This is a genomic window from Desulfovibrio sp. SGI.230 (genome assembly GCF_050313065.1).
Taxonomy (GTDB): domain Bacteria; phylum Desulfobacterota; class Desulfovibrionia; order Desulfovibrionales; family Desulfovibrionaceae; genus Desulfovibrio.
Genome location: NZ_JBNPKS010000005.1, coordinates 56,523 through 113,693 on the forward strand (window position 1 = coordinate 56,523; position 57,171 = coordinate 113,693).

Here is a 57,171-nt window from a genome sequence, read left to right on the forward strand (position 1 = left end):
CATGGTGCCGTCCGTGCAGGCTCAGGCTTTGAGGGCCGCGGCGATGGCCGGGCCGTAGGGCGCGCGCAGGACGCCCTTTTCCGTGATGATGCCCGTGATGCAGTCAGCGGGCGTCACGTCGAAGGCAAAATTGAAGACCGGCACCCCTTCGGGGACGATGCGGGTCTCGCCCACATGGGTCACTTCCCGGTCGGGGCGCTCCTCGATGGGGATGTGCGCGCCGTCGGGCGTGCGCGGGTCGATGGTGGACAGGGGCGCCGCCACATAGAAGGGGATGCCGAAATGCTTGGCCAGCAGGGCCACGCCGAAAGTGCCGATTTTGTTGGCGGCGTCGCCGTTGGCCGCGATGCGGTCGGCCCCCACCACCACGCACTGCACCAGGCCCTTCTGCATCAGCAGGGCGCAGGCATTGTCGCAGGCCACGCGCACGTCGATGCCGTCCTGCTGCAGTTCCCAGGCGGTCAGGCGCGCACCCTGCAGGAAGGGGCGCGTCTCGTCGGCGATGACCCGCACCTTCTTGCCCGCTTCCAGGGCGCCGCGGATGACGCCCAGGGCCGTGCCGTAACCGGCCGTGGCCAGGGCCCCGGCATTGCAGTGGGTGAGCACGGTATCGCCGTCGTTGATGCAGGACGCCCCGTGGCGGCCGATCTCGCGGCAGATCTCCACGTCCTCGCGGCGCATGGTCTTGGCCTCGGCCAGCAGGACGGGGATGAGGGCCTCCATCTCCAGACCGGCATGGGCCCGCCACAGGGCCCGCATGCGCTCCACGCCCCAGCGCAGGTTCACGGCCGTGGGCCGGGCCGCCTCCAGACGCACCAGGGCCTGGTCATAGGCCGTGCGCCAGTCGGCACCGGCAGGCAGGCTGCGGCGCAGTTCCTCAAGGGCCAGCACGCAGCCGAAACCGGCCGTGACGCCGATGGCCGGAGCGCCGCGCACCACCATCACCTGCAGGGCCCGGATAGTCTCGTCCAGGGTGCGGATGGGCAGGTAGTCCTCGCGCCCGGGCAGGGCGCGCTGGTCCAGCAGATACAGGGTCATGGCGTCAGCGTCGAAACGGATATGGTGTTCCATGCGGTCCTCGATGGTTGAAGGGCGATAAAGGGTCCGTGAGATGGCGTAGCCTGTCCAATACCGACCACGGTAGCGCAAAGCCCTTATCTTGGCAAAGTGCTTTACAAATGCCGAACGCACTGGCTAATCTGGCTGAAGTTTTTGAACTTCAGCAGGAGAAGCGTCCCCATGGAAGAGTTCTCGCGCATCCAGCGCCTGCCCCCCTACGTTTTCGCGGTGGTAGGCGACCTTAAAATGAAGCTGCGTCGCCAGAATATTGATATCGTTGACTTCAGCATGGGAAATCCCGACATTCCCACCCCGCCGCACATCGTGGACAAGCTGGTGGAAGCCGCACAGAAGCCGGTGAACCATCGCTATTCGCTCTCCCGCGGCATCCCCCATCTGCGCGACGCCGTGTGCGAACGCTACAAGCGCCTCTATGATGTGGACCTCGATCCCAACACCGAAGCCATCGTGACCATGGGCTCCAAGGAAGGTCTCGCCCACCTTTCGCTGGCCATGCTCTCGCCCGGCGACGTGGTGCTGGCTCCCGACCCCACCTATCCCATCCACAAGTATGCGCCCATCATCGCCGGCGCCGACGTGCGCAGCGTGCCCATCGGGCCCGGCCGTGACTTTTTCGAGGACCTGACCGCCGCCACCAAGCAGGCCTGGCCCCGTCCCAAGCTGCTTTTCCTGTGCTATCCCCACAACCCCACCACGGAAGTGACCGACCTGGCCTTCTTTGAAAAGGTCGTGGAATTCGCCAAGGAGAACAACATCTGGGTCATCCATGACCTGGCCTATGCCGACCTGGTCTTCGACGGCTACAAGGCCCCCAGCTTCCTGCAGGCCAAGGGCGCCAAGGACGTGGGCGTGGAATTCTACACCATGTCCAAGAGCTACTCCATGCCCGGCTGGCGCGTGGGCTTCTGCCTGGGCAACCCCAAGCTCATCCACGCCCTGAGCCGCATCAAGAGCTACCTGGACTACGGCATCTTCCAGCCCATCCAGATCGCGGCCACCGTGGGCATGCGCAGCGGCGACGAAGAAGTCACCAAGATCTGCGACATCTACCGCCAGCGCCGTGACTGGCTCATCGACGGCCTCAACCGCATCGGCTGGGAAGTGCCCGCGCCCAAGGCGACCATGTTCGTCTGGGCCCGCATCCCCGAAGAGTTCCGCAAGATGGGTTCCGTGGAATTCTCCAAGCTGCTGCTCACCGAAGCGCAGGTGGCCGTCTCTCCGGGCCTGGGCTTTGGCGCCTACGGTGACGAGTACGTGCGCTTCGCCCTCATCGAGAACGATCACCGCACCCGTCAGGCCGTGCGCAACATCCGCCGCCTGCTCGGCGGCTCCAGCGATTAGGGGACACTATGGCCGACAGCAACAAGCCTCTGGTAGTGGGTCTGGCCGGGTTCGGCACCGTGGGCGGCGGTCTTGCCCGCCTGCTGGAAGAGAACGCCGGCATCATCCGTCAGCGTACGGGCCGGGACATCCAGGTCAAGAAGGTGCTGGTGCGCAATGCCCAGAAGGCGCGCACCGTGCCCCTGCCTCCCGGAGCCGACCTGACCACCAACCCTGACGAGCTGATCAACGATCCCGAGATCGACGTGCTGGTGGAGCTCATGGGCGGCATCGACGCCCCGCGCACCATCATCGACCGCGCCCTGGACGCCGGCAAGCACATCGTCACCGCCAACAAGGCCCTGCTGGCCGAGGAAGGGCTCGCCCTGTTCCAGAAGGCCGCCGGCAAGGGCCGCATCCTGCGCTACGAGGCCAGTGTTGCCGGCGCCGTCCCCGTGGTGGAGGCCCTGCGCACCAGCCTGGCCGGTAACCGCATCTCGTCCCTGATGGGCATCCTCAACGGCACCAGCAACTACATCCTGTCCGAGATGACCTCCAACGGTCTGGACTTCGATGTGGCCCTCAAACAGGCCCAGCAGCTGGGCTATGCCGAAGCCGATCCCACCCTGGACATCGACGGTCACGATGCGGCCCACAAGCTGACCCTGCTCATCCGCCTGGCCTACGGGGTCAATTATCCCTATACGGCCATGCCCGTGCGCGGCATCCGCGGCATGTCCAGCCTGGACATCGCCCTGGCCCGCGAGTTCGGCTACCGCATCAAGCTCATCGCCCAGGTGCGCGAACGCCGCGAGCCCGGCCAGCCCGACGACAAGGTGCGGCTGGAGGCGGGCGTGTTCCCGGCCCTGGTGCCCTATACGGTGCTGCTGGCCCGCGTGGGCGGCGTGTACAACGCCGTTCGCGTCAGCGGCAATGCCTGCGGCTCGCTCTTCTTCCACGGCCGCGGCGCGGGCGACCTGCCCACCGCCGGTGCCGTGCTGGCCGACCTCATGGCCGTGGCCCGTGACGAGAACCCGCACAACACCGGCTACGCCTGTGACGACCTGCCCCGCGCCAGCATCGTGCCGCCCGCGGAATGGCGTTCGCGCTACTATGTGCGCGTCATGGTCGAGGACGAGCCCGGCGTGCTGCGCGATCTGGCCGGCTGCATGGCCGACCAGGGCGTGAGCATGGCCCAGGTCATCCAGCGTACCGACGAAGGCAAGGGCGTGCCGCTGGTCTTCATGACCCATGAGACCACCGAAGAAGCCATGAGCACCGCCCTGCAGCGCACCCTAGACACCGGCATGCTGCGCCAGCCTGCCGTGTACTTCCGCGTGCTGGATTAACAAAAACGAACGCAGGGGGAGGCTCTCCCCCTGCACACGATCTTAAAATGATGGTGCCCGGCTCCGCGGGAAAGCCCGTGCCATCGTGAGACATTTCCCGCCACTGCCGGAGCCGTCCTCGCGGGGAGGGGTTCCGGGTGCTTCCCCAGCCACCACATCGCGCAGGGTCAGGAAACATCCCGGCCCTGCGCTTTTTACGCAGCCATGCTGCACGAGGGGCCCCATGATCATTCTGGAAGATCCGTATGTCTCGCCGGAGCTGGCCACCTTTGCCGCCGACCGGCAGGAACCTGTCCTGGATACGCCCGCTGCCCGGCAGGCCGGGCTGGATTACGGGCTGCACCTCGACCTTGTCTCCAGCCGCGACTTCGGCCGTCTGTGCTGCCAGGGGCAGCGCCTGTACAGCAATTCGGAAAACGCCCTGGACTGGCTCTACAGCCGTTCGGGCAATGCCGGGCTGGTGCGCGCCACCGAACTGCTCAAGAACAAGCTGCTGTTCCGCCAGCGTCTGGCCCCGCTCTTCCCCGATTTCCATTTCCGCGAGCTGCCCCTGCGGGACGTCATGGAGACCCATTTCGAAAGCCTGCCCGGCCCCTGCGTGCTCAAGCCTGCGGTGGGCTTCTTCAGCCTGGGCGTCTACAGCATCGAGAACGCCCAGCAGTGGCGCGCCGCCCGTGACGACATCGCGGCCGGCGCCGTGCGCTGGCGCAAGGAATATCCCGCCGCCGTGCTGGACAACCAGGTCTGGCTGCTGGAATCCCTCATCCAGGGCACGGAATATGCCGTGGACGTCTATTTCAACAGCCGCGGCGAGGCCGTTATCTGCAACATCCTCCAGCACGACTTCGCCTCTTCCGAAGACGTGAGCGACCGCCTGTACTACACCAGCGCGGACATCATCCGCCGCATGTCCGGGCCGCTGGAAGCGTGGTTCGACCAGATCAACGAGCGCCTGGGCCTGCGCGATTACCCCGTCCATGTGGAACTGCGCCGCGACGCCGACGGCCATATGGTGCCCATCGAGTTCAACCCGCTGCGCTTCGCGGGCTGGTGCTGCACGGACATCAGCCTCTTCGCCTGGGGCTTCCCCACCTACGGCTGCTATCTGGACGACCGGCGCCCGGACTGGGACAGCATCCTGCCCGGCCGCGAGGACAAGCTCTACACCCTCATCGTGCTCAACAAGCCCGCCGCCTGCCCGCCGGTGCGCGGCTTCGACTACGACGCCCTCTGCGCCCGCTTCCGCAAGGTCCTGCACCTGCGCCGCGGCTTCTACGACCGCTATTCCCACTTCGGCTTCCTGTTCACCGAGACCCCGGCCCATGACCGGACGGAACTGGACGCCATCGTGCGTGACGACCTGCTGGGCTACGTCATCCCCGAAGACCATGAGGAGGCGCCCCAGGCCCGATAAGCAAACCAAGGAGGCTCTCATGAAGAAGATCGGCATCATCCGCTGCATGCAGACCGAGGACATCTGCCCCGGCACCACGGACTTTTCCTTTGCCGCCCAGGGCAAGGGCGCTTTCGAGGAACTGGGCCCCTGCGAGGTCATCGGCTTCGTCTCCTGCGGCGGCTGTCCCGGCAAGCGGGCCGTGGCCCGCGTCAGGATGCTGGTGGATCGCGGCGCCGAAGCCGTTGCCCTGGCCTCCTGCATCTGCAAGGGCAACCCCATCAGCTTCCCCTGCCCGCACCACGAGACCATGATCGCCGCCATCCGCAAAAAACTGGGCGACGGCGTGCCCGTGCTGGATCACACGCACTAGGGATACGCATGAGATAGGAGCGGGAGGGAATCCCCTCCCGTACTGCCCCTTTCCGGCGCGTACGCTCCCGGGCCATGCAGGGCGGCTTCCTGCCATGCCTCGTCCTGACGGGAGACCGTCATGGGCCATGGCCCCGGCACGGTACGCTACCGTCCGCCGGAGGCACGGGCAGCACATCTTCCTGTCCCGTCGCCAGCCCGTCACCTTCATGACGACCGGCGGTCACACAAAGCAGGCATGCTGGGCATGGCATGTCCCCGGCTCCCCGATGCGCAGCAAGGATGTCCCCAGCCCGGGCGGACCCGTAAGGATCGGGAAGGCCAAGGCGGCGCGGCCGGGCCCTCCCCCCGCCCTTTACCTTCCCGCCGCTGTGGGCTATGGAGGGGATGACCGCCTGTTCCGGCGGGCCGCATTTCATCATCAATCACGGACAAAACGGATTCAAAAGGAGAAGTCATGGCGGATATTCTGATCATCGGCGCCGGTGGCGTGGGAAGCGTGGTGGCGCACAAGTGCGCCCAGTTGGCCAAAGAAGGGGCCTTCGGCAAGATCACTCTTGCCAGTCGTACGCTTTCCCGGTGTGACGAGATCGCCCGCTCGGTCAAAGCCCGTCTGGGCGTCGACATCGCCACCGCCCAGGTGGATGCCGACAACGTGCCCGAGCTCTGCGCCCTCATCCGTCAGGTGAAGCCCCACACCGTGCTGAACATCGCCCTGCCCTATCAGGACCTGCACATCATGGACGCCTGCCTGGAATGCGGCGTGCATTATCTGGATACGGCCAACTACGAGCCCCTGGATACCGCCAAGTTCGAATACAAATGGCAGTGGGCCTACCAGGAGCGCTTCAAGCAGGCCGGCCTCACCGCCCTGCTGGGCTCCGGTTTCGACCCCGGCGTCACCAACGTCTTCTCGGCCTGGGTCATGAAGCACGAGCTGGACGAAGTGCATGTGCTGGACATCATCGACTGCAACGCCGGTGACCACGGCCAGCCCTTCGCCACCAACTTCAACCCCGAGATCAACATCCGCGAAGTGACCGCCCGCGGCCGCTACTGGGAACGCGGCGAATGGGTGGAGACCGATCCCCTGTCCTGGTCCATGACCTACGACTTCCCCGACGGCATCGGCCCCAAGAAGTGCTTCCTCATGTACCACGAGGAACTGGAATCCCTGGTGCAGAACCTCAAGGGCCTGAAGCGCGCCCGCTTCTGGATGACCTTTTCGGAAAACTACCTGAACCACCTCAAGGTGCTGGGCAATGTGGGCATGACCCGCATCGATCCCGTGCGCTTCCAGGGCCAGGACATCGTGCCCATCCAGTTCCTGCGCGCCCTGCTGCCCGACCCCGCCTCCCTGGGCCCGCTGACCAAGGGCAAGACCTGCATCGGCAACGTCATGCGCGGCATCAAGGACGGCAAGGAAAAGACCGTCTATATCTACAACATCTGCGACCATGAAGCCTGCTACGCCGAAGTGGGCTCCCAGGCCATCTCCTACACCACCGGCGTGCCCGCCATGATCGGTGCCAAGATGATGGTCTCCGGCCAGTGGCTCAAGCCCGGTGTGTGGAACATGGAACAGTTCGACCCCGACCCCTTCATGGCCGACCTCAACGCCTACGGCCTGCCGTGGCAGTGCGTGGAAGTGAAGGACTAGTCCCTTTCGCGCCAGCAACGCTGTTTCAGGGGGAAGGGGCCCGCGGGCTCCTTCCCCCGTTGCGCTCCGGCCCGGGAACAGACCCGCCGCCCCTGCGGCCAGGCCCCGGACGGCAGCCCTTTCTTCACCCCAACCCCTGCAAAAGACCAAAACATGAAGCATCTCCTGCCCCTGCTGGATCCCCGTACCGTCCCCTCGCCCTGCTTCGTGCTGGACGAAGCCCGTCTGGCGGCCAATGCGGCCATCCTGGACAGCGTGCAGCAGCGCACCGGCGCCAAGATCCTGCTGGCCCTCAAGGGCTTTGCCGCCTGGGACAGCTTTTCCCTGCTCTCCCGCGCCAAAGGCCACGGCCCCCTGTGGGGCACCTGCGCCAGCTCCGTGGATGAGGCCCGCCTGGGCCGCGAAGAATTCGGCGGCGAAGTGCACGCCTTTGCCGCGGGCTGGACGGAAGAAGAGCTGGACGAGCTGCTGCCGCTGGTGGATCACCTGGTCTTCAACTCCCTGGCCCAGTGGGAACGCTTCGGCCCCAAGGTCCGGGCCTGGTGCCGGGACAACGGCCGCGAGATCAGCTGCGGCCTGCGCATAAATCCCGAACATTCCGAAGGCGCCGTGGCCATCTACAATCCCTGCTCCCCGGGCTCCCGTCTGGGCATCCGGCCGCACCAGCTGCCCGAAACGCTGCCGGAAGGCATCTCCGGCCTGCATTTCCACACCCTGTGCGAACAGGGCTCCGACGCACTGGAGCGCACCCTGGATGCCGTGGAGGCCCGTTTCGGCAAGCAGCTGGCCCAGTGCAAGTGGATCAATTTCGGCGGCGGCCATCACATCACCCGCGAAGGCTATGATCTGGACCGCCTCTGCCGCTGCATCACGCGCATGCAGCAGAACTACGGCGCGCAGATCTATCTGGAGCCCGGCGAGGCCGTGGCCCTCAATGCGGGCTGGCTGGTGGCCACGGTGCTGGACGTGGTGCAGGCCGACATGCCCATCGCCATCCTGGACACCTCGGCATCCTGCCACATGCCCGACGTGCTGGAGATGCCCTACCGCCCCAACCTGCTGGCCCCGGAAGACGGCGAGCTGCGCCTGGCGGGCGAAAACGGCGAAAAGGCCTGGACCTGCCGCCTGGCGGGCAAGTCCTGCCTGGCCGGGGACGTCATCGGCGAATACAGCTTCGCCGCGCCCCTCAAGGCCGGTGACCGCCTGATCTTCACCGACATGGCCATCTACAGCATGGTCAAGACCACCACCTTCAACGGCCTGCGCTTGCCGTCCATCGGCAGCCTGGCCGCCGCCCTCGACGCCGCCGACCCGGCCGCCACGGCCCGTTTCCGTCTGGTGCGCCGCTTCGGCTACGAGGACTTCAAGACCCGTCTGTCCTAGAACATCGAGGCCACAGGCCTTTTCCTGAACGCAAACAGCCCCCGCATGACATCATGCGGGGGCTGTTTGCTTGCATCCCTGCCAGCTGTTCCCTGAATGGAACGTACCGGGAAGGGGACATAGGGAGAAAGGGGCCCTGCCTCAGGCCGTGCCCGTCAGCGACAAAGGAGCATTACGTGGACTGCAGAGACGCGGGCCCTCCCCTCATATTTTTTTACTGCTGTACGGACGTGGCCGGGGCCAGATCCTCGACGGAGCTCACGGGACGGCTGCCGGGATAGACCTCACCGGCACTGGTACCGAAATCGCGCTGGGGCGTCACGGTACCGCGCACGGCATGCACGGGCCCTGCCGGCTGCGCCTGCGTCCGGGCCGTTGCGGCCTGCCGTTCCTGTTCCAGCCGCTCCAGGCGACGGGCCTGCTGCTCGCGGGCCTGTTCCGCGGCCTTGCCCCAGCGGGGGCTGCTGCTGCGCGCCATGGGCACCGGCGTGCTGCCCGCGGCCCAGATCAGGCTGGTATCCCGCGTGGAGGAGGCTCGCTGGGCGGCATCGAAGCCGCTGCGGCCCGTTTCCTGTCCGGCCAGCTGCACATCGGGGAAACTCTCCGGCGGCATGAGCTCGCGGCCGTCAGGCAAAGGCTGCCGGGTGCGCCGGGCCATGAGCAAAGGCGGTTCGGGGTCCAGGCTGCCGTCCAGAAAATCGCTGACCGTCACGAAACGCTGACAGCCCCCGGCCTGCAGCTGCGCGATGATGCGCGGCAGGTTCTCCAGCGTGCCGTGCACCGTATCGTGGAAAAGGAAGATGCCGCGCAGATCGTTGTTGACGTAACGCTGGCCCCGCGTGTTGACCAGAGCGGCGTAATCCTCGCGCACGCCCCGCCAATCCTCGCTGTCCAGCGACCAGAGCACGACCTTGAGGTCCATCTGCTCGGCAGCTTTCAGGGTGATGTCATTGAACGAACCGTACGGCGGGCGCAGGAAGCGGGCCTCGATGCCCAGGGAGCGCAAAAAGCGCTGCACCCTGCCGATCTGCTCGCTCTGGGCCGCCAGGTTGAGATGGCGCAGATTGGGATGGGAATAGGTATGGATGCCGATCTCGTGACCTTCGTCATGGATGCGCTGCACGAGGTCGGGATGGCGCTCGGCGTTCCGCCCCAGCACGAAGAACGTGGCCGGGATGTTGTACGCGGCCAGGATGTCGAGAATCTGCGGCGTATTGGCCGAAGGGCCGTCATCGAAGCTCAGGGCGCAGAGGTTCTCCTGCATGGGCTGCGCGATGATGCGCACACCATCGTAGACCCGGCACTGGCGGACACTGGCATCATTCATTACCAGCGCCGAGAGGGAGGCAGGCTCCAGAGGGCCGGAGAGCTTCCGGGCAGTGGCGGAGACGCGCAGCGGCGTGCCGCTGTCCGGGACGGCCTGGGCACAGCCCGGCAACAAAAGCAGGGCCGCCAGCAGCAGCCCCATGCCCATGCGCGACGGGAAACGCGCATCACGATCTTTGCCGGTCACGGACCTGCGGCCCTGCCGGAAACGGGAAAACATCATCTTTTCCACCCTGAACTGAAGTGTTTTTCTACCTAACACCGGCCCCCCAGGACTGCAAGGCTATTTATCAGGAACAAATATCAATTTTTTATCCTTTTATTCCAGATAATTACAGATGAAATTAAACTTTTTTCAAATTTTTCAATTTTTTTCTTGACCCCGAGGGGTGTTTCCCGTACAAACACTCTTGTTCGAGAGGACAACGACGGACAGTTAGCTCAGTTGGTAGAGCACCGCCTTCACACGGCGGGGGTCACAGGTTCAAGTCCTGTACTGTCCACCACTACGGAGCGGTAGTTAAGACGGTTATAACGCCGGCCTGTCACGCCGGAGGCCGAGGGTTCGAGTCCCTTCCGCTCCGCCATAATTGCGAGAAAAGCGCACTGTGCAAACGGTGCGCTTTTTTTGAGAACAATACGGGATATTTTCCCGACTCCATATTTGGAGCGGTAGTTAAGACGGTTATAACGCCGGCCTGTCACGCCGGAGGCCGAGGGTTCGAGTCCCTTCCGCTCCGCCATAATCACGCGAAGGCGCCCTGCACATGCAGGGCGCTTTTTTTATTCCCGCCGCTCCGCGCTGCCCGTCTCGTGCTCCTGTCCCGGCCATCATGCATGGACAGGAGCAAGACTCTTGGTCTACCTTTTGCTATACCAGTAACAAAAAGGAGAGGCCTATGCATCCCACTGCCCATATCATTGCAAAATTTGGTGCCACTATCGGCATGGACGGCCTTGAGACCGAGAACGGCGTTTGCACGCTCCGTTTCGATGACGTGACAGTCACCCTTGAATGCGCCGAAAACGACGGCGCCCTGTACCTGTACAGCCGGGTATGCGGCCTGCCGGAAAGCGACGCCGACAAGCTGGCGCTCTATGGCCTGCTGCTGGAACTGGACAGCTTTTTCAAGGGCACGGACGGCGGGGTACTGGGCATCGAGCCCCTGCTCGACGCCGTGACCTATACCCGCCGCCTGCCGCTGGAACATCTGGACGAGAGCCTCCTCGACCGCCAGGTCGGCCGTCATGTGGATACGGTGGAAGCGCTGCGAGCTTCCATCGCACGACTGCAGGAGCAGGCCCCCACGCCCCAGGCCGCCGCGGAAGCGGGCTGGAACGACGGCATGCTGAAGATCTGAACGCTGCTGCCAGAAAGGATTCGCCATGAAGATCAACGACCTGAACATCATCGCCCAACGGCTGGGCGCGTTCGGCAAGGAACATCTGGGGATCGATCGCCAGGGACATACCGTCCCCACCACCTCCTCGCTGGGAGGCCGCATCGCCAACTGGATACGCTCGCGCCACAGCGACACGGCAGCCCAGGCCAACCGTGACGTCATGACCGGGATCATTAATACCATCCGGCAGACCGACGATCTGGGCGACCGCTTCGCGGACATCGCCCGGAAGAGCCTGGAAAGCAAGCTGGCTGCCGGCCGTCCCTTGAGCGGACGTGACGCGGCCCGGGTGCTGCAGGACGTCATCCGTATCAAGACGACGGAAGACCAGGCCCGTCTGGAGACCCGGCTCATCAACGCCCAGGACCAGTTCCAGAAGCTCTGCGCCCCCCATGCCGACGGCTCGCCCTCGGATCTGGAAACGCAGACGGCCGCGCGGCGGCAGCGCTTCGGCCTGCCTCCGGCCACGGCGGAACAGCTCCGGGGCTACCGGGACACCGCCCTGCGCGATCTGGAAGCCAGGGCCCGGCGCGCCGACCATTCGCTGACACCGGCCGAAAGCCTGGATGCCCTTGGCGAGAGCGCCCGCATGCTGACCCTGAGGGAAGCCAAGGCCGGCATCGCGGCCATGGCGGAGCAGGTCAGCGGCGAAGGCCCCCACGGCTTCATGGCCCGTCTGGACGCCGCCATGCAGGCCAGGGGCATCGTTGGCGACATCAGTCCCGCCACCCGCGATGTCCTGGTCCAGACCATCCATGACAAGCTCGTCGCCCGCTGCCTGAACGACAGCAACAACATGCACCAGCCCACCCTGGCGGAAGCCTCCACGGTGGCCGACAAGGTCATCAACAATTTCGTGGCGGCCCTGGACACGGTGGAACACGCCCGGGCCATGCCCCGGGAGGCCAAGCGCATCCTGCAGGACGAGATCCTGCACTCTCCCAAGCCCGTGAACGCGGCCATGGCGCAGGCCATATGCGACGCCGTACTGGATACGGGCCAGTTCCTGCGCACCCTGACGCTGGCCGAGGCCACCCCCGCCGGACTGAAGAGGGACTTCGATACCTATGCCCAGACCATGCACGCCGCCACCACACAGCCGGACGGCATGCTGCGTCCCGGCATCGAGGGCGGGCCGGAAGCCGGCCTGGTCCGCATCCTGACGGCCCGCGCCGCATGCAGGATGCTGGGCCTCGGCAATCTGGAGCCCCTGAGCAAGGACGAACATGAGCTCTTCCAGCAGCTCGTACAGGAAAAGCAGCCCGTCCCGCCGGAGCTGGCCGCCCGCGTCGCTGCCCGTATGGACGCCGACTACGCGGCCCGCCGTGCCCTGGGCGGGGGCTCCCCCCTGCATGTCCTGCGCCGTGATCTTGCCCAGGAGGCCGACGAAGGCCTGCGTTCCCGCAACGAACTCCTGCTCATGAACGTCCTGGATACCCTGGCCCAGGCTACGGAAAGCGACGAATTCTATGACATCCTCGACCGGGCTCCCGGTCTTGGCCAGATGCGCATGGCCGAGGCGCGCCGGTTCGTGCCCCAGGGCCTGGGCCTGACCCTGCCCGAAGGTCAGGCCTTCGACATGGCCGCCGCCCGGCAAAAGATGCAGGACGGCCTCAATGCCACCGTCCTGTCCTCCCCTCCGGGCAACGGGGCCACCGCCCTGTCCAGAGAGGATCTGGCCTCTCCCGAACTCATCCGCAAGTGCAACTACTTCTCGGACCAGTTCCTCAAGGACTTCGCCCGGAACGGCATCACCATCAGCGGGCACAAGTTCGGCGGCGGGAGATTTACCCATGAGCCGCAACAGATGGAACGGGAGCTGGACGCCCTCATCGCCATGTTCCCCTCCGCCGAAGAGGCCGGACGCATCTGCAGCCCGCTGCATCAGGCCAGCGGCGCCGATATCCTGATGCTCCTCATGGCCGACCCGGCCACCGCCAACGAGACCATGCGCATCGCTGCCCTCCAGTCCCGGCCCCTCGCCAACAGCCTGCCCATCGAGATCATCCGGCACTCTGACGGCTCGTATCACGTCAATATCGAATTCTGCTTCCAGAAGATCGATGCGGAGATGGGCCCCCGTGCCTCCTCCGGCATCAACGCGAGAGCCTCCTTCCTGCTGCCCAATGGCCGGGAACCGCTGCAATTCCGCATCGAGGATCTCGACGTGCTGTTCAACACCCGGCAGGGCTAGCCGCGGCCAACGGCCGCCTCCGCGCCGGGCTGACCGACTGCCCGCCTGAAAACGGAACGGGGCATCCGCTTGGCGGATGCCCCGTTTTTCGTCGGCCTGCGGTACTCCTGCAAAGAGGCCCTGTCCTGCCTGTAAGACACAGACCACAGGCACAAAAAAAGCCCCCGCGAGGCTTTCCTCGTGAGGGCTTGAAATCTGTGGCGCGCCCGGCGCGATTCGAACGCACGGCCTTTGGCTCCGGAGGCCAACGCTCTATCCGACTGAGCTACGGGCGCACACGTGTCTTTCTAGGCAAAGGGCGTGCCGCTGTCAAGCCCTGCTCCTGCCCGCTTCGGGGCGCACCGCCTCAGTCACGAAAATGGTCCGTGCCCCTCTTCCGGGCGCGACGCCGCCCGGCATCACGGCAGGCCTGCTTCTTTTCGTGACAGTCTCCTAGTCTTGCGCTATACTTTCTTTCCCCGTTTTGGGGCGCCCCCCAACAAGGAGAACGATCATGAGCCAGATCCTCTGGTACGGCCATTCGGCCTTCAATATCAGTTGTGACGACAAGCATGTCGTCGTGGACCCCTTCCTGACGCCCGCTTCCGGTACCACGGCCGAGACCATCGGCCCGGTGGACGTGGTACTGGTCACCCATGACCATGCCGACCATGTGGGCGATGCCGTGGCCATTTGCAAGAACACCGGCGCCATGCTGGGCGCCATCGTGGGCACGGCCCAGAAGCTGGAGGCCGCCGGTGTGCCCTCGGCCCAGCTGCTCAACTACATCGGCTTCAACATGGGCGGTACCGTGGCCCACGCGGGCTTCGAATTCACCATGACCCAGGCGTATCACTCCAGCGAGTCGGGCTCCCCGGCGGGCTACATCATCCGCACGCCTGACGGCAAGCACATCTACCATGCGGGCGATACCTGCATCTTCGCGGGCATGGAACTGTGGGGCCGCCTCTACTCCATCGACGTGGCCCTGCTGCCCATGGGCGGCGTCTTCACCATGGACGCCCGCCAGGCGGCCCTGGCCTGCAAGCTGCTGGACTGCAAACAGGTCATCCCCATGCACTGGGGCACCTTCCCGGTGCTGGCCCAGGATACGGAAGCCTTCAAGGCCGAACTGGCCCGCGTGGCTCCCGGCTGTACCTGCATCGACCTGCTGCCCGGCCAGTCCGTGCAGATCTAACGTCTGTTGAGGGAGAGCCGCCCGCGCATCAGCGATGTCTCCTCCCCCGAACGCTTCCCGACCCATCAGCAAAAAAGCCCTTCCTGCCATGGCAGGAAGGGCTTTTCGCTTTTTTCAAAAAACGGGAGTCGGGCCAATCCCTTAAACAGGGTATCGGCCCCACCCGGACATATCGCTTTTTACTTTTTCTCGTCGTCGCTCTTGCCGCGGGCCTTGTCCAGCAGCTCGCCCGCCTGCTGGCCCAGCTCACCGGCTTTGCCGCGAGCTTCCTGCAGCAGTTCCCCGGCCTTCTGGCGGGCACCGTCCACCACTTCACCGCCCTGGCGGCGCAGCTCACCGGCCTTCTGACGGGCTTCCTCCATCATCTCTCCGGCCTGGCCGCGCAGGGAACCCATCTTTTCCCGGGCCTCGTCCAGAAGCTCGCCCGCCTGCTGGCCCAGTTCACCCGCCTTGCCGCGGGCCTTGTCCACCATCTCGCCGCTCTGGCGACGCAGTTCGCCGGCCTTCTGGCGCGCTTCTTCCATCATCTCGCCGGCCTTGCCGCGAGCTTCGTCCAGCAGTTCCCCGGCCTTCTGGCGGGCCTCGCCCACCACTTCGCCGCTCTGGCGGCGCAGCTCACCGGCTTTCTGACGGGCTTCCTCCATCATCTCTCCGGCCTGGCCGCGCAGGGAGTCCATCTTTTCCCGGGCCTCGTCCAGAAGCTCGCCCGCCTGCTGGCCCAGGGCCTGGGCACGGGTGGGCGCGGCCGCGGGCTGGTCCGGCGTGGGCAGCAGACGGTCCTCGTCCCCCTGTCCCTGGGCCACGCGCGCGGCCTCCTCGTCACGCAGGATGCGGCGCAGCACCTTGCCGATGAGGCTCTTGGGCAGTTCCTCGCGGAACTCGAAGAACTTGGGCACCTTGTAATTGGCCAGACGCGCCCGGCAATGGGCCGTCAGCTCGGCCGTGGTCAGGGTCTCGCCGGGACGGGGCACCACATAGGCCTTGAGCACTTCACCGCGGGTGGGATGCTTGACGCCCACGGCCACGGCCTCAGCCACTTTGGGATGCTCGTACAGGACCTCGTCCACTTCGCGGGGGTAAACGTTGTAACCGCCCACGATGACCAGATCCTTCTTGCGGTCCACAATGTAGTAGTAGCCATCTTCGTCGTAGTAGGCGATGTCGCCGGTATGCAGCCAGCCGTCGGTCAGGGTGGCGGCCGTCTCTTCGGGACGGTTCCAGTAGCCCTGCATGACCTGCGGGCCGCGCACCAGCATCTCGCCCTCCTCATTGGGGCCCAGGACATGGTTGCTGTCGTTGATGTCCACGATGCGGATCTCGGTATGCGGGAAGGCCACGCCGATGGAGCCTTCCTTCTGCGGGCCGTCCAGCGGGTTGGCCGTGACGCAGGGCGAGGCCTCGGTCAGGCCGAAACCTTCGGTGATGCTGGCGTGGGTCATGCTCACCCAGCGGCGCAGGGCCTCGGTGGGGAACGGCGCCGAACCGGAGACGCAGATCTCGATACAAGTGAGGTCGTATTTCTTGATGTCCTTCTGCTGCATGAGCGACATGTAGACCGAAGGCGCGCCCACGAAGAAGGTGGGACGGAAGCGGGCGATGGTCCGCAGCAGGTCGGCGGGCGTGTAGCGCGGCACCGGGATGGTGGTGGCCGCCAGGGCCGTGGGCAGGATGATGTTGCCCACCAGGCCGAAGACGTGGAAGAAAGGCATGATGCTCAGGAAGGACATGGGCTTGCAGTTTTCCCAGTCCATATGGAGGATGGCCAGCAGCTGCTGCATCTGGGCCGAGATGCAGGCATGGCCCAGCATGGCGCCCTTGGGCTGGCCGGAGGTGCCGCCCGTGTACTGGAGCAGGGCCAGGGCGTCACCGGGGTCCTCGTCGGTGGGCACGCTGAAGCGGCCGCGGACCTTGATGAAATCTTTCCAGCGCAGCACTTCCTGCCCGTAGGGCACCTGCGGCACCTGGCCCTGACGGCGGGCCTTGATGCGATACAGCCAGTTGAGCGGGAAGGCCAGACCGTCCGAGATGTTCGTGACCACGGTCAGACGCAGGGGCAGGCGGTCGCGCAGGGGCTCCAGCTTGGCCCAGAGCAGGTCCAGGGTCACCAGCACCTCGGCCCCGGCATCATTGAAATGATGCAGCAGCTCCTTTTCCATATAGAGCGGGTTGGTCATCACGGCCACGGCCCCGGCCTTCATGATGCCCCAGAAGGCGATGACGGTCTGCGGGATGTTGGGCAGCATGACGGCCACCCGCTGGCCGGGCTTGACGCCGCGCAGGCGCAGGGCCTCGGCAAAGCGTTCCGCCGCTTCGTGCAGACGGCTGTAGGTCATCTGGAAATTCTGGAAACGGATGGCCAGACGGTTGCCGTGCGTCCTGGCGGCCCTGTCCAGCAACGAGGCCAGATGCATGGGCCGGATGACGCATTCCGTGTCCTCGTGACCCGCAAAATGCCGCCACCAGCCGGGGCGTTGACCGTCGTCCAGGATATTTTCCATGGCGCCGTCCAGGGGGCGGGCCGTTTCCGTCTGCGAAGGGGTAGTCATGCGCTGCTCCAGATGCATGCTGCAAGGGTTGGGCGCGGCCTCACGGCACACGCGTTGTCATCCCCCGGCCCGGAGACCGGGGGCCGTCATCAGGAGGGGCGCCGAAGCGCCCCTGTCGAACACTATCGAGAAAAGGATCAGGCCAGGGCGGTCAGGTCGTAGGTGCTGCTCTCCACGATGTCGCCCTGCACCAGCGCGCCGGGGGCCACGCCCAGGCCGCTCACGTAGGTGATGCCGTCCACCTCGGGCGCCTGGAACCAGACGCGGCCCACATGCAGGCCCGGCCATTCGTCATGCGGCGCATCCACCAGCACCGGCATGGTCTGGCCCACCGCTTCCTGCAACTGCCGCTCGCTGATCTCGGCCTGGATCTCCATGAGCGTGGCGCGGCGTTCCTCGCGCACTTCCATGGGCACCTGGTCGGGCATGGCCGCCGCGGGCGTGCCTTCCTCGGCCTGATAGGCGAAGACGCCCAGATGGCGGAAGCGCGTCTCTTCCACAAAGCGGCACAGGGCCTGGAAATGCTCCTCGGTCTCGCCGGGATAGCCCACGATGAAGGTGGTGCGCAGGGCGGCCTCGGGCAGGGCCTCGCGCACGCGGTCCACCACGCGGCGGGGATCATTGGCGAAGGGGCGGCCCATGCGGGTCAGCACCTCGGGATGGGCGTGCTGCAGGGGGATGTCGAAGTACGGCAGCAGCTGCGGCCCGGCCTCGCGCATGTAGCGCAACAGTTCGGGCGTGACGCCGCTGGGATAAAGGTAGAGCAGACGCAGCCAGGTCAGGCGATCCAAGGGCAGCAGCTCGTCCAGCAGGTGGGGCAGGCTTTGGGGCGTGTCGAAGTCGCTGCCCCACGAGGTCAGGTCCTGGGCCACCAGGACCAGTTCGCGCACCCCGCCGGCCAGCAGGCCGCGGGCCTCCTCGCGCAGGTCGGCCGCAGGCACGGAGCGCAGCGGGCCCCGGATGGACGGGATGGTGCAGAAGGCGCACTTGTGGCGGCAGCCTTCGCCCACCTTGAGCCAGGCATAGGACGGGCCCGTGGAGAGCAGGCGGCCCGGCGCGGCGGGAGCCGCGGGCAGGCCCAGGGCCTCGCGCACCATGGCGGGCCAGTTTTCCAGCTCGTCGGTGGGCAGCCACAGGTCCACCTCGGGCAGGTCGGCGGCCAGATCCTTGACGCCGTAGCGCCCCACCATACAGCCGGCCACGGCCAGCAGGGGGCGGCGCTTGCAGCGGCCCAGACGCTCCACGGCATCGAGGATGGAGCGGATGGACTCGCGTACGGCAGGCTCGATGAAGCCGCAGGTATTGATGAAGACCAGACGTGCCCGGCCCATGTGTTCCACGCTGTGCACGGGCATGCCCAGCGAGCCCAGCAGATGCTCGGTATCCACACGGTTCTTGGGACAGCCCAGGCTCAGGGACCACACCGGCAAAGAGCCGGACACACGGGCGCGCATCAGGGGCGCGGCCGCTCCGGCTGCGGAAGAAAAGGAATGGACAGTCATGGAGATAGCCTATCCGTCTCTGTTTTTTTTGTCATCACAAATTGCGCGATATGGTTGCGCAGGCAACGGGATAGGCTGTGTCCGGCGGCAGAGGCGCCGCCGTGCGGGACCGCCCCGCAGGAACGGGGCGGAACGGAAAGATGTCGGGCTAGAAGGCGTGGACGCGCCACGGCAGGGCCAAAAAGCGCAGGCTGTTGGGCTGGATGACCAGCAGGCGTTCCCGCTGCACGTCGGCGCTGCGGGTCACGAAGCTCTCGCGCGGGATCAGCGTCACGGCTTCGTCCTCGTGGCTGCAGTCGAAAAGATGCAGCAGGTCCCCGTCCATGCGGTCGGCACAGGTCCAGTGCCGGTTCATGGGCGGCGTCTCGGGCGTCAAATGCCGCAAAAAGCGGAACAGGATGCAGCGGCCCTCGCCCGGTGCCAGCCACTCGCGGCAGGCCTCCCACAGGGCGTCGGGCGAAACGGCCTCGCCTTCGGCAAAGGGCTTTTCCACCAGCAGGGGGTAGCGCTGCTGGCGGGCCTGGATCATGTCGTCCACCAGCTGCATGTAGTCCGTGTCCTGCTCCAGCACGGCCCGTAGGGCACCGGGCTTCCCGGCCAGGGAAAGCAGGGTCTCGTTGAGGATGTCGCGCGCCTTGAGCGTCTGGATGCCGTGGGTCAGGCGCAGGGCGTTGAGCACGGCATAGATGGCACAAAACGTATCCAGTTTCCCCTGGAAAAAAGGTTTGAGCATACGAACCTCCGCATGCTGTTATGCCTGTTCCCCACGGGCAAGGCAACCGGAAACGCCGGACAGCACAGAAGTTTTTTCTCCCCGGCCCGGCTGCGGGGCTTTTGCGGCTTTACAAGGCCTGCCGCAGCAGGTATAAGGGAATCCCCACTAACTATATCACCATACCTTGATATGCAGATATTCACCAATCCCCAAGATCTGGCGGCCCAGTGCCGCTCCTGGCACGCGGCCGGCGAGGACATCGCCCTTGTGCCCACCATGGGCTATTACCATGCCGGTCACGAGGCGCTCATGGACCAGGGCCGCGGCCTTGCCAAGCGTCTTGTGGTCAGCCTTTTCGTCAACCCCACCCAGTTCGGCCCCAATGAAGACCTTTCCGCCTATCCGCGCGACATCGAGCGCGATACGCAGATCGCCGCCGCCCACGGCGCGGACGCCATCTTCATCCCCGAACCCGCGTCCATGTATGCGGAAGACCACGCCACCTGGGTGGAAGTGCCGGACCTTTCCCGCATCATGTGCGGCCTGAGCCGGCCGACCCATTTTCGCGGTGTCTGCACGGTGGTGCTGAAGCTGTTCATGATCACCCAGGCCGACGTGGCCGTCTTCGGCCAGAAGGACTGGCAGCAGCAGGCCATCCTGCGCCGCATGGTGCGCGACCTCAACGTGCCGGTGCGCATCGAGACCTGTCCCATCGTGCGTGAGGAAGACGGCCTGGCCCTCTCCTCCCGCAACGTCTACCTCACCGAGGAAGAACGCCGCCAGGCCCCCTGGATCCATCGCGGCCTGCAGCTGGCCCGCGACATGGCCCAGAAGGGACAGACCCACGCCAAGATCCTGCGTGAGGCCGCCCTCTGCACCTGGGCGGACCACCTGACCCTGGGCCGTCTGGACTACCTCAGCGTGGTGGACCCGGTGTCCATGGAGCCCCTGGACACCGTGGATGGCCCGGCCCTCATGGCCTGTGCCATCCGCATGGGCAAGGCCCGCCTGATCGACAATATCCTGCTCAGGGACTAGCGGACAGGCCATATGTTTTTTCGGCAGGGGCCGGACCGGGGCTGATGTCCCGGCCCGGCTTCCCCATGCCTGCCCGGCCGCCCGCACGGGCGGTGCAGGCGACCTGCGGTCCGGCAACGGCCGCGGGCCATACTGAACCATGGAGAACAGACCAATGCAAACCAAGGGCAAATATTTCTTCACCTCCGAGTCCGTGACCGAAGGCCATCCCGACAAAGTGGCGGACCAGATCTCCGACGCCGTCCTGGACACCCTGCTGGCCCAGGACCCCAACGCCCATGTGGCCTGCGAGACCCTGGTGACCACCGGCATGGCGGTCATCGCCGGCGAGATCACCACCACGGGCTATGCCGACCTGCCCCACGTGGTGCGCGAGACCATCCGCGAGATCGGCTACACCAGCTCCGACATGGGCTTCGACGCCGACACCTGCGCCGTGATCTCCTCCATCGACCACCAGTCCCCCGACATCGCCCAGGGCGTGCTGCGCGCCGCTCCCGAAGACCAGGGCGCCGGTGACCAGGGCATGATGTTCGGCTTTGCCTGCAACGAGACCCCCACCCTCATGCCCGCCCCCATCTTCTGGGCCCACCAGCTCTCCCAGCAGCTGACCAAGGTGCGCAAGGACGGCACCGTGCCCTTCTTCCGTCCTGACGGCAAGACCCAGGTCTCCTTCGAATACCTGGACGGCAAGCCCGTGCGCATCAACAACGTGGTGGTCTCCACCCAGCACGCCGCTTCCGCCTCCCAGGCCGACATCATCGAAGCCGTGAAGAAGCACGTGATCCGCCCCGTGCTGGAGCCCTCCGGCTACTTCGATGAAAAGGACTGCGAGATCTTCATCAACACCACCGGCCGTTTCGTGGTGGGCGGTCCCATGGGCGACTGCGGCCTCACCGGCCGCAAGATCATCCAGGACACCTACGGCGGCAGCGGCCATCACGGCGGCGGCGCCTTCTCCGGCAAGGACCCCTCCAAGGTGGACCGTTCCGGCGCCTACATGGGCCGCTACATCGCCAAGAACGTGGTGGCCGCCGGTCTGGCCCCGGTGTGCGAAGTCCAGATCGCCTACTGCATCGGCGTGGCCGATCCGGTGAGCGTGCTGGTCTCCTCCCAGGGCACCAGCGAGATCCCCGACGAAGTGCTGACCAAGGCCGTGCGTGAAGTCTTCGACATGCGCCCCTACTTCATCACCAAGCGTCTGGACCTCAAGCGTCCCATCTACTCCAAGACCTCCTGCTACGGCCACTTCGGCCGCGAGCTGCCCGAGTTCACCTGGGAAAAGACCGACGCCGTGGCCGACCTGCGCACCGCCGCCAAGGTCTAGTCCGCACGACTGATCCTGTTGAAGGCCGGGGCTTTCCCCGGCCTTTTTCGTATCCGCCGCCCGGCTCCCGCCCTCCCCGCGGACGGCCATTCCTGCGGGCGGCCGCCGCGATGACCGCAAAGGAGAGGGAACGGCCCCTCCCCGGCATCCTCGCCACCGACAGCAGGCACCGGCGTTTGCGGGCTCCCCTGCCGATCCTCCTGCAGGTCCGGGATGGGTCAGACCTCGTACCGGCTCCGCCTTCGGCCGCTGCCATGCCGCAGGGCACCCGCCCCGGCCAGGATACCGGGCTCCCCCCGGGCGCTCGCGTCCGGCCTGCAACTTGCAAGCCCTGTGCGGATTAAGTACATTGAGCGATTACGGATGCCGTGACATCCGCCGCCGCGCCCGGCGCGCGGCACAGCCACTGACCCGCAAGACCGGCGGGGCCCGCGGGCCTGCCGCCATCCCATCCACCTTTCCGCGTGCCGAGGCATCATGAACCCGCAAACCTACACGGCCCCGCAGGAACAGCAGGAGGCGCCGGCCTCCTTTGCCGCCATCCTGCCCCTGCTGCTCTTTTTGCTCATCTTCATCGGTACGGGCGTCAGCCTGAGCCTGGCCGGTGTGGACATGGCCTTCTACCAGCTCTCCGCCACGGTGGCCATCCTGCCCGCCATCGCCCTGGCCCTGATTCAGGGCCGGGCCCGCCTGTCCAAAAAGATCACCATCTTCCTCACCGGTGTGGGCGAGATCAACATCATCACCATGTGCATGATCTACCTGCTGGCGGGCGGTTTTGCCGCCACGGCCACGGCCATCGGCAGCGTGAATGCCACGGTGAACTTCGGCCTTTCGCTGGTGCCGCCGGCCTTCATCCTGCCCGGCCTGTTCCTCATCGGCGCCTTCGTGTCCACGGCCATGGGCACCAGCATGGGCACCGTGGCCGCCATCACGCCCATCGCCCTGGGCGTGGCCGCCCAGACCAGCATCGAAGTGCCCGTGCTCATGGGCGTGGTGCTGGGCGGGGCCATGTTCGGCGACAACCTGTCCATGATCTCGGACACCACCATCGCCGCCACCCGCACCCAGGGCTGCGAGATGGGCGACAAGTTCCGCATGAACTTCCTCATCGTCCTGCCCGCCGCCCTGCTCACCGTGGCCCTGCTCTGGTTCTCGGCCTCGGGCGGTACCGAAGTGACCCTGCACGACTTCGAGCTGATCCGCGTCCTGCCCTACATCGCCGTGCTGGTGCTGGCCCTGACCGGGCTCAACGCCTTCATCGTCCTGGCCACGGGCATTCTGCTCAGCGGTCTGGTAGGCCTGTTCTGCGGCATCCCCGGCGCGGACGGCCAGATCGTGCCCTACAGCCTGCTCCGCTGGGGGCAGGACATCTACAAGGGCTTCACCGGCATGAACGAGATCATGGTCCTGTCCATGCTCATCGGCGGCCTGGGCGAGCTCATCCGCTACCACGGCGGCATCGCCTGGCTGCTGGCCCGCGTGGACGGCCTGGCCCGCCGCCTGGCCGGGAAAAGCGGCGGCAAGGGCTCCTCGCGGGTGGGGGAATCCTGCATCGCCCTGCTGGCCAGCCTGGCCGACATCTGCACGGCCAACAACACCGTGGCCATCATCCTCACCGGCGGCCTGGCCCGCGAGATCGCCCTCAAGAACGGCATCGACCCGCGCCGCAGCGCCAGCCTTCTGGACATCTTTTCCTGCGTCTTCCAGGGCCTGATCCCCTGGGCCGCCCAGCTGCTGCTGGCCGGTTCCCTGGCCAAGATCTCGCCGCTGGAGATCACCATCAACAACTGGTACTGCATGCTGCTGGCCGTGGCCGGCATCCTGGCCATCATCCTGGGCCTGCCCCGCATCAAGGCCCGCAGCACGGAGGCGTGATATGGCAGGCAATTCCTTTGGGCGCATCCTGCGCCTCACCTCGTACGGCGAATCCCATGGGCCCGGTCTGGGCGGCGTGCTGGACGGCTGCCCCGCAGGCCTGCCCCTGAGCGAGGAAGACCTGCAGCGCGAGCTGGACCTGCGCAAGCCCGGACAGGGCGCCACGGCCACCAAACGCAAGGAATCCGATACCGTCCGCATCCTTTCCGGCGTGTTCCAGGGCCTGACCACCGGCACGCCCATCGCTTTCCACATCGCCAACGAGGACCAGCGCTCCCGCGATTACGGCAACCTGGCCCAGGTCTTCCGGCCCGGGCACGCGGACTGGGGCTTTTTCAAAAAGTTCCACGGCATCCGCGACTACCGCGGCGGCGGCCGCTCCTCCGGGCGCGAGACCGTGGCCCGTGTGGCGGCCGGGGCCATCGCCAAAAAGCTGCTGGCCACACGCGGCATCCGGATCGTGGCCGGGGCCGTGGAGCTGGGCGGCATCGCCGTTCCCCCCGAAGCGTGCGATCCGGACGCGGCCCTGAGCCGTCCCTTCTTCGCCGCCGCCGACAGCGTGGTCCCGCTCTGGGAAGAGCGCGTCGCCGCGGCCCGTGCCGCCGGGGACACCCTGGGCGGCGTGGTGCAGGTGGTGGCCCGCAACGTGCCCGCCGGTCTGGGCGAGCCCTGCTTCGACAAGCTGGACGCCCGGCTGGCCTACGCCCTTATGGGCGTGGGCGCGGTCAAGGCCGTGGAAGTGGGCGAGGGCTTTGCCGCCGCGCGCCTCACCGGCTCGCAGAACAACGATCCCATGCTGCCCGGCGGCCGCTTTGCCAGCAACCATGCGGGCGGCATCCTGGGCGGCATCTCCAGCGGCCAGGACATCGTGCTGCGCGTGGGCGTCAAACCCATCGCCTCCATCGCGCAGGAACAGCAGACCATCGACGTCCACGACCAGCCCGCCAGCGTGCTCATCGGCGGCCGTCACGACCTGGCGGCCATCCCGCGCATCGTGCCCGTGCTCACGGCCATGACCGCCCTGGTGCTGGCCGACGCCCTGCTGCTGCAGGAGCGCATGGCCGTCCTGCCCGTGCCCGACGGCGTGGACTGGTTTTAGCAGTGTTTGTTGAGGGGGAAGGGGCCCTTTTTCCTGCGGTAAAAAGGTCTCCCTTCCCCTCGAACTCCCCCATCCCTCCAAAAACCGCTCTCCTGGTCTGCCATGTCTGACGATCTTCCCCTGCTGCGCGATCCCGATGCCGTGGAGCTCACCGGCACGCTGGAACGTGTGGTCTTCCACAACGAAGAGAACGGCTATACCGTGCTGCGCCTGCTGCCCGACAGGGCCCTGCCCGTGGAGGCCAAGGTCAAGGGCGCGCCCAGCCGCACGGTGAGCCGCGATCCCGTGACCTGCGTGGGCCACATGGTCAACCCGCAGGTGGGCGTCCAGTTGCAGGTCAGCGGCCGCTGGGTCAACAACGCGCGTTTCGGCCGCCAGCTGGCCTTCGACATGGCCGAGGAGATGCTGCCCGCCACCAGCGAGGGCATCCGCCTGTACCTGGCCTCGGGTCTCATCAAGGGCGTGGGCGAGGAGATGGCCGGGCGCATCGTGGCGGCCTTCGGCACGGACACCATCCGCGTGCTGGACGAAGAGCCCGAACGCCTGCTCAAGATCAAGGGCGTGGGCAAGAAGAGTTTCGAGAAGATCAAGGAAAGCTGGGCCGAGCACCGGGGCATCCGCGACCTGCTGCTCTTTTTGCAGCCCCACGGCATCACGCCCGCCTATGCCGTGCGCATCTACCGCGCCTACGGCGGCGAGGCCCTCAACGTGGTGCGCGAGAACCCCTACCGTCTGGCCATGGACATCCGGGGCATCGGCTTCGTGACGGCCGATGCCGCGGCCCGCAAGCTGGGCTTTGCCGAGGATCATCCCCTGCGCATCCAGGCGGGGCTGCTCTATGTGCTGCAAAAGGCCACGGACGACGGCAACGTCTTCCTTCCCGAGGAGGAATTGCTGGATCAGGCCTGCCAGCAGCTGGCCGTGGACCGCGACCTGGCCCGGCAGGCCGTGCTGGCCCTGGAGCAGGAAGAGCGCGTGGTGCGCGAGAGTCTGGACGAGCTGCCCGGGCGCCTGCCCGCTGTCTTCCGCGAGGACGGCGAGGAGGCGGAAGCGCCGGAAGTGGCCGTCTACCTGCGCCGCTACCATCATTACGAATCCAAGACAGCCTTCTATCTGCACCGACTGCTGCACTCGCCCAAGGCCGTGCGCTTTGCCGAGCCCGACGCCCTGGTGGAAAAGGTCACGGAGTCCCTGTCCATCAGCCTGGCCCCGGAACAGCTGGAGGCCGTGCGCACCGCGGCGCGCAGCAAGGTCATGGTGCTCACCGGCGGCCCCGGCACGGGCAAGACCACCATCATCAACGCCATCATCCGCCTGTTCGCCGAGGTCAAGGCCAAGATCCTGCTGGCCGCGCCCACGGGCCGCGCCGCCAAGCGCATGAGCGAGACCTCGGGCCGCGAGGCCCGCACCATCCACCGCCTGCTGGAATACAGCCCGCAGGAGGACGGCTTTGCCCGCAACGAGGACAACCCGCTGGCCTGCGGCCTGCTGGTGGTGGACGAGGCCTCCATGATGGACACCCTGCTCTTCTACCACCTGCTCAAGGCCGTGCCCATGGGCGCGACCGTGGTGCTGGTGGGCGACGTGCACCAGCTGCCCTCCGTGGGGCCGGGCAACGTGCTGGCCGACATCATCGCCTCCGGGGCGGTGCCCGTGGTGGAGCTGACCGAGATCTTCCGCCAGTCGGCGGAAAGCGAGATCATCTGCAACGCCCACCTCATCAACAAGGGGCAGGTGCCCTCGCTGGAATCCAGCAAGGACAGGCTCTCGGATTTCTATTTCATCCACCAGAACGACCCGGAACGCGCCGCCGACATGGTGGTGGATCTGGTGCGCAACCACATCCCGCGCCGCTTCGGCCTGGACCCGGTCAACGACATCCAGGTGCTCACGCCCATGCACAAGGGCGCCGTGGGCGCGGCGCAGCTCAATCTGCGCCTGCAGGCCAGCCTCAACCCCAACGGGCTGGAAGTGCGGCGCGGCGAACGCAGCTTCCGCCTGCACGACAAGGTCATGCAGATCCGCAACAACTACGACAAGGACGTCTTCAACGGCGACGTGGGCCGCATCGTCTTTCTGGACGGCAAGGAGCGGACCCTGAGCGTGCGCTACGACGACCGCGTGGTGCCCTATGACTTCGAGGAGCTGGACGAACTGACGCCCGCCTACGCCATCTCCATCCACAAATCGCAGGGCTCGGAATACCCTGCCGTGGTCATCCCGCTGATGATGCAGCATTACGTGCTGCTGCAGCGCAACCTGGTCTATACCGGCGTCACGCGCGGCAAAAAGCTGGTGGTGCTGGTGGGCGAGAGCCGCGCCCTGCACATGGCCGTCAAGAACAACAAGACCCGCACCCGCCACACCCGCCTTGCCCTGCGTCTGCAACCGTTGACATAGCCCGCCATCCGGTTTAGGAGGCAATAATCCTTATCTGCAAAGTAAGGAATTTCGCCACTCCTGCGCCGGATGACCGGCCGGATCAAAGGTACTGCATGACGCCAAAAAATTATGACCTGACCTTCCACTATTTCAGGGCCTTCGCCATCGTCTCCGTCATGCTCACCCACATGTGGGTGGGCCCCGTCCTCGCGGGCAGCGAGGACGCCGCCAAGCTCCAGGACAGCCTGCGGCTGTGTCTTTTCCACTCCGCCACCATCTACTTCGTCTTCATCTCCGGCTATCTGTTCGACTTCGTGAACCGCAGGAAAGGCCAGTTCTCCCCCCTGCGCTTCTACAAGTCCAAGATCGTCAACGTCTTCTGTCCCTACTTCATCCTGTCGCTGCTCCTGCTGGCCGCGGGCTGGATCTCCCACCACTGGTTCGGCTACGACATCCCCTTCATCAACGACGGCACGCCCGTGGCCTCCCTGTGGGACGTCCTGCGCTGTCTGGCCTACGGGTCGGCCAGTCTGGTGCCCTACTGGTACATCCCCTTCATCATGACCGTGTTCAGCGTCGGGCCGCTCATCTTCCACATGCCCACCGGGCTGCTGCAAAAGATCCTGCTCCCGGCCTCCGTCCTGCCCCTGATGGTGCCGCGCCTGCTGGTCTCGCCCTTGCGCAACCTCTGCTTCTTCGTGCCCATCTTCCTCATGGGCGTGTACTGCGCCCGCAACCGTGACGCCTGTATGGCCTTCATCCGCCGCCACCTCAGCGCCATCCGCGTGACGGCCGTGCTGACCTCCCTGCTCATCGTGGCCGACCATTACTTCGGCAGCTTCATGCCCAACATCGAAGGGGCCTACTATGTGCAGAAACTCTGTATCGGCTCCTGGGTGCTGGAACTGCTGGAAGGCATGGACAGGGAAGTACTGGCCCTGGACTTCCTGGCCCGCTACAGCTTCCCGCTCTTCTTCCTGCACGCCATCTTCCAGGGCATCTTCCAGACGCCCCTGTTCCAGGTGCTCGGCGCCGCGCTGCCCGGACAGGTCTTCACCATCGCCAACCTCACCGTGACCGTGGAGATAGCCCTTTGCATCCTCTGCATCCTGGGCATCAAGAAGATCATGGGCAAACGCTCGCGCTATCTCATCGGCGGCTAGGCCAAAGGAAAGCCTGCCGCGGACTCAGTACTGACAGTGCTGGAGGATGCCGCCGGCAATGACTGACGGGACCGGGGCCGCCGGAAAGGCGGTCCCGGTCTTTTTTTCGGCAGGGAACACGCTGGCGAGGCACAAAAAAAGGGGGACATGGTCCCCCATCGATGTTTCGTGTCACGCCGGTCGCCTGTTGTGGAGCTGTCACCGCATCCCTGCGGCGGGCTCATGCCGGGTTTCTCCTTTCCTGAAGCGGGGAAGGAGCCGTGGAAAGCCGCCCGCCCGGACAGCGCCTTCCGGGTGGTGCAGGGCCCGTCCCCGTTTGCGCGAAGTCCCGGCAGACGGCAGCGGAGCAAAGGACTCCCTCCCCTTCAAAAACACGCCCCGCCCAAGGGAAAAAAATACAAAATCAACAAGTTATTTCAATTAGATAGACAACATCCGAACATATCTCCAGTGAAGGGCCTGCCGCAGGTCCAGCGCTCATCTGAAAAAGCGCGCCGGGGAAAGGATGGGGGCGTGGGGGAATAAGCCCCTTGCGCACGGGCGACGACCGGAGGCGGCTGCAGACCTTAGCCGTGAGCGACGAAGGCGCTTTACGGGCATCGGCAGCAGCGATGAGGGCTTTTCCCTTCCCCCAGCAAATGCGGCGAGCGTTCTCCCTAGCAGGCCTGGGCCCAGCCCGCCGGGAACACGTCCAGCGGCATGGGGCGGCACAGGTCGCAGGCAGGCTGCAACCAGTGCAGGACCACACGACCTTTGCGCCGCAAACGCAGGGGCGGCAGGCACAGCAGCCCGGCCCTGTCTGCCAGGGCGTTGAGCTCGTCCACCGTATGCCCGGCCGGTGCGGGGCGGCCGTTTTCCCGTCCATCCGCGCACACCAGCACGCACTGGCCGCCGGGACGCAGCAGACGCCGGATCTCGCGCAGGCAGGCGGACAGATCGCCTGCCCAGAACGCGGGCTCGAACGCGGTGATGACGTGGAACATCTCCGCCGGGAACGGCAGGGCGGGGAACGCGCCCCGGCAAATGCGGACCCTGCCCCGGGCCACGTCATGGCGGTTGCGCACCGTGGCGGCCGATACCGCCGCAGCGGTGGCGGCCACGCCGTAGACGGCCCCCGAATACAGGGCAAGCTGGGCCAGGGCACGGCCGCCACCGCCCAGATCGAGGACCACGTCGCGCACCCGCAGCCGCAGGGAACGCACGACCTCCCGCTGCACGGCAGCCTGCCCGTTCTGCTTCAGGTACAGGGTAAAACGCCCCCAGACGTCCCCGGGGCGGATGATATGCTGCCAGATATCCATGCTTTGCTCCTTGTATGCGGCCGCCCTCCAGAAAAAACTTGCCTTGCATGCCCTTCCCGTATATCTTAATTGAAAATGAAATTCAATTTATTTAAAAGGACCCCTGCATGAGACCCAGCCACGTCTGTGAGGCATTGCATCATCTGGTGCGCATCCGGCAACCCGTGTTCCTCTGGGGGCCGCCCGGTGTAGGCAAAAGCCGGCTGGTGGCCGACGTGGCCCGCCGCCAGGGCCGCAAGCTCTACGACCTGCGCGCCGTGCTGCTGGACCCGGTGGACCTGCGCGGACTGCCCCGCATCAGCGATGAGGGCATCACCTCCTGGTGCGTGCCGGAATTCCTGCCCCATCCGCAGGACACGGAGGAAGGCATCCTCTTCCTGGACGAACTCAACGCCGCGCCTCCTCTGGTACAGGCCGCCTGCTACCAGCTCATCCTCGACCGGCGCGTGGGCCAGTACCGCCTGCCCGACGGCTGGGCCGTGGTGGCCGCGGGCAACCGCGAGAGCGACCGGGCCGTGACCTACCGCATGCCTTCGGCCCTGGCCAACCGCATGGTGCATCTGGATGTGGAATGCCATATCGACGACTGGCTGGACTGGGCCCGTGACAACGGCATCCGCGAGGAGATCCAGGCCTTTTTGCGCTTCCGGCCGCGCCTGCTGCATGATTTCGATCCCCGTTCGTCGGACAGGGCCTTCGCCTCGCCGCGCTCCTGGGAGTTCGCCTCCCGCATCCTCGATGCCGCCCCGGACGGCCCGCTGGAAGAAGAGCTGCTGGCCGGGACCATAGGTCAGGCGGCCGCGGCGGAACTGAGCGGCTTTTTGCGGGAATGGCGCCACCTGCCCAGTGTGGAGAGCGTCCTCAGCGATCCCGAAGAAGCCCCCGTACCTGCCGACCCGGCCTCCCTTTACGCCCTGTGCGAGGCCCTGGCCCTGCGCACCGCGCCCGCCACCATGGAAGCCCTGGCCGCCTATGCCGGACGCCTGCCCGCCGAGTTCGGCGTGCTGCTCATGCGCGATGCCGTCCGGCAGGATCCCGCCGTGGTGGAAAGCGAGCCCTTTGCCCGCTGGGCCCACGACAATGCCGAGGTCCTGATGTGAACAGGGACGATCTTCCTGCCCTGCCCCGTGCACCCCTCTCCCGGGGCGTGCGTGTCCCCTCCTCCGTCAGCCGCCGGGTTCCCCCCCCGCGGCCAAAGACACCCGCTCCACACCAGACGCCGCGGTATGCCCGCCTTCCCCGGAAACGCCCGGGACGACACGGCAGGATCCCCGGCCGGAGCGCCCGTCCGCGTCACAGGGCATGCGCCACAGCCCTGCGGCGGACGTTCCGGCCCCCCCTCTGGAGCAGCGCGCCCTCACAGCCATGATCCGGGCACGGGCGGACCTGGTGCTCCGGCAGCCCTTTTTCGGCTCCCTGGCCCTGCATCTGGCCCTGAAGCCGGACAGCACCTGCCGCCACCTCTGGACCGACGGCCGCACGCTGGGCTTCAATCCTGTCTGGGCGGCCACCCTGCCCCACGAGCGGCTGGTGGGGGCCCAGGCCCACGAAGTCATGCATCTGGCCTGCGCCCATCATGTCCGGCGCAACGGACGCGATGCCCGGATCTGGAACGAGGCCTGCGACGTGGTGGTGGACGCCCTGCTGCTCGGTGCCGGCTTTCGGCTGCCGCAGGGCCATCTGGAACATCCCGAATATGCGGGACTCAGCGTGGACGAGGTCTACAGCCGTCTCGCCTCCCTGCAGGACACGCCCCTGCACGGCGGCGCGCAACAGCAGGCCGCCGGACGCAGCCCCCGGGAAAAGGGCTCCGACCAGCAGAGACATGACGGCCGGGAGCGGCAGGACGCCCCCGCGGCCGCGCCCTCCCGTGCAGGAGAGACTGACGAGGCAGCCGCCCCGGAAGCCGCGGGCACCGCCCGCCCTGCCGGGGACAAGCCGGAAAGGGAGCAGCCTGTCCCGTATTTTTCCGGTGAGGTCCGTGACCATCCCCTGCTGGAAGACGGCCAGGGAGACGCGCACCGCAAGGCGGAACAGGAGGCCGAGCTGCGTCTGGAGCAGGCCCTGCAACGGGCGCGGCACATGGGCCGCGAGCCCGCGGGCTTCAGCCGCCTGTTGCGCGGCGGCCGCCACGATGGCGGCACGGACTGGCGCGGCCTGTTGCGCCGCTTTCTGGAGAACTGCGCCCTCAACGACTACACCTGGAGCGCGCCCAACCGGCGTTACCTGCATCACGGCATCTACCTGCCCGGACGGCAGGAGCAGCGTATCCCGCAGCTGGCCGTGGCCGTGGACTGTTCGGGCTCGGTGGACGATGCCGCCCTTTCCCTGTTCTGCGAGGAGCTGTCGTCCATCCTCGCCGCCTACGAGACGGAGCTGGTGGTCATCTTCCACGACAGCCGCGTGCAGGCCGTGCAGACCTTCCGGCGGCAGGACCTGCCCCTGCATCTGGCCCCCGTGGGCGGCGGCGGTACGGACTTCAGGCCCGTGGGCCGCTGGCTGGACGACAACGGCCTGCGCCCGGCCTGCCTGCTCTGGTTCACGGATCTGGAATGTTCGTCCTTTCCCGACGAGCCCGCCTGCCCCCTGCTCTGGGCCGTCTGGGGACAGGGAGGGGAACAGCCCCCCTTCGGCGAGCTGCTGCGCCTGCCCGCCGGAGCCTGACCATCAAGGAGCCTGTATGCGGATCACTTGGAAAATAGAAAAAAAGCGCGGCAACCTGCGCCCCGTCCTGACCTATACCGTCACCCTGGAAGACTTCGAACGCCAGCTGGCCACGCCGCCGCTGAGCATCACCTCGCTCATCCCCGAACCGCCGGAATCCTGGCAGGAACACTGCTGGCCCGGGCAGCACGAACGGGCCGGACAGGACGATGCAGGCGAGCGGCCCTGCTACCAGCTCTCCATCCCGTCCCACAAGGGACGGCACGGCAGCCAGAGCCTGCGCCTGCCCTGGCGTGAGGACAACAGCTATCCCGAAGTGGAGGCCTCCTTCCGCCTGCTGCGCGAAGCCTTTGCCAGCGAACTGGAACGGGCCGGGGCCAGCCGCCCCATGCATGAGGAAAACAGCCTGGAGCTGGGCGGTACGGCCCTGCGCTCCGTGGCTCCGGCCATCCTCGGCCAGCGTTTCCTGGAAGCCGTGGGCAAGGCCTAGGCCTGTCCGGGATCTTTCTTCTTTTGCCCTTCCTCCAGCCTGCCTGCCGGATCGCGATGCTCCCGGATCACCGGACAGCTTGCGCTCCGGCAGGAAATCATGGAACAATCCGCCATCGCGAACCATGAAGCCGCAGGACATGACATGGCCAGGAACAAGGAAGGCAAGCAGCCCCTGTGCCCGCTCGAATACGGGCTGGACATCTTCAACGGGAAATGGAAGACCCGCATCATCTGTCTGCTGGGTGCCAGCGGCACCTTGCGCTACAAGGAGATCAGGGACAACCTCGACGGCCTGACGGACGCCGTGCTTGCCGCCACCCTCAGGGACATGGTGAACGACCGGATCGTAGACAGGCGCCAGTACAACGAGATCCCGCCGCGCGTCGAATACTCCCTGAGCGAAAAGGGCGCCTCCGCCCACAAGATACTGCGCAGCATCTGCTGCTGGGCCGTGCGTTACTGCCCCCTGCCGGAAGAATCCCTGCCCCCCTGCAAAAAGGTCGGGGGCTGCCCTCTGTAAAAAAACAGGGGCGGTCTCTCGCCCCTTTCCGCATCTGCCCGTTTCCGGGCTTCTTCTAAAAGATGTATTCGTTCTCCCGCCGGGCCTTCAGGCGCCGGCTGAAATCCCGCGCAAAATCGAGGTAGCTTTCCACATCCATGTGCTTGGCCCCCGCAGGGCAGCTGCGGATGCAGCGGAAGCAGGAAAGGCAGCGCGTGCCGTCGATGCTGCGATGGTCGGCCGCGATGGCCTGCACAGGGCACAGGGAGGCGCACAGGCCGCAGTCCGTACAGGCCTCGGAGGTCAGCGGCACGAAACCCACGCCCCTGCCCTCTCCCCGGTACGGACGCTGCCCCTTGATGGCCAGCGCCACGGGGGAGGCAAGATCGCCCTGCCTGGCTGCCAGCAGCTGCTGCACGAAGCGGCGGTTCTCGGCGGCATCCCCGGCATCGGGACGCCCCACCTGGATCTCCCCGAAGGTATGCTGCCCCACCAGCGCCGCCGCGCCCTGGACGATGAAGCCCTGACGCTGCACGATGTCCTGCAGTTCCAGCAGGGAATCGTCATAGTCACGGTTGCCGTAGGTGATGCTGATGATGCAGGGGGTCCGGTGGCCGTGCACCTGCTCCAGACGCCCGGCGGCCACTTCCGGTACCCTGCCGTTATAGCAGGGCACCGAGAACACGACGACGTCCCCGGGACCGAAATCCCCGGCAACGGCGCCACAGGTGATGTCCAGCTCGGCAAAACCTTCAGGAGCCAGGGCCGCGGCAAGGCTGAGCGCGGAGCGCTTGCTGCCGCCGGTGGGAGAAAAATACAGGGCTGTGACGTTCACGGATGTCTCCTTTGCATGATTTTGCGGCAGCATAGCCCGTAACCACGGCATCCCCCAACAAAATCAGCCGGCCATGAGCCACTATGCTCCGGCAAAGCGACCCCGGAACAACGTCCCCGCCCTGCGGCAGGACGGCCTGAGCCCTGTCGGCTCAAGTCCTCACAGCGCGTCCCCGGCCGCAGCGTCTTCGGTGAGCATGTCGCGCAGGCGGCGTGCGGCCAGGCTCAGGGTATGGCCGTCGTATTCCAGCAGGCTGATGCTGCGCGACGGCAGCTCCTCCGCGAGCCGCAGGGCGAACACCTCCCCGGCGGCCAGGGCCTCTCTGGCGGCCACTTCCGGCAAAAAACCGATGCCCAGGCCGTGCCGGGCCAGATCCAGCACCAGCCCCGTAGTGTCCGGCTCCATGGCCGGGGCAAAGTCCACGCCCCGCGTCTTGCACATGCTCTCCAGGAATTCGAAAGTGAGGCTGCCCTGCTTGTGACAGATGAAGGGGTGCCGCATCACCTCATCCAGGGGCACGTCCCTGCCGCGCAGCTGCCCGAAGGCCGACGAAGCCACGAAGACGTCTCGCAGCGGGCACAGGCGCGTCTCCTTCAGGGCCCGGAAACCGCCGCCGGGCACGGCGGCCACGGCAAAATCGATGGCCCCGGACTTGAGTTCATCGATGGCCTGCCGGGACGTACCGCCGAACAGCCGGAGCCGCACCCCCGGATACAGGGCATGGAAGCGGTCCAGCCGCGGCAGCAGCCAGTGGCGCAGGGCCGTCTCGCTGGCCCCCAGGGCGATGCTGCCCGATTGCAGGCCCACGGCCTGCTCCAGCTCTTCCCGGCCCCGGCGGAACTGCTCGCAGCCCGCCTCCACATGGGCGTAGAACATGCGGCCTTCGGGCGTGAGCTCCACGCCGCGCCGGTTGCGGATGAACAGACGGCAGCCCAGCTCGCGCTCCAGGGCCGCCATGGAGCGCGATACCGCGGGCTGGCTGGTGAACAGCATGGCCGCCGCCCGGCTGAAATTGCGGCAGCGCGCCACCTGGTAGAATATCCGGCAAAGCTCCCAGTTCAGCTCCATGCGCTCTCCTGTTATGCATTTTTGATATATCTACGATATCAACTAAGCATTTTACCGTATCAGGGCCCCTTGCTATAGGCAAGCGCAGCACTTCTCCAGCAACAGATTTCCAACCAGGGACCTTGAACGATGAACCGCGGATACATTTTCATCTTTCTTGCCACCGTGTTCTTCAGCTCCATGGAAGTGGCCCTGAAGACCGTGGCCCATGATTTCAACCCCATGCAGCTCAACTGCACCCGCTTCCTCGTGGGTGGCCTGCTGCTCATCCCCTTTGCCCTGCGCGGCCTGCGCCAGCACGGGGCACGGGTCACCGCCGCCGCATGGAAAGGCTTTGCCTGGCTCGGCTTCGTGGGCCTGGTGGTGAGCATGATGTTCTACCAGATGTCCATCCTTTACGCCCCGGCCTCGGTGGTCAGCGTGCTGTTCAGCTGCAACCCCGTGCTGGTGCTGGCCTTCGCCTATCTCATCCTGCGCGCCGACATCCGGCCCCAGCACATCACCGCCCTGGTCATGGAAGTGGCGGCCGCCCTCATCATCATCGATCCGCTGCACACCACGCTCGATCCCGTGGGCATCACGCTGGTGCTGCTCTCGGCCGCCACCTTCGCCCTTTATGCCGTGCTGGGCAAAAAGCAGTGCACCCAGTACTCCGGCGTGGCCGTCACCTGCTTCAGCTGCCTGGCCGCCAGCGCCGAGATGATCGTCCTCATGCTCATCAGCCACATCCCCGCCGTGGCCGATGCCCTGCAGGCCGCCGGTCTGCCCATGTTCGCCGCCATGCCCTTCTTCAGCGGCTACACCACGGGCAACCTCCTCAACGTGCTCTATATCTGCGTTTTCGTCACCGCGGGCGGCTATGCCTGCTACTTCATGGGCATGGAAGCCACCTCCGCCATGCAGGGCTCGCTGGTCTTCTTCTTCAAGCCCGTGCTGGCGCCCATCCTGGCCATGCTGATCCTTGGCGAGGAGATCCCCTGGAACATGTGGGCCGGTATCGGCCTCATGCTCGTGGCCTCCGAGGTCTCCATGATCCCCACCTGGGAAACGCTCCTGTCCGTGCGCCCCTTCATCATCGACCGCATCCTTCACCGCCGGCATTGATCCGGCGGGGGCGCCCCTCCTCCGTCCCCCGCCGGTATCCGGCCCGGATAAAACCGGGCATAAAAAAAGGACGCTGTACAGCGTCCTTTTTTTCATACTTGCCCGGCCGGCCGCCGGCAGCTTTCTTTCCTGGTATTCATCAACTCCAGCCGGCGACCACGGCAAGCCCTGTCCTGGGACAGGAAAAGAGGATCAGACGGCTGGGGCTCAGGCCCGGCCTTCCTGCCGTTCACGCCAGCGCACGATGTCCGCCACGGCCAGCAGGGGCAGGTCGTTGGCACGGGCAAAGTCCGCCACCTGCGGCAGACGCGCCATGGTGCCGTCATCATTGGTCAGCTCGCACAGCACACCGCAGGGCGGCAGGCCCGCCAGGGACATCAGGTCCACAGTGGCCTCGGTATGGCCGCGCCGTTCCAGAACGCCGCCGGGACGGGCCCGCAGCGGGAACACATGGCCGGGATGGCGCAGGTCCTCGGGACGCGCGCCCTCGGCCACGGCGGCCTTGACGGTGGTCACCCTGTCGGCGGCGGAAACGCCGGTGGTCACCCCCTCGGCGGCCTCGATGGAGATGGTGAAAGCGGTCTGCTGGGTATTGGTGTTGTGGGCCACCATGGGCGGCAGGCCCAGGCGGGTGGCGCGCTCGTCGGTAAGGCACAGGCACACGATGCCGCTGCAATGGCGGATGAGGCGGGCCATCTGCGCATCGGTCAGGCTGTGGGCGGGATAGATGAGGTCGCCTTCGTTCTCGCGATCCTCGTCGTCCACCACCAGGACGCCCCTGCCCGCACGCACGGATGCCAGAGCGCGTTCCATACGCGTTTCCCAATCACCAAAAGAAGCCAGGATATCGGGGGACTGATGCATCATCGTCTCCTTGATCGGCCCGGACGGGCCGGAAGATGTGCATCAGGGCACGGCTGCCGTGCGCGCTGCGGGGCGGCCGCCAAGACCGTCCTTTTTTGCGCCCCACACGGCAGAAAAACGAACCGTTCTCTTTCATCCGGACTGTTACCGTCGGCTCCGGGATCTCACCGGTATCTGCTGACCCGCACCACGTTGCATGGTACGGCGCTCGCGGGCTCATGCGGAAAACCGCCATCACCGCCGGTGGGGACTTGCACCCCGCCCTGAGAATGGAGCCACCATACGCCCGCCTCCCACGTTTGGCAATCCCCGGCCATAAAAACCGGAAACCTCCCAGACTGCCGGGAACAGGCCAAAACGTATGGTCGAAGCGCATGGGGCTACCTTTCCCCGTTTTTGGAAAAGTTTTCCACAGCATGTTGACAACTAGCCGTCCTACCTTACTTCTATGTCAACAAGGAAAAATATCAGGAGGCATTGAAATGAGCCTTATCCGTGTATATCCCCAGCATTGGTTCTCTCCCCGCAACGCCCAGCAGCCCGAACAGAGCTTCCAGCCCCTGGACCGCCTGCATCACGATATCGACCGTCTGTTCAATGGTTTCTTCACGCCCGGCTGGCCGACCAGCCTGATGGACAAGCCGCAGGCCGACATCCGTCCCAGCCTGGACATCCACAGCGACGACAAGGCCTACACCATCCACATGGAAGTGCCCGGTGTGGACCCCGATGAGGTCAAGGTCGAAGTCCGTGACGGCATGCTGACCGTTGAAGGTGAAAAGAAGATGGAAAGCTGCGCCGCCCCTGCCGCCGAAGGCGAAAAGGCGGAAGCCAAGGAACCCGTCTGCCATGTGCAGGAACGTGTCTACGGCTCCTTCTGCCGCCAGATCGGCCTGGCTGAAGATGCTGATGTGGAAAACATCAGCGCCAGCCACAAGAACGGTGTGCTGACCATCGTCATCCCCCGCAAACAGCCTGAAGCCCCCGCCGCCCGTTCCATCACGGTGCAGAAACAGTAATCCCCCCTCTTGAAGGACCCTCCTCCGACTCCCACTCCTCGGGGAGCCGGACCGCCCGCAACGGGCGGACTCCACGGCCTGCCGCGCACGCGGCAGGCCGCTTTTTTTATGCGCGACCGGACAGCGGCCGCGTGTCCCGTCTTTCCCCGCCCTGCTGCGCACCCGGACACCCCCGCCGAAGGTAAGGACTGCACGACGCCCTGCGGCACGCCCGGCTTCGGGCAAAGCGCTTCGGCCCTTTCCGCCTTCCGGTCCATACAAAAGCCTGCGCGACCCCGATCCCGCAACATACGGCTCCCGGCGGACCGCCTGCCCCACGACCGGCACTGCAAGTATCCCCCCCTTCCCCCGCTGCATCCCGGCCCCTCCACAGGACAGGGATGCCCGCTTTCCCGGCGGGCCCGGCGTTTTCCGCAGCACGGGCACGAAAAAAGGCGGCATCCCGCGCAGGGACACCGCCTTGTCAGATTCGCTGTTCGGCTGTGGACTACTTCTTGCCCGCAGGCTCGATGACTTCCACGCCGTCCATGTAGGGCACCAGGGCCTTGGGCAGCACGATGCTGCCGTCCTTCTGCTGGCCGTTCTCCAGGATGGCGGCCATGGCGCGGCCGGTGGGCAGGCCGGAACCGTTGAGGGTGTGGCAGTAGGTGCTCTTGCCGCCCTTGGGCTTGAAGCGGATGTCCGCACGGCGGGCCTGGAAATCGATGCAGTTGGAGCAGGAGGAGATCTCGCGGTAGGTGTTCTGGGCAGGCAGCCAGACTTCCAGGTCGTAGGTCTTGGCGGAACCGAAGCCCATGTCGCCCGTGCACAGGGTGATGACGCGGTAGGGCAGCTCCAGCTTTTCCAGCAGGGTGCGGGCATGGCCCACCATGATCTCCAGCTGGTTGAAGCTGTCGTCAGGATGGGCAAAACGCACCATCTCCACCTTGGTGAACTGGTGCAGGCGGATCAGACCGCGCGTGTCCTTGCCGGCGGCACCGGCTTCGGAACGGAAGCAGGGCGTGGCGGCGCAGTAGGCGCGGGGCAGGTCGGCCTCGTCCAGCACCTCACCGGCGTGGATGTTGGTCAGGGGCACCTCGGCGGTGGGGATGAGGTAGTAGTCCCAGGCGGGCATCTTGAAGAGGTCTTCCTCGAACTTGGGCAGCTGGCCCGTGCCGGTCATGGTGGCGCGGTTGACCATGAAGGGAGGACAGACTTCGATGTAGTCCTCGTGCTTCACATGCTGGTCCAGGAAGAAGTTGACCAGGGCGCGGTCCAGACGGGCGGCCCAGCCCATGTACAGGGCAAAGCGGCTGCCGGCCAGACGGGTGGCGCGCTCGAAATCCAGAGCGGCGCCGCCCAGCTCCCAGTGCTGACGGATATCGAAATCGAACTGGCGCGGCGTGCCCCAGCGGAGCACTTCCACGTTCTCGGTCTCGTCCTTGCCCACGGGCACGCTGGCGTCCGGGATGTTGGGCACACCCATGAGCCAGTTTTCCACAGCGGCCTTGGCTTCGGCGGTCTGCACGTCCAGGGCCTTGATGCGGGCCGACAGGGCGCCCAGTTCTTCCATCATGTGGGAGGCGTCCCCGCCTTCACGCTTGATCTGGGCCACCTGACGGGAGGCGGCGTTCTGCTGCTGTTTCAGGCTTTCCACTTCGGCCAGCAACGCACGACGGCGGCCGTCCAGTTCGAGGAACTCATCCACTTTCAGCGGCGACTGCCGGTCGGCCAGGGCCTTGGCCAGCACTTCGGGCTGTTTTTGCACCAGTTTGAGGTCGATCATAAAAACTCCTGCATAGCATGCGCAATGTGGAGGCCACGCTACCACGAGCCCCCAGACCTTGCAAGACAAGGGCATTGCGTATATAAAAAGTCTCAAAACTTTTTAAAACATCTATCCTGCGAGACCTTGCCATGAAATCCGCCCGTATCACACGCCTTCTTTTCCTTTCGCTGGCGCTCATGCTGGCCATGTTCCTGACTGCCTGCGGTCCCAGCAATACCGTGCGCCTGCTTTCGCCCGCGCCTGCGGTCAATCCCGTGCTGCCCGCTCCCAATGCGCCGCGCGTGACCGTGGTGCCCTTCACCGATAACCGTCAGGACACCACCAACCTCGGCGTGCGCCGTGACGGCAGCGCCTTCGTGGCCAGCGACGACCTGGCCCAGTGGGTGAGCCGCGGCCTGGCCGACGAGCTGCGCCGCCAGGGCGTGCAGGTCTCCTACGCCATGGACGAGAACCAGGCCCGCAGCGGCAACCCCGACTATATCGTCACCGGTACCGTGGAACAGGCCTGGCTGCGTGAAGTCTCCGCCACCGAACTGGCCACCTCCATGCGCGCCACCTACCGTCTGGCGCCCCGCAGCGGCCGCGTGGTCAAGGAGACCCTCAACTCCAGCCAGAACCGCAGCGGCATCCCCACCGGCGGCGCCGCGGAAGAGATCATGCTCAACAGCATGCGCGAGCTGGTGCAGCCCATGGCCCGCAAGATCAAGGCCATCGTGGACGGCAAGTAGACAGGATATCTCAGGGGCTCCCGAAAGGGAGCCCTTCGCTTTCCGGGGCCCCGCCGCAAGCGGGGCCTTTCTTTTTTGGGACACTTGCCCCAAAATGAGACCTCGCCCCGGCCGCCGGACGCGCCGCGCCCCTGCTGTCCTCCTGCCGCAACCCCTTTCCCCGGAGCCTGCTGTGCGCGATCCCCTGGTCAAGGCCTACGGCCATGTCTACCCTGTGACGCCCGCCCTGTACGCGGCGCTGGAATCGGCCCTGCACGATGCCCTCAACGACGACGAGGACGTGCCCCTGCTCTGTCAGGAAGGCGATATGGCCCGCATCTCCATGGAAGGTTCCTACTTTCCCGAAGACGAGGTGGTGGAGGCCTTCCGCGCCCATCTGACACCGGACATGCAGGGCAAGCTGGACGTGCTCGACATGGACGGCTGGCGCCTGACCCGGCATGTGTTCACCGGCGGGCAGGTCAAAAGCAGCAGCGCGCCCCTCAACAATGTTCTGGACTATTCCGGCCATTGATGCCGGAGCCTCGCCCTTTTTCCACATTTTCCCCAAGGAGCCCGCATGGATATCGCCTCCTTCATCCGCCACGTCCCCGACTACCCCAAGCCCGGTATCCTGTTCTACGACATCACGCCCCTGCTGGCCTCGCCCGAAGCCTTCGGGGACGTCATCGAACGGATGGCCGATGCGGCCCGTCCCCTGCGGCCCACCCGCATCGTGGCCGCCGAAGCGCGGGGCTTCCTGTTCGCGGCGCCGCTGGCCCAACGTCTGGGCGTGGGCCTGGCCCCGGTGCGTAAGCCCGGCAAGCTGCCCTGTGAAGCCTTCGAGGCCAGCTATGACCTGGAATACGGCTCCAATACCCTGTGTCTGCACAAGGATGCCCTGACGCCGGAGGATCGCGTCCTCATCGTGGACGACATCCTGGCCACCGGCGGCACCCTGGATGCCATGATCCGTCTGGTGGGCCAGAGCGGCGCCACCGTGGCGGGCTGCTGCATGCTCATGGAACAGGATGCCCTGGGCGGCCGCAAGGTGCTGGGCGACATCCCCCTGTCCGTGCTGCTGCACGTGTAGTCTGGAGCTTTGCCTTTTGTGACGGTGCAACTGTCGATGCCATAAGGCTTTTATTTTGAGGGGAGAACCCCTCGCCTAGCGCGAGAGGGGTTCCCCCCTCAAGCTCCCCCTTCCCCAGCGCGCTTTATGCAACGGCCAGTCCCTCCTGCTTTTGCAGGAGGGACTGGCCGTTTCACATGGAACAGGAAGATATGCACGGGAAAGGATACAATGTCATGGGAGATGGAGGGAGAAGATACGCTCCCTCTGGATGAAGCACATTTGGAGGAGGGATGCGAGAGAGTTGAACGCGACTGAAGGCGGCCCGCAAGCCCCTTACGGGCATCAGCAGCAAGGATAAAGGAGGCTACTCCCCCGCAACGCCTCCCTTTGGAAAACAAAAGACCCCTGGCGCGAAAACTCGCCGGGGGCCTTGGCATCAAAAACGAAAGGACAGCCTACAGGTTGGCGGCGTACCAGTCGCCGGCCAGACGCAGGCCGGTGCGCACGTCGAACTGGGGCTCATAGCCCAGCAGGGTGCGGGCACGGGTGATGTCGGCCAGGGAGTGGCGCACGTCACCGGCACGGAAGTCGCGGTGCGTGGCCGTGGCCGTGGCGGCTTCGGGCATGTGGCGCACCACTTCCTCACGGATGAGGTCGAACAGTTCGTTCAGGGTCGTGCGCTGGCCAAAGGCCACGTTGTAGACCTTGTTGCGGGCTTCGTCCGTGGCGAAGCTGGCCAGCAGGTTGGCCTGCACCACGTTGTCGATGTAGCAGAAGTCGCGGCTGGTCTCGCCGTCGCCGTTGACGAAGACGGTCTCTTTCTTCAGCAGGCTGGCGAACCACTGGGGGATGACGGCGGCGTAGGCGCCGTAGGGATCCTGACGCTGGCCGAAGACGTTGAAGTAGCGCAGGCCCACGGTGGTGAAGCCGTAGCAGCGGGCGAAGACGTCGGCGTAGAGCTCGTCCACATACTTGGTCACGGCATAGGGCGACAGGGGGTTGCCGATCTTGTCTTCCACCTTGGGCAGCTCGGGGGAATCGCCGTAGGTGGAGGAGGACGCGGCGTAGACGAAGCTCTTCACGCCCGCATCGCGCGCGGCCACCAGCATGTTAAGGTAGCCGGTGATGTTGCAGCTGTTGGACAGGATGGGATCGTCGATGGAGCGCGGCACGGAACCCAGGGCGGCTTCATGCAGCACATGATCCACACCTTCGCAGGCCTTGCGGCAGGTATCCAGATCGCGGATGTCGCCTTCGATGAAGGTGAAGCGGCTCCAGGCTTCGGGGCCCACCAGGGCTTCCACCATGTCCAGGTTCTTCTGGTAACCGGTGAGGAAGTTGTCCAGACCCACCACGGTCTGCCCCATCTTGAGCAGATGTTCCAGCAGGTTGGAGCCGATGAAACCGGCAACGCCGGTCACCAGCCAGGTGGAGGGTTCGGCACGCATTTTTTCGCACAGTTGGGTATAGGCGGTCATATTGCCTTCCTTATCAGAGGTCGTGGTTGCCCGCCGGGAGGCCGCGAAAACGGGAGGACCCGCCTTCGCGGCACAGACGGCGTGCTTTCCTTGTACGCTGTGCCGACGCCGCTGTCAAAAGACGGCCCCCCTGCCCCGGCAGGAGCTTTTTTGCCGCATCCTGCCGGAATCGCGTTTTTTTGTTCACATCCTGTCCCCGCCCGCAGGGCCCCTTTGCCTCTTTTCAGCGGCAAGGGATGCTGGTATAGCCCGTGAAGAGCCCACCAAACAGGGGGCCGGCCGCACCCGGCCGACACGTCTCCCCTTTCCGGTCCGGCCAGGCGGGGACGGTCTTTGCCCCGCAGGACAGACAGCGCCCCATCACGGAGCGTACCCGCCGGACAGGTGGGCAAAGGATATGCCGTGAAAATACTCATCCTGGGCAATCAGGCCCGTTCCACTTCCAATTTCTGGACCGTCCTCATGCGCCGCATGCGTGCCGCCGGGCATGAGGTCCTTTGCGCCGTGCCCGCGGGCGACGACGCTGCCGAGGCCGCCATCCGCGCCATCGGCGAAGAAGATCCCGCCTTCCGGAAAGGCCCGGCCGTGCGCCTGTGCCATTATCCCCTGGACCGCAAGGGCCTCAATCCCCTGCGCGACATGGCCACCATGCACGCCCTGTACCGCCTGTTCAGGCAGGAAAAGCCGGACCTGCTCTTCGCCTCCACCATCAAGCCCGTCATCTACGGCTGCATGGCGGCGCGTCTGGCGCGGGTGCCGCACATCTACGCCACCATCACCGGCCTGGGCTACGCCTTCGAGGCGGACAACTTCTTCAAGAAATGCGTCAACCGCCTGAGCATCGGCCTGTACCACTGCGCCCTTGCCGGGGCCGAAGGCGTGTTTTTCCAGAACCGCGACGACGCGGAGCTGTTCCGCAAGGTCGGCATCCTGCGCCGCAGCGCGCGCGTGCTCATGGCGCGCGGCACCGGTGTGGACATCCGCCGCTTTGCCGAAGCGCCCCTGCCGCCCCTGCCCGCCGAAGGCTGCGCCCCCGAAGAACGGGAGATCATCTTCCTGCTGGTGGGCCGTCTGCTGGAGGCCAAGGGCCTGCCCGAATACGCCGCCGCGGCCAAGGAACTGAAAACGCAGTACCCCGCCGCCCGCTTCCAGCTGCTGGGCCCGCCGGAACAGGGCCTGGGCAGCGTGGATCTGGCCCAGGTGCGCCGCTGGCAGGACGAAGGCAGCATCGAATACCTGGGCGAGACCCGCGACGTGCGCCCCTATGTGGAGGCCTGCCACGCGCTGGTGCTGCCTTCGTGGCGTGAAGGCACGCCCACGTCCATCATGGAAGGCATGAGCATGGGCCGCGCCGCCGTGGTCACGGATGTGCCCGGCTGCCGCGAGGTGGTGGAAGACGGCGTCAACGGCTGCATCTGCGCCGCCCACGATCCCCGGGCGCTGGCCGCCGCCATGCGCCGCCTGCTGGACGAACCCGGACTGCTGGTCCGCATGGGGGCCGCCGGCCGGGATCTGGCCTGCCGCGAATTCGATGCCGAAGTCGTGGCCGAGAAGATCCTGGTCGACATGCGCGTGCCCCGCGCGGCCGGATAAACAAGCAACCATGCGGGCCCGTGGCGGCCCGCTCCTGTCCCGGCCCCGCCGGGACGACGGTGTCTCGCGGTCACAGGGACAGCCCGCCCGCCGCAGGCGGCCCACAGGCCTGTCCCGTCCACTGTACGAAAAAATGGAGAAACTATGATCAGCCGTTACCGCATGGCATTGATGCAGGTGGTGGACCTGTGCTGCATCCTGCTGGCCCTGGCCGTTTCGGGCATGGTGACCATCGCGCCCGACCTGAGCGTCTTTGACGACTACACCGGCGCCTCCCTGTTCACCATCTTCTTCTATCTGCTGTTCTTCTACATCCTCGATGCCTACAGCGTGGGCATGGAAGACTTCAAGGACACCCTGGGCCGCATCCTGGTGGCCTGCGTGCTGGGCATCATCAGCTCGGCCACGGCGTCCTTCGCCCTGGAGAACTGGCGCTTCGACCGCGTGACCGTGCTCCTGCTCTTCGCGCTCTCCTTCGTGTTCTGCCTGGGCTGGCGCTTCCTCTACTACCTCAATGCCGACAAGCTGACCCATCCCCTGCGCGTCCTGCTGGTGGGCGTGGACCGCGGCGGCAAGGTGCGCAAGCTGCTGGCCGAAGGCCTGCCCAAGGCCCGCATCCTGGGCTATGTGGGTGAAAAGGACCAAGATCCCGACGCCGGTGAGTGCTTTGGCCCGCCCTTCATGGCCCTGGAAGCCGCCAAGAAGCACGGCGCGACCATGATCGTGCTCCTGCCCGACGCCCCCATCGACGACGACATCGCCCATGACCTGCTGGAAGCCAAGCTGCACGGCGCCATGGTGGTGGACATCCGCACCTTCTACGAGCATGTGGTGCAGCGCCTGCCCCTTTCCCAGATCACCGAGGAATGGCTGCTGCAGACCGAAGGCTTTTCGCTCAACACCCGCGGCAGCCTGCGCCGCCTGAAGCGCGCCTTCGACCTGTTCCTGTCCCTGATGCTGCTCATCCCGGCCGCGCCCATCATGCTCATCACCGCCCTGCTGATCCGCCTGGAATCGCCGGGCCCGGTCATCTACCGTCAGGATCGTGTGGGCCTGTATGAAAAGGAATTCACGGTCTACAAGTTCCGCTCCATGCGTACCGACGCCGAAAAGAACGGCGCCGTCTGGGCCGCCGCCAATGACGCCCGCGTGACCCGCGTGGGCAAGTTCATCCGCAAGGTGCGCATCGACGAGCTGCCCCAGATCTGGAACATCATCAAGGGCGACATGAGCTTCATCGGTCCCCGTCCCGAACGCATGACCTTCGTGAAGCAGCTCAAGGAACACATCCCCTATTACAGCCTGCGCCATACCGTGAAGCCCGGCCTCACCGGCTGGGCCCAGGTCTGCTACCCCTACGGCGCCAATGAGGAAGATGCCCGCCACAAGCTGGAATACGACCTGTTCTATGTGAAGAACATCTCCATCCTGCTGGACATCCACATCATCTTCAAGACCGTGGGCGTGGTGCTCTTCCCCAAGGGCGCGCGCTAGGCCGGACATCCCGGTACACGCACGACGGGGCGGATCAGCCGGCTGATCCGCCCCGTTTTTTTCTTCCCGTCCGAATGCAGAGGGGCCCAAAGACGGCCCTGCGTAACTCAGGGATGCTCCTGCCCCGTGCGCTGCTGCCGTGCCTGACAGTACTGGCAGTTCTCGCCGTCGATGAGGCTCTTCAGGATGCCGCAGCCCCCTTCCCGGCTGCCGTCGCATTTGTGGTACAGGGATTCAAGATGCGCCCTGAGGTGCTCAAGATCCCGTATCTGCTGCTCCACCGCTTCGATATGCGTGCGGATGAGCCTGTTGATCCAGTCGCAGCTGCCCGTGGGATGGTCGCTGTATACCAGCAGGGTGCGGATCTCGTCCAGGCTCATGCCGTGCCGGCGGCAATGCCGGATGAAGCGCAACCGCGCGATGTCCTCGTCCCCGTAAAGACGATAGTTCCGTTCCGTGCGTTCCGGGCGTTTCAGCAGCCCTTCCTTCTCGTAATAGCGGATGGTGACCACCTGACAGCCGGTCATCTTCGCCAGCTCGCCTATCTTCACTTTCATGCGCCTCCTCCGATCCGGCTTGTCCGGGGCGGAACGGCAGCTGCGGAAAAAATTTTTTCCCAACGCTTCCTCCCCTCTTGACCCTATAGTTACTATAGGCCCTATGGTCTGTCTATAGCAAGAACGACCAGGGGACGCCGGACACCGGCATCCCCGTGGAGGAACGACCATGAGCAGTGAAACACTGTTTTTATGCCCCTGCGGTGCCCGGCACCCGCACGGCTTCGTATGTGACAAGGTACTTCATGCCACCCTGCCCGCCGGGCACGAACACCACGGCCACGAGCACGGCAGCCACAGCCATGACCACAGCCACGAGTGCTGCGGCCATGACCACGGGCACGGCGACCACCCGCACGCCCATGCGGAAAGCTGCCATGCGCATGACCACGAAAGCTGCGACCACGACCATGCGCACGAGCACGGCTCCTGCTGCTGCGGCCATGACGCGCCCCAGGCCGTGGACTGGAGCACGCTGGCGGCCCCTTCCGCCACGCGCGCCGTGTACCGCATCCTCAACATGGACTGCCCCATGGAAGAGGCGCTCATCAGGAAGAAGCTGGCCACTGTGCCCGGCATCACCGGCCTCACCTTCAACCTCATGCAGCGCGTGCTCACCGTGGAGCATGAGCTCCCGTCCACCGCGTCCATCGAGGCGGCCCTGAAGGCCATCGACATGACGCCGGAGCCGCTGGATGCCGCCGAAGGCGCCACGGCCGTCTTTGCGGTGAGCGGCATGGACTGCCCCACGGAAGAACGCCTCATCCGCAAGGCCTTGGAGGGCCTGCCAGGCCTGCTCGGCCTTGAGATCGACCTGATGCAGCGCCATGTGCGCGTGCGGCACGAGCCCGCGGCCCTCCCGGCCATCACCGCCGCTCTGGAAGGGCTGGACATGGGCGCCCGGCTGCTGGAAGGCACGACACAGGCGCACGATGCCATCCCGGCCCCCCGCATCCCCTGGAAGCGGCTGGCCGTGGCCGGCGGCTTTGCCGCCCTTTCCGAGATCCTGGAGCTCATCCAGCACTGGGGGGCGCGTCCCTTCGGTCTCGATATGGCCTCCTGGAGCGTGGGCGGCTGGCCCGTGCTGACGCTCCTGCCCCTGTGCTGCGCCCTCATCGCCATCCTGCTGAGCGGCCTGACCACCTACCGCAAGGGCTGGCTGGCCGTCTCCAACCTCGACCTGAACATCAATGCCCTCATGTCAGTGGCCGTCACCGGGGCCGTGCTCATCGGGCAGTTCCCGGAAGCCGCCATGGTCATGGTGCTGTTCAACGTCTCGGAAGCTATCGAGGCCAAGGCCCTGGACAGGGCCCGCAACGCCATCAAGGACCTGCTGGCCTTGGCGCCCGATACGGCCACGGTGCTGCGTGAGGACGGCAGCTGGCAGGAAGCCGACATCCGCACGGTGGCCGTGGGCAGCCGTGTGCGCGTGCGCCCCGGCGAAAAGATCGCCCTGGACGGTCTGGTGCTGGACGGCCGTTCCCTGGTGGACCAGTCGCCCATCACCGGCGAGAGCATGCCGGTGGAAAAGCAGGCCGGGGACACGGTCTACGCCGGGACCCTCAATACCTCCGGCTCCTTTGAATTCCGGGTGACCGCCGCGGCCACGGACACCACGCTGGCCCGCATCATCCATGCCGTGGAAGAGGCCCAGGGCAGCCGCGCCCCCATGCAGCGCTTTGTGGATACCTTCGCGCGCTACTACACCCCGGCCGTCTTCCTGGTGGCTCTGCTGGCCGCCCTGGTGCCGCCCCTGTTCCTGGGCAGCGCCTGGACGGACGCCATCTATACCGCGCTGGTGATACTGGTCATCGGCTGCCCCTGCGCCCTGGTCATCTCCACGCCGGTGAGCATCGTCAGCGGCATGGCCGCCGCCACCCGCTACGGCATCCTCATCAAGGGCGGCATGTTCCTGGAACAGGGCAGACGCCTCGACTGCCTGGCCCTGGACAAGACCGGCACCCTCACCCACGGCAAGCCGCGCCAGACCGACTGCCTTTGCACGGGGCAGGAAGATGAAGCGGCCGTCCGTTCGCTGGCGGCCAGTCTGGCGGCCCGCTCCGACCATCCCGTTTCCGGGGCCATCGCCCAGGCCGCCCTGGCGGACCACATCCCCCTGCAGGACGTGGACGACTTCACGGCCCTGCCCGGTCAGGGCGTCAGCGGCATCATGGCCGGCCGGCGCTGGTATCTGGGCAACCGCGCCCTTGCGGCATCGCTGGGCCGGTACCCGGCAGCCCTCGACGAACGGATCTCCCGGCTGGAGCAGCAGGGCAAGACCGTGGTCGCACTCGTGGGCGACAACGGCATCCGGGCCCTGTTCGCCGTGGCCGATACGCTCAAGGCAAGCAGTCTGGAAGCTGTCAGGGAACTGAAGGCACTGGGCGTGACCACGGTCATGCTCACCGGAGACAACGAACACACGGCAGCGGCCATCGCCCGTCAGGTGGGCGTGGACAGCTTCAAGGCCGGTCTGCTCCCGGCGGACAAGCTCGCCGTCATTGAGGAACTGGAAGCCCGGGGACACAAGGTGGGCATGGTGGGCGACGGCATCAACGACGCCCCGGCGCTGGCCCGGGCCGACGTCGGTTTCGCCATGGCCGGCAACGGCACGGACACCGCCATCGAGACCGCCGACGTGGCGCTCATGGACGACGACCTGCGCAAGATCCCCCGCTTCATCCGCCTGTCCCGGGCCACCTTTGCCATCCTGGTGCAGAACATCACGCTGGCGCTGGGCGTCAAGGCGCTGTTCTTCGCCCTGACCTTCACCGGTCACGCCACCATGTGGATGGCCGTCTTCGCCGACGTGGGCACGGCCCTGCTGGTGGTGGCCAACGGCCTGCGGGCCATGCGGCAATAGAGATGCCCGGCTGCGGCAGCTGCAGCCGCTGCTTCATGGGACTCTGCACTTGTCTGTGAGGCCCCGCTGCTTCCCATCCCCTGAATGAAAGACCGGGACAGTCCCTGAGGGACTGTCCCGGTCTTTTCTTATCCATACGGCACCCGGATGCCCGTTTTCCCTGCACGGTCAGAACAACTGCCCGCCGGTCATGGGCAAATGCGCCCTGCGGCTGAGGCCCGTCGGCACCGGAGCGTGGCCTTCCCGCAGCGTATGGGAACACCGCGCACGCCACAGGGCCGGAGGCCTCACTGCCGCCGCTTGAACAGTTTCTCCAGCGCCACGGCATCCCAGCGCAGGATGCTGGGGCGGCCGTGGGGGCAGTATTCCCGCTCCGGCGTATGCAGCCACTGGCGCAGCAGGGCCGCGGCCTCGTCATCGGCCAGACGCTGCCCGGCCTTGATGGCGCCCTTGCAGGACAGGGAAATGAACATGGCGCGAATATCGTCCTTGCGACCGGCCAGCACCTCGCGCAGGAATTCCCCGGCTTCGCTGCGGGACAGGGAAGGCGGGATGCCCCGGGCCAGCAGGCGGCCGCCGGAGCAGGAGACATCGAAGCCCATGCGCTCCAGATTGTCGCGTACTTCCAGAAAGCGCTCTTCTTCCACCGGCTGCAGGGCCAGCTCCAGCGGCAGGGCCAGGCACTGGGCCGTGCCCGCGAAGGCCCCCTTGCGCAAACGCTCGTAAAGCACGCGCTCGTGCGCCGCGTGCTGGTCCAGCAGCATCAGGGCGCCGGAAGCATCGCGCAGGACAAGGTAGGTCTCGGCCACCTGGCCCAGATAGGTCAGGCCGCCCACCACCAGCTCATGCCGTCCGGCGACGCTTTCGTCCGTCACGGCAGTACCGGGACCGCAGACGGCCTCCCCGGTTCCCGGCAGGCCCTCCGGCCCGTCCGTCTCCGGCACAGGAAAGCTTTCCGCTGCGGTCCCGTCCGAGCCTTCACGGCCTGCTGCAGTCGTCACATGGTCGGGCGGCATGGCCATGCGGGCCGTCTGCCGGGCGCTCTCGAAAAATTCCTGTCTGTCGGCGGACAAACGTCCCGTCCCCTCCGCATCCTCCGCAAAGGACGCGACCGAAAACGCCGAAGGAGGCACGGCTTCCCGCAGGCCCGCAGGGGCCGTCCGCCCGGAGGCGAAGGCCGCCGCACTGCCGGACGACGACGGCATGGACGGGGCATCCGCCACGCTTCCCGTGCCCGTCATGGCCCCAGGGGCCGTGCCGTCGTCCGCATCGGGCCGCCGCACCTGCCACTGGCCTTCGTCTTCCCGCGTCTCGTCCTCCGCATGCCGCATCAGGGGCGCGGCATCGGCGCTGCCCCAAAAGCCCTGCGGGCGCGGGGGCAGGTCGTCCCACAGGCGGGACTGCGCCGCCACGGGACGGGCATCGTCGGCTTCACGGGCCGCATCCAGCACGCTTTCCACATCGCTGACCAGGGCCCCCTGCACGGCATGGAGCACGGCGGAAAAGACCGAGGACTCGTCCCGGAAACGGACTTCGCTCTTGGCCGGATGCACGTTGACGTCCACCATGTCGGGCGGCATGTCCACAAAGAGCACCACCTGCGGATAGTCCCGGCTGGTGATGCGCCCCTTGTAGGCCTCACGCACGGCGGCCAGCAGGCGCTTGTCGCTGACGCTGCGGCCGTTGACGTACAGCAGGATGCGGTCCCCGCGCTGCTGGCTCACCGACGGCAGGGCCGCCAGCCCCCGGGCCCGGATGCCGTGGCGTTCGGCATCGAACGGCCGCAGGGCCTCCACCACCAGACGCGGCCACAGCAGGGCCAGGCGGTCGCGCAGGCTCTGCCCGGGCAAAAAGCGCAGGGCCTCGCGTTCCCCGGCCCTGAGAGTGAAACCCACGTCGCAGCGGGCCAGCGCCAGACGCACCAGCCAGTCCTGGGCCCGTTTGAGCTCCGTGGCCGGGGTCTTCAAAAACTTGAGCCGTGCGGGTATATTGGTGAACAGATCGCGCACTTCCACGATGGTGCCCCGATGCAGGGCCGAAGGCTCCACCGCCAGCAGGCGGCCGAATTCCACCACGATGCGGCTGGCCTCCGTCCCGCCGTCGGCTCCGGTCACGGCGGATTCCATGCTGAAGCGGGCCACCGAGGCGATGCTCGGCAGGGCCTCGCCACGGAAGCCGTAGGACGCGATATGCTCAAGATCGTCCATGCTGGCGATCTTGCTGGTGGCGTGACGGGTCACGGCCAGTTCCAGTTCACCGGGGGCGATGCCCGCGCCGTCGTCCTGCACGCGGATGCAGCTCTGGCCGCCGTTCTCCAAAAACACGTCCACGCGCGTGGCGCCGGCATCCAGGCTGTTTTCCACCAGTTCCTTGACCACACTGGCCGGGCGCTCCACCACCTCGCCGGCGGCGATCTGATTGCGCAACTCAGGCGGTAACAAACGAATATGACGAGATACTCCAGACATGCGGCCACTCTATCCGGCCGCCAGATGCAAGGCAAGCGCGCCCTCCGGCGCCCCCTCAACCGCAGACGCCCCCTGCTGCACGGCAGCCGCTCCCTGAGCGCGCGGCAAGAGGCCCCCCATACGGTCAACGTGCCCGTGCTGCCGCAGCCGGAAGCCTTCGATCCCGACATGCTCTATGTGGAGTGCGGCCATTGCGGCGCGCCCATCGTCTGGGAAAAGGGGCGCACCCGCCGCCTGCTGGCGGCCGTGGGCATCGACCCGCTGGAACTGGATGCCAGCTGCGTGCTGATCACCGACTCCTGCCCCCTGTGCGGCGGCAAGGGCCGCTACACCATCCAGATCTACCGCATCAGCGCGGCCCGCAGCGCCCGCCACGTGTTCTACGCGGGCAATGCCTGATCCTTCCCGCAGAGCCAAAACAGGGCGCCCGTCTCCTTCAGGAGACGGGCGCCCTGTTTTTTATATTTCCGAACCTGCCGGACATCTTCCCCAAAGCCCGGCGAACACAGGCCCGGCGTCCGGGGCCCATCCCTGCTGCCGCAGGCACACCACGAATCCGTATCCCCCAGCCTCGGCCGATCCCGTCAAAACGCGCTGGGGAGGGGATGGGGCTTGGGGAAAGGGGCCCGCGTTGGCAACGACCGAATGGCGGCCCAAAGGGCCGTGCCCGTCAGCGACAAAGGAGCTTTACGGGCATCGACAGCAGAGATGATGGGTCCCCCTTCCCCCCAAAATCCGCACAGCCCCTAACTATCCTCGCGCCGGCCTTTCTGGCCTCCCCACTGGCTGAGCAGCACCCCGGCCACCACCAGCACCGAGGCCATGTACTGGCCGGGCAAGAAGACCTCGCGCAGCAGGATGACGCCGCTGGCCAGGGTCAGGATGGGGATAAGGTTGGTGTAGGCGGCGGCACCGGCGGCGGAAAGACGGCTGACCCCCACGTTGTACAGGCCGTAGCCCCCCAGCGAGACCACCCCGCCCAGATAGACCACACTGGCCCAGGGGGCCCAGTCCGGCACTTCCACATGCAGCAGCACGGGCGTGTAGTCCAGGGGCGCCAGCGCCAGCAGCCCGGCAAAAAAGCTCATGCCCACGAAGGACTGCACGGCCGTGATCTGCAAGGGCGAATAGGCGGCGGAAAGACGCCGGGCCAGCACGGTATACAGGGCGGCGCAGACCATGGCCAGCCCCTCGAAGAAATTGCCCAGCACGGGCGCCGTGGCGGTCTCGTCCACGGCCGACTGCAGGGAGAGCCAGACCACCCCGGCCACGGCCAGGGCAAAGCCTATCCAGCCGCGCAGGCTGACCCGCTCGCCCAGCAGACGCCAGGCCACCACGGCGGTGATGAGCGGCAGCAGCGAGATGATCATGCCCGCCTGCGAGGCCGTGGTCAGGCACAGGGCGCGGGTCTCCAGCAAAAAGTAGCAGCAGGGCTCGGCAAAGGCCATGAGCAGGAGCCAGCGCCACTGCCCCTTGCGGCGCAGGTCGCGCAGCAGCCCGCCCCACAGCGGCAGGAACAGCAGTGTGGCCACGCCCATGCGCCCGGCCATGACCGTGAACGGATCCAGCGCGCTGAGCGCGATGCGCAGGGCCACATAGGACGTGCTCCAGAAAACCATGGCCAGCAGCAGGGCCAGATGCGGCCAGATGCGAACCCACATGACGATATCTCCTCCTCGGTAGCCGGGGCCGGAGGCGCGGCCGGTCCGGGCCTCCCTGCGTCGCAGCAGCATGCCAAAGCCGGGGCAAAAGGTCGAGCGAAAGAGCAGCCCGTCCGCACACATACCGCAGGGTACCTCCCCGGCACGGCTGCCCGCCCTGCCGCCCCGTACCGTGCACAAAAGTCCCCCACACCTTGCTTGCCCAGCCGTACGATAGAGCGTATTGCAAAGTTCCGGGCTGCCTCTGCCCGGTACTTTTCCATGAAACATGAGGAGATGCCATGAGCATGCGTCTTTCCCGTTCCATCGTGGGCGAAGCCGAGGCCGAAGCCGTCCGGCGCGTCATCGTCGAAGACGGTTATCTGGGCATGGGACACGAGACCTGCCTGTTCGAACAGGAACTGGCCGCCTATCTGGGCGTGGCGCCCGAACAGGTGGTGACCACCAACACGGGCACCGCCGCCCTGACCCTGGCCGTGGACGCCATCGCCCCGCGCGATGCCGCCCGCAAGCCGCAGATCCTGGTGCCGTCCCTGACCTTCGTGGCCTCCTTCCAGGCCATCGAGGCCGCCGGTTGCGAGCCCGTGGCCTGTGACGTGCTGGCCGAGACCGGCACCATCGACCTCAAGGACGCCGCCCGCCGCATCACGCCCGACACGCTGGCCATCATGCCCGTCCACTACGCCAGCAACCCCTGGCACCTGGACGAGGTCCATGCCTTCGCCAAAGAACACGGCCTGCGCGTCATCGAAGACGCCGCCCATGCCTTCGGCTGCCTGCACCACGGCCGCAAGATCGGCAGCTTCGGGGACGTGGTCTGTTTCAGCTTTGACGGCATCAAGAACATCACCTCCGGCGAAGGCGGCTGCGCCGTCTTCTTCAATGCCACGGAAGCCGGCTATGCCGCCGACGCCCGCCTGCTCTCGGTGGAAGGCGACACCCGCTCCCGCTTTGCCGGCACCCGCACCTGGGACCCGGACGTGAAGCGCATCGGCTGGCGCTTCCACATGAGCAACATCATGGCCGCCATCGGCCGCGTGCAGCTCTCGCGTCTGGACGGGGAATTCATCCCGGCCCGCCGCGCCCTGGGCGACATCTACCGGCAGCGTCTGGCGGGGCTGGACGGCCTGCGCCTCCTGCAGACCGACCCGCAGGACTTCGTGGTGCCGCACATCGTCTGCGTGCGCGTGCTCAACGGCCGCAAGGACGAGCTTAAGGCCGCCCTCACCGCCGCGGGCATCCCTGTGGGCGTCCACTACAAGCCCAACCATCTGCTGAGCCTGTTCCGCCCCGCTCCGGGCTCCCTGCCCCTGCCCGTGACGGAGCAGCTTTACGGCGAACTGGTGACCCTGCCCATGCATCCCGGCCTGAGCGCCGCCGATGTGGAACACATCTGCGACGTCATCACGGCAACCCTGGCCTGACCTTTCCCGATAACGGAGCCGCCGCAGGCGGCTCCGCCCGTCCGGCCCCTGCCGGTACGGGGCCATGCCCGGCGCATGCCACCCGAACATGCCATGACGATACTGTCCGAGACCACGGCCTTTGCCCGCAGCCTGCTGTCCCGTTCCCTGCTCCGTTTCGGCATGGTGGGCAGCAGCGCCACCCTCTGCTATCTCTGGGCGGGCCATCTGCTCGTCAGCTGGGCCCGCTGGCCCGCCCCGGCGGCCCATGGCCTTGCCGGGCTGCTGGCCCTGCTGGCTGCCTATGCCGGGCACTGTTTCTGGACGTTCGGCATCAGGGGCGGCGACCACGCCCGCATGCTGCCCCGCTTCGTCCTGGTGCAGGGCGCGGGCCTCTGGCTGGGCGACCTGTTCGCCCGGGGGCTCGGCTGGTGCGGCGTCCCCCACGGTCTGGCCCTGCCTGCCGCCTCCCTGGCGGCCCCGCTCTTCCTCTATCTGCTGTGCCGTCTCTGGGTCTTCCGGCCCGTACGCTCCATGAACCTGTCGCCCCCGTCATCGCGAGGTACATCCATGCATCATGTCCCCATGTCCGAGGCCCCCGTGGTCTCCGTCATCATGAACTGCCTGAACAGCTCCGAACATCTGCAGGAGACCCTGGACAGCCTGGCCGCCCAGACCTTCACCGATTTCGAGGTCATCTTCTGGGACAACGGCTCCACGGACAGCAGCCCGCAGATAGCCAGGGGCCATGCCGGGCTGGCCGGCCGCCTGCGCTATTTTCGCGGCGAAGAGACCGTGCCCCTGGGCGCGGCCCGCAATCTGGCCATCGCCCGGAGCCGGGGCCGCTATGTGGCCTTTCTGGACTGCGACGACCTGTGGCGGCCCGAAAAGCTGGCCCGTCAGGTGGCCTGCTTCGAAGCCGATCCGCATGTGGGCCTGGTCAGCACCGATACCGAGATCTTCGACGGCAAACATGTGCTGAAGCGCCTGTTCGCCGAGTCCCGCCCCCAGCGCGGCAAGGCCTTTGCCGCCCTCATGGAACGGCAGTGGATCTCCATGTCCTCGGCCATGCTCTCCCGCGCGGCCCTGGACAGCGTGGTCTGCCCGCCCGCCCGTGAGGGAGGCGCGCCGGTCTGGTTCGACGAGAGCCTCAACGTTTGCGAGGAGGCCGATATCTTCTACCGCGTGGCCCATGACTGGGAACTGGATCATGTGGACGCGCCCCTGACCCTGTGGCGGGTGCACGGCAACAACACCACCTTCCGCAAGTTCGGCCAGTTCTCGGACGAGACCCTGTACATCCTGGAAAAGCACCGCCGCCTCTGGCCCGGCTATGATGCGGCGCATCCCGAACTCGTCAGCCTGCTGACGCGCCGCGCCGCCTTCCAGAAGGCCGTGAGTCTGTGGCGCGAAGGGCGCGGCAGCGAGGCCCGCGCCGTCATCCGGCCCTGGCGTGACGGCTCGCGCAAATACCGCCTGTTCTGGTGGGCCAGCTATCTGCCCGGGGCCTGCTTCGACCTGGCCGCGCGTCTGTATTTTGCCCTGCCCTCCGTGATCCGCCGCCGCTAGGGGATACTGGATACATCAAGACCACCCGCACGGCGGGTGGTCTTTCGTTTCGGGCCGTGGCGCCCAACAGGCTGATGCCCATAAAAAAGACGGCGGGAACGCGTGATGCGTTCCCGCCGTCTCCACATATCGTGCGACAACAGACGGGGCATGCCCTGCATGCCTCGCCTCATATCAGGTCCCGAAAGACGTTCCCGCGGACGCACGCCCAGACCTGCACGCCTGACGTGCAGCGGACATGACGGCCATGCCGTCCTGCGGTAACCGGGAAACAGCGCGGCAACGCCCGCCGCCGGCGTCAGTACCGGTCCGGCGTGCGTTCCGTGAAAGCGCTATTCGTCGTCCCAGGAAGAAGTATCGTCCACCAGCGTATAGCCGCGGA

45 protein-coding genes, 4 tRNA genes and 1 riboswitch (1 of these 50 cut by a window edge) are annotated in these 57,171 nt (G+C 66.2%); of the genes, 33 read left to right on the plus strand and 16 right to left on the minus strand.

Going from position 1 to position 57,171, the window contains the following annotated elements:
- Positions 1–21: 21 nt before the first annotated feature.
- A complete protein-coding gene (gene mtnA, locus ACQRAG_RS06445; RefSeq protein ID WP_427803802.1) occupies positions 22–1,071 on the minus strand; it encodes an S-methyl-5-thioribose-1-phosphate isomerase in 1,050 nt (349 codons plus the stop codon).
- 168 nt (positions 1,072–1,239) lie between these two features.
- Between mtnA and ACQRAG_RS06450 the strand changes: the two genes are divergently transcribed.
- The 6 genes from ACQRAG_RS06450 (at position 1,240) to nspC (ending at position 8,557) form a co-directional block, all read left to right on the plus strand.
- Positions 1,240–2,421, plus strand: a complete 1,182-nt coding sequence (locus tag ACQRAG_RS06450; protein ID WP_168936314.1) for an aminotransferase class I/II-fold pyridoxal phosphate-dependent enzyme — start codon at positions 1,240–1,242, stop codon at positions 2,419–2,421.
- An 8-nt stretch (positions 2,422–2,429) separates the two neighbouring features.
- Entirely contained in the window at positions 2,430–3,749 is a 1,320-nt protein-coding gene (locus ACQRAG_RS06455; RefSeq protein ID WP_168936313.1) for a homoserine dehydrogenase, read from the plus strand.
- A 223-nt stretch (positions 3,750–3,972) separates the two neighbouring features.
- On the plus strand, positions 3,973–5,163 hold the full coding sequence (locus ACQRAG_RS06460; protein WP_427803803.1) for an ATP-grasp domain-containing protein: 1,191 nt from the start codon (positions 3,973–3,975) through the stop codon (positions 5,161–5,163).
- A gap of 19 nt (positions 5,164–5,182) precedes the next feature.
- A complete protein-coding gene (locus ACQRAG_RS06465) occupies positions 5,183–5,515 on the plus strand; it encodes a CGGC domain-containing protein (RefSeq protein ID WP_427803804.1) in 333 nt (110 codons plus the stop codon).
- A 456-nt stretch (positions 5,516–5,971) separates the two neighbouring features.
- The gene (locus tag ACQRAG_RS06470; protein WP_006007027.1) at positions 5,972–7,174 is read left to right on the plus strand and encodes a saccharopine dehydrogenase family protein; all 1,203 of its coding nucleotides are present in this window, start codon (positions 5,972–5,974) and stop codon (positions 7,172–7,174) included.
- Between the two features lie 153 nt (positions 7,175–7,327).
- Complete coding sequence (gene nspC / locus ACQRAG_RS06475) at positions 7,328–8,557, plus strand: carboxynorspermidine decarboxylase (protein ID WP_321031868.1); 1,230 nt, start codon at positions 7,328–7,330, stop codon at positions 8,555–8,557.
- Between the two features lie 214 nt (positions 8,558–8,771).
- Here nspC and ACQRAG_RS06480 read toward each other — a convergent pair whose 3' ends face one another.
- Positions 8,772–10,106 (minus strand): polysaccharide deacetylase family protein, encoded by a 1,335-nt coding sequence (locus ACQRAG_RS06480; RefSeq protein WP_427803805.1) that lies wholly within the window; start codon positions 10,104–10,106, stop codon positions 8,772–8,774.
- A gap of 207 nt (positions 10,107–10,313) precedes the next feature.
- Between ACQRAG_RS06480 and ACQRAG_RS06485 the strand changes: the two genes are divergently transcribed.
- From ACQRAG_RS06485 to ACQRAG_RS06505, 5 genes are all read left to right on the plus strand, one after another.
- Positions 10,314–10,389: transfer RNA gene (locus ACQRAG_RS06485), tRNA-Val, on the plus strand.
- 4 nt (positions 10,390–10,393) lie between these two features.
- Positions 10,394–10,470, plus strand: a tRNA-Asp gene (locus ACQRAG_RS06490).
- Between the two features lie 79 nt (positions 10,471–10,549).
- Positions 10,550–10,626: transfer RNA gene (locus ACQRAG_RS06495), tRNA-Asp, on the plus strand.
- A gap of 156 nt (positions 10,627–10,782) precedes the next feature.
- Positions 10,783–11,244: a CesT family type III secretion system chaperone gene (locus ACQRAG_RS06500; RefSeq protein WP_427803806.1), complete on the plus strand. Its 462-nt coding sequence runs from the start codon at positions 10,783–10,785 to the stop codon at positions 11,242–11,244.
- 25 nt (positions 11,245–11,269) lie between these two features.
- Positions 11,270–13,480, plus strand: a complete 2,211-nt coding sequence (locus ACQRAG_RS06505) for a hypothetical protein (RefSeq protein WP_427803807.1) — start codon at positions 11,270–11,272, stop codon at positions 13,478–13,480.
- Between the two features lie 198 nt (positions 13,481–13,678).
- Here the strand turns inward: ACQRAG_RS06505 and ACQRAG_RS06510 are convergent.
- Positions 13,679–13,755 (minus strand) — tRNA-Arg (locus ACQRAG_RS06510).
- 215 nt (positions 13,756–13,970) lie between these two features.
- On the opposite strand from ACQRAG_RS06510, the gene ACQRAG_RS06515 reads away from it, so the two are divergent.
- The gene (locus ACQRAG_RS06515) at positions 13,971–14,657 is read left to right on the plus strand and encodes a metal-dependent hydrolase (RefSeq protein WP_427803817.1); all 687 of its coding nucleotides are present in this window, start codon (positions 13,971–13,973) and stop codon (positions 14,655–14,657) included.
- A 179-nt stretch (positions 14,658–14,836) separates the two neighbouring features.
- Here ACQRAG_RS06515 and ACQRAG_RS06520 read toward each other — a convergent pair whose 3' ends face one another.
- The 3 genes from ACQRAG_RS06520 to ACQRAG_RS06530 all read right to left on the minus strand — a co-directional run bounded on the left by ACQRAG_RS06520 (position 14,837) and on the right by ACQRAG_RS06530 (position 19,438).
- Positions 14,837–17,203: an AMP-binding protein gene (locus ACQRAG_RS06520; RefSeq protein WP_427803808.1), complete on the minus strand. Its 2,367-nt coding sequence runs from the start codon at positions 17,201–17,203 to the stop codon at positions 14,837–14,839.
- A gap of 137 nt (positions 17,204–17,340) precedes the next feature.
- Positions 17,341–18,657, minus strand: coding sequence for a 30S ribosomal protein S12 methylthiotransferase RimO (gene rimO / locus ACQRAG_RS06525; protein WP_427803818.1), 1,317 nt, complete (start codon positions 18,655–18,657; stop codon positions 17,341–17,343).
- A 196-nt stretch (positions 18,658–18,853) separates the two neighbouring features.
- The gene (locus ACQRAG_RS06530) at positions 18,854–19,438 is read right to left on the minus strand and encodes a hypothetical protein (protein ID WP_168935343.1); all 585 of its coding nucleotides are present in this window, start codon (positions 19,436–19,438) and stop codon (positions 18,854–18,856) included.
- 171 nt (positions 19,439–19,609) lie between these two features.
- On the opposite strand from ACQRAG_RS06530, the gene panC reads away from it, so the two are divergent.
- From panC to ACQRAG_RS06560, 6 genes are all read left to right on the plus strand, one after another.
- Positions 19,610–20,458: a pantoate--beta-alanine ligase gene (gene panC, locus ACQRAG_RS06535; protein WP_168935342.1), complete on the plus strand. Its 849-nt coding sequence runs from the start codon at positions 19,610–19,612 to the stop codon at positions 20,456–20,458.
- Between the two features lie 154 nt (positions 20,459–20,612).
- The gene (gene metK / locus ACQRAG_RS06540; protein ID WP_168935341.1) at positions 20,613–21,785 is read left to right on the plus strand and encodes a methionine adenosyltransferase; all 1,173 of its coding nucleotides are present in this window, start codon (positions 20,613–20,615) and stop codon (positions 21,783–21,785) included.
- Between the two features lie 477 nt (positions 21,786–22,262).
- A complete protein-coding gene (locus ACQRAG_RS06545) occupies positions 22,263–23,663 on the plus strand; it encodes a Na+/H+ antiporter NhaC family protein (RefSeq protein WP_418237055.1) in 1,401 nt (466 codons plus the stop codon).
- Position 23,664: 1 nt separating this feature from the next.
- A complete protein-coding gene (gene aroC / locus ACQRAG_RS06550; protein ID WP_168935339.1) occupies positions 23,665–24,762 on the plus strand; it encodes a chorismate synthase in 1,098 nt (365 codons plus the stop codon).
- 102 nt (positions 24,763–24,864) lie between these two features.
- Positions 24,865–27,162, plus strand: a complete 2,298-nt coding sequence (gene recD2, locus ACQRAG_RS06555) for an SF1B family DNA helicase RecD2 (RefSeq protein ID WP_204625848.1) — start codon at positions 24,865–24,867, stop codon at positions 27,160–27,162.
- Positions 27,163–27,257: 95 nt separating this feature from the next.
- Positions 27,258–28,307 (plus strand): acyltransferase family protein, encoded by a 1,050-nt coding sequence (locus tag ACQRAG_RS06560; RefSeq protein ID WP_427803809.1) that lies wholly within the window; start codon positions 27,258–27,260, stop codon positions 28,305–28,307.
- A gap of 656 nt (positions 28,308–28,963) precedes the next feature.
- On the opposite strand, the gene ACQRAG_RS06565 is transcribed toward ACQRAG_RS06560, so the two are convergent.
- The gene (locus tag ACQRAG_RS06565) at positions 28,964–29,608 is read right to left on the minus strand and encodes a class I SAM-dependent methyltransferase (RefSeq protein WP_304044830.1); all 645 of its coding nucleotides are present in this window, start codon (positions 29,606–29,608) and stop codon (positions 28,964–28,966) included.
- A 107-nt stretch (positions 29,609–29,715) separates the two neighbouring features.
- Here ACQRAG_RS06565 and ACQRAG_RS06570 point away from each other — a divergent pair, with 107 nt between their 5' ends.
- The 4 genes from ACQRAG_RS06570 (at position 29,716) to ACQRAG_RS06585 (ending at position 33,284) form a co-directional block, all read left to right on the plus strand.
- A complete protein-coding gene (locus ACQRAG_RS06570) occupies positions 29,716–30,708 on the plus strand; it encodes an ATP-binding protein (protein WP_427803810.1) in 993 nt (330 codons plus the stop codon).
- A 265-nt stretch (positions 30,709–30,973) separates the two neighbouring features.
- Positions 30,974–32,272 carry a vWA domain-containing protein gene (locus ACQRAG_RS06575; RefSeq protein ID WP_427805290.1) on the plus strand — a complete coding sequence of 433 codons (1,299 nt, stop codon included), beginning with the start codon at positions 30,974–30,976 and terminating at the stop codon, positions 32,270–32,272.
- Between the two features lie 16 nt (positions 32,273–32,288).
- Positions 32,289–32,762, plus strand: a complete 474-nt coding sequence (locus ACQRAG_RS06580; RefSeq protein WP_168935333.1) for a hypothetical protein — start codon at positions 32,289–32,291, stop codon at positions 32,760–32,762.
- Positions 32,763–32,861: 99 nt separating this feature from the next.
- A complete protein-coding gene (locus ACQRAG_RS06585; protein ID WP_205906038.1) occupies positions 32,862–33,284 on the plus strand; it encodes a winged helix-turn-helix transcriptional regulator in 423 nt (140 codons plus the stop codon).
- 55 nt (positions 33,285–33,339) lie between these two features.
- Here ACQRAG_RS06585 and ACQRAG_RS06590 read toward each other — a convergent pair whose 3' ends face one another.
- Together ACQRAG_RS06590 and ACQRAG_RS06595 are read right to left on the minus strand one after the other, a co-directional pair.
- Positions 33,340–34,098 carry a 4Fe-4S dicluster domain-containing protein gene (locus ACQRAG_RS06590; protein WP_168935332.1) on the minus strand — a complete coding sequence of 253 codons (759 nt, stop codon included), beginning with the start codon at positions 34,096–34,098 and terminating at the stop codon, positions 33,340–33,342.
- 159 nt (positions 34,099–34,257) lie between these two features.
- Positions 34,258–35,166: a LysR family transcriptional regulator gene (locus tag ACQRAG_RS06595; protein ID WP_168935331.1), complete on the minus strand. Its 909-nt coding sequence runs from the start codon at positions 35,164–35,166 to the stop codon at positions 34,258–34,260.
- 129 nt (positions 35,167–35,295) lie between these two features.
- Between ACQRAG_RS06595 and ACQRAG_RS06600 the strand changes: the two genes are divergently transcribed.
- Positions 35,296–36,270 (plus strand): DMT family transporter, encoded by a 975-nt coding sequence (locus ACQRAG_RS06600; RefSeq protein ID WP_289615902.1) that lies wholly within the window; start codon positions 35,296–35,298, stop codon positions 36,268–36,270.
- Between the two features lie 207 nt (positions 36,271–36,477).
- Here the strand turns inward: ACQRAG_RS06600 and ribB are convergent, their stop codons facing one another.
- The gene (gene ribB / locus ACQRAG_RS06605; protein ID WP_168935351.1) at positions 36,478–37,134 is read right to left on the minus strand and encodes a 3,4-dihydroxy-2-butanone-4-phosphate synthase; all 657 of its coding nucleotides are present in this window, start codon (positions 37,132–37,134) and stop codon (positions 36,478–36,480) included.
- A gap of 120 nt (positions 37,135–37,254) precedes the next feature.
- A riboswitch (FMN riboswitch) is annotated at positions 37,255–37,409 on the minus strand.
- 207 nt (positions 37,410–37,616) lie between these two features.
- Between ribB and ACQRAG_RS06610 the strand changes: the two genes are divergently transcribed.
- Entirely contained in the window at positions 37,617–38,153 is a 537-nt protein-coding gene (locus ACQRAG_RS06610; RefSeq protein WP_006006980.1) for an Hsp20/alpha crystallin family protein, read from the plus strand.
- A 487-nt stretch (positions 38,154–38,640) separates the two neighbouring features.
- On the opposite strand, the gene serS is transcribed toward ACQRAG_RS06610, so the two are convergent.
- Entirely contained in the window at positions 38,641–39,918 is a 1,278-nt protein-coding gene (gene serS, locus ACQRAG_RS06615; protein ID WP_168935329.1) for a serine--tRNA ligase, read from the minus strand.
- Between the two features lie 131 nt (positions 39,919–40,049).
- Between serS and ACQRAG_RS06620 the strand changes: the two genes are divergently transcribed.
- From ACQRAG_RS06620 to ACQRAG_RS06630, 3 genes are all read left to right on the plus strand, one after another.
- Positions 40,050–40,649: a hypothetical protein gene (locus tag ACQRAG_RS06620; protein WP_204625854.1), complete on the plus strand. Its 600-nt coding sequence runs from the start codon at positions 40,050–40,052 to the stop codon at positions 40,647–40,649.
- A 172-nt stretch (positions 40,650–40,821) separates the two neighbouring features.
- Positions 40,822–41,163 (plus strand): hypothetical protein, encoded by a 342-nt coding sequence (locus ACQRAG_RS06625; protein WP_168935327.1) that lies wholly within the window; start codon positions 40,822–40,824, stop codon positions 41,161–41,163.
- Between the two features lie 45 nt (positions 41,164–41,208).
- Complete coding sequence (locus tag ACQRAG_RS06630) at positions 41,209–41,721, plus strand: adenine phosphoribosyltransferase (RefSeq protein ID WP_168935326.1); 513 nt, start codon at positions 41,209–41,211, stop codon at positions 41,719–41,721.
- A 437-nt stretch (positions 41,722–42,158) separates the two neighbouring features.
- Here the strand turns inward: ACQRAG_RS06630 and ACQRAG_RS06635 are convergent, their stop codons facing one another.
- Entirely contained in the window at positions 42,159–43,181 is a 1,023-nt protein-coding gene (locus tag ACQRAG_RS06635) for an NAD-dependent epimerase/dehydratase family protein (RefSeq protein ID WP_204674160.1), read from the minus strand.
- Between the two features lie 402 nt (positions 43,182–43,583).
- Here ACQRAG_RS06635 and ACQRAG_RS06640 point away from each other — a divergent pair, with 402 nt between their 5' ends.
- Positions 43,584–44,774, plus strand: a complete 1,191-nt coding sequence (locus ACQRAG_RS06640; RefSeq protein ID WP_204674159.1) for a glycosyltransferase family 4 protein — start codon at positions 43,584–43,586, stop codon at positions 44,772–44,774.
- Positions 44,775–44,918: 144 nt separating this feature from the next.
- Positions 44,919–46,268, plus strand: a complete 1,350-nt coding sequence (locus ACQRAG_RS06645) for a sugar transferase (RefSeq protein WP_168935323.1) — start codon at positions 44,919–44,921, stop codon at positions 46,266–46,268.
- Between the two features lie 107 nt (positions 46,269–46,375).
- On the opposite strand, the gene ACQRAG_RS06650 is transcribed toward ACQRAG_RS06645, so the two are convergent.
- Complete coding sequence (locus tag ACQRAG_RS06650; RefSeq protein WP_168935322.1) at positions 46,376–46,825, minus strand: Cd(II)/Pb(II)-responsive transcriptional regulator; 450 nt, start codon at positions 46,823–46,825, stop codon at positions 46,376–46,378.
- A gap of 169 nt (positions 46,826–46,994) precedes the next feature.
- On the opposite strand from ACQRAG_RS06650, the gene ACQRAG_RS06655 reads away from it, so the two are divergent.
- Positions 46,995–49,688 (plus strand): heavy metal translocating P-type ATPase, encoded by a 2,694-nt coding sequence (locus ACQRAG_RS06655; RefSeq protein ID WP_427803811.1) that lies wholly within the window; start codon positions 46,995–46,997, stop codon positions 49,686–49,688.
- 287 nt (positions 49,689–49,975) lie between these two features.
- Here the strand turns inward: ACQRAG_RS06655 and mutL are convergent, their stop codons facing one another.
- Positions 49,976–52,156, minus strand: a complete 2,181-nt coding sequence (gene mutL, locus ACQRAG_RS06660; protein ID WP_304037505.1) for a DNA mismatch repair endonuclease MutL — start codon at positions 52,154–52,156, stop codon at positions 49,976–49,978.
- A gap of 24 nt (positions 52,157–52,180) precedes the next feature.
- Between mutL and ACQRAG_RS06665 the strand changes: the two genes are divergently transcribed.
- Positions 52,181–52,555: a hypothetical protein gene (locus ACQRAG_RS06665; RefSeq protein ID WP_239463824.1), complete on the plus strand. Its 375-nt coding sequence runs from the start codon at positions 52,181–52,183 to the stop codon at positions 52,553–52,555.
- A 347-nt stretch (positions 52,556–52,902) separates the two neighbouring features.
- Here the strand turns inward: ACQRAG_RS06665 and ACQRAG_RS06670 are convergent, their stop codons facing one another.
- On the minus strand, positions 52,903–53,817 hold the full coding sequence (locus tag ACQRAG_RS06670; protein WP_040369675.1) for a DMT family transporter: 915 nt from the start codon (positions 53,815–53,817) through the stop codon (positions 52,903–52,905).
- Between the two features lie 281 nt (positions 53,818–54,098).
- Here ACQRAG_RS06670 and ACQRAG_RS06675 point away from each other — a divergent pair, with 281 nt between their 5' ends.
- Together ACQRAG_RS06675 and ACQRAG_RS06680 are read left to right on the plus strand one after the other, a co-directional pair.
- Entirely contained in the window at positions 54,099–55,241 is a 1,143-nt protein-coding gene (locus tag ACQRAG_RS06675; protein WP_204626403.1) for a DegT/DnrJ/EryC1/StrS family aminotransferase, read from the plus strand.
- Positions 55,242–55,334: 93 nt separating this feature from the next.
- Positions 55,335–56,789, plus strand: coding sequence for a glycosyltransferase family 2 protein (locus ACQRAG_RS06680; protein ID WP_289615908.1), 1,455 nt, complete (start codon positions 55,335–55,337; stop codon positions 56,787–56,789).
- Positions 56,790–57,121: 332 nt separating this feature from the next.
- On the opposite strand, the gene ACQRAG_RS06685 is transcribed toward ACQRAG_RS06680, so the two are convergent.
- On the minus strand, positions 57,122–57,171 hold the 3' portion of the coding sequence (locus ACQRAG_RS06685; RefSeq protein WP_289615909.1) for a hypothetical protein. It continues 208 nt past the right edge of the window; 50 of the gene's 258 nt are visible here — the last part of the coding sequence; its start codon lies off the right edge, out of view; the stop codon is at positions 57,122–57,124.

What these genes read in the sequence shown, in the direction of transcription:
- ACQRAG_RS06645 (WP_168935323.1), top strand. Translation starts at nt 44,919, where the DNA reads ATGATCAGCCGTTACCGCATGGCATTGATGCAGGTGGTGGACCTGTGC.
- ACQRAG_RS06670 (WP_040369675.1), bottom strand. Translation starts at nt 53,817, where the DNA reads ATGTGGGTTCGCATCTGGCCGCATCTGGCCCTGCTGCTGGCCATGGTT.
- metK (WP_168935341.1), top strand. Translation starts at nt 20,613, where the DNA reads ATGCAAACCAAGGGCAAATATTTCTTCACCTCCGAGTCCGTGACCGAA.
- mtnA (WP_427803802.1), bottom strand. Translation starts at nt 1,071, where the DNA reads ATGGAACACCATATCCGTTTCGACGCTGACGCCATGACCCTGTATCTG.
- mutL (WP_304037505.1), bottom strand. Translation starts at nt 52,156, where the DNA reads ATGTCTGGAGTATCTCGTCATATTCGTTTGTTACCGCCTGAGTTGCGC.
- ACQRAG_RS06545 (WP_418237055.1), top strand. Translation starts at nt 22,263, where the DNA reads ATGAACCCGCAAACCTACACGGCCCCGCAGGAACAGCAGGAGGCGCCG.
- ACQRAG_RS06610 (WP_006006980.1), top strand. Translation starts at nt 37,617, where the DNA reads ATGAGCCTTATCCGTGTATATCCCCAGCATTGGTTCTCTCCCCGCAAC.
- ACQRAG_RS06620 (WP_204625854.1), top strand. Translation starts at nt 40,050, where the DNA reads ATGAAATCCGCCCGTATCACACGCCTTCTTTTCCTTTCGCTGGCGCTC.
- ACQRAG_RS06680 (WP_289615908.1), top strand. Translation starts at nt 55,335, where the DNA reads ATGACGATACTGTCCGAGACCACGGCCTTTGCCCGCAGCCTGCTGTCC.
- ACQRAG_RS06565 (WP_304044830.1), bottom strand. Translation starts at nt 29,608, where the DNA reads ATGGATATCTGGCAGCATATCATCCGCCCCGGGGACGTCTGGGGGCGT.
- ribB (WP_168935351.1), bottom strand. Translation starts at nt 37,134, where the DNA reads ATGCATCAGTCCCCCGATATCCTGGCTTCTTTTGGTGATTGGGAAACG.
- ACQRAG_RS06665 (WP_239463824.1), top strand. Translation starts at nt 52,181, where the DNA reads ATGCAAGGCAAGCGCGCCCTCCGGCGCCCCCTCAACCGCAGACGCCCC.
- ACQRAG_RS06480 (WP_427803805.1), bottom strand. Translation starts at nt 10,106, where the DNA reads ATGATGTTTTCCCGTTTCCGGCAGGGCCGCAGGTCCGTGACCGGCAAA.
- ACQRAG_RS06650 (WP_168935322.1), bottom strand. Translation starts at nt 46,825, where the DNA reads ATGAAAGTGAAGATAGGCGAGCTGGCGAAGATGACCGGCTGTCAGGTG.
- ACQRAG_RS06580 (WP_168935333.1), top strand. Translation starts at nt 32,289, where the DNA reads ATGCGGATCACTTGGAAAATAGAAAAAAAGCGCGGCAACCTGCGCCCC.
- ACQRAG_RS06500 (WP_427803806.1), top strand. Translation starts at nt 10,783, where the DNA reads ATGCATCCCACTGCCCATATCATTGCAAAATTTGGTGCCACTATCGGC.
- ACQRAG_RS06560 (WP_427803809.1), top strand. Translation starts at nt 27,258, where the DNA reads ATGACGCCAAAAAATTATGACCTGACCTTCCACTATTTCAGGGCCTTC.
- panC (WP_168935342.1), top strand. Translation starts at nt 19,610, where the DNA reads ATGCAGATATTCACCAATCCCCAAGATCTGGCGGCCCAGTGCCGCTCC.
- ACQRAG_RS06520 (WP_427803808.1), bottom strand. Translation starts at nt 17,203, where the DNA reads ATGACTACCCCTTCGCAGACGGAAACGGCCCGCCCCCTGGACGGCGCC.
- rimO (WP_427803818.1), bottom strand. Translation starts at nt 18,657, where the DNA reads ATGCGCGCCCGTGTGTCCGGCTCTTTGCCGGTGTGGTCCCTGAGCCTG.
- ACQRAG_RS06450 (WP_168936314.1), top strand. Translation starts at nt 1,240, where the DNA reads ATGGAAGAGTTCTCGCGCATCCAGCGCCTGCCCCCCTACGTTTTCGCG.
- ACQRAG_RS06530 (WP_168935343.1), bottom strand. Translation starts at nt 19,438, where the DNA reads ATGCTCAAACCTTTTTTCCAGGGGAAACTGGATACGTTTTGTGCCATC.
- ACQRAG_RS06470 (WP_006007027.1), top strand. Translation starts at nt 5,972, where the DNA reads ATGGCGGATATTCTGATCATCGGCGCCGGTGGCGTGGGAAGCGTGGTG.
- ACQRAG_RS06465 (WP_427803804.1), top strand. Translation starts at nt 5,183, where the DNA reads ATGAAGAAGATCGGCATCATCCGCTGCATGCAGACCGAGGACATCTGC.
- ACQRAG_RS06675 (WP_204626403.1), top strand. Translation starts at nt 54,099, where the DNA reads ATGAGCATGCGTCTTTCCCGTTCCATCGTGGGCGAAGCCGAGGCCGAA.
- ACQRAG_RS06585 (WP_205906038.1), top strand. Translation starts at nt 32,862, where the DNA reads ATGGAACAATCCGCCATCGCGAACCATGAAGCCGCAGGACATGACATG.
- ACQRAG_RS06460 (WP_427803803.1), top strand. Translation starts at nt 3,973, where the DNA reads ATGATCATTCTGGAAGATCCGTATGTCTCGCCGGAGCTGGCCACCTTT.
- ACQRAG_RS06570 (WP_427803810.1), top strand. Translation starts at nt 29,716, where the DNA reads ATGAGACCCAGCCACGTCTGTGAGGCATTGCATCATCTGGTGCGCATC.
- nspC (WP_321031868.1), top strand. Translation starts at nt 7,328, where the DNA reads ATGAAGCATCTCCTGCCCCTGCTGGATCCCCGTACCGTCCCCTCGCCC.
- ACQRAG_RS06600 (WP_289615902.1), top strand. Translation starts at nt 35,296, where the DNA reads ATGAACCGCGGATACATTTTCATCTTTCTTGCCACCGTGTTCTTCAGC.
- serS (WP_168935329.1), bottom strand. Translation starts at nt 39,918, where the DNA reads ATGATCGACCTCAAACTGGTGCAAAAACAGCCCGAAGTGCTGGCCAAG.
- ACQRAG_RS06505 (WP_427803807.1), top strand. Translation starts at nt 11,270, where the DNA reads ATGAAGATCAACGACCTGAACATCATCGCCCAACGGCTGGGCGCGTTC.
- ACQRAG_RS06575 (WP_427805290.1), top strand. Translation starts at nt 30,974, where the DNA reads ATGATCCGGGCACGGGCGGACCTGGTGCTCCGGCAGCCCTTTTTCGGC.
- ACQRAG_RS06595 (WP_168935331.1), bottom strand. Translation starts at nt 35,166, where the DNA reads ATGGAGCTGAACTGGGAGCTTTGCCGGATATTCTACCAGGTGGCGCGC.
- ACQRAG_RS06630 (WP_168935326.1), top strand. Translation starts at nt 41,209, where the DNA reads ATGGATATCGCCTCCTTCATCCGCCACGTCCCCGACTACCCCAAGCCC.
- ACQRAG_RS06655 (WP_427803811.1), top strand. Translation starts at nt 46,995, where the DNA reads ATGAGCAGTGAAACACTGTTTTTATGCCCCTGCGGTGCCCGGCACCCG.
- ACQRAG_RS06635 (WP_204674160.1), bottom strand. Translation starts at nt 43,181, where the DNA reads ATGACCGCCTATACCCAACTGTGCGAAAAAATGCGTGCCGAACCCTCC.
- aroC (WP_168935339.1), top strand. Translation starts at nt 23,665, where the DNA reads ATGGCAGGCAATTCCTTTGGGCGCATCCTGCGCCTCACCTCGTACGGC.
- recD2 (WP_204625848.1), top strand. Translation starts at nt 24,865, where the DNA reads ATGTCTGACGATCTTCCCCTGCTGCGCGATCCCGATGCCGTGGAGCTC.
- ACQRAG_RS06455 (WP_168936313.1), top strand. Translation starts at nt 2,430, where the DNA reads ATGGCCGACAGCAACAAGCCTCTGGTAGTGGGTCTGGCCGGGTTCGGC.